The following is a 57,671-nucleotide window of genomic DNA, read 5'->3' as shown; positions in this document are numbered from 1 at the left end:
TCGGCCGCCAGGCGCGCGGCCTGCAGCTTCTGCACTGCTTCCTGCGTGGGAACCAGCACCTTGCCGCCCATGTGCCCGCACTTCTTCACCGCGGCCAGCTGGTCTTCGAAGTGCACGCCCGCAGCACCGGCGACGATCATGTTCTTCATCAGCTCGTAGGCGTTCAGCACGCCACCGAAGCCGGCCTCGCCGTCGGCGACGATCGGCAGGAAGAAATCGATCGCGTCGGCTTCGTTCGCCTTGCCGTCGCAGATGTTCTTCCACTGGATCTCGTCGGCGCGCTGGAACGTGTTGTTGATGCGGCGGACCATCGTCGGCACCGAGTCGTACGCATACAGCGACTGGTCGGGGTACATGGTCTCGGAGGTGTTGCCGTCGGCGGCCACCTGCCAGCCGGACAGGTAGACGGCTTCCAGGCCGGCCTTGGCCTGCTGCATCGCCTGGCCCGCGCTGATCGCGCCGAACGCGTTGACGTAGCCCTTCCTGGCTTCGCCGTTGACGAGCTTCCACAGCCTCTCGGCGCCGCGGCGGGCCAGGGTGTATTCCGGCTGCAGGCTGCCACGCAGGCGGACGACGTCGGCGGCGGCGTAGTCGCGCTTCACGCCGGTCCAGCGCGGATTGCTGTCCCAGTCTTTCTGGATGGCGTCGATCTGCTGTTGCTTGGTGCTCATGGCGGGCTCTCTTTCGTCTTGGGGCGTCGTGGTGGGGGTGGTCGGTCGATGCGTCAGTCGATGCGTCAGTCGATGCGGTCGTACGCGGGCAAGGTCAGGAAATCGGCCAGCTCGTCGGCGCGGCTCAGGTGGTCGAGCAGGGCGATGGCTTCGGAGATGCGCTCGCCACCGGGCAGCCGCGAGTGGTCGCCCAGCTTCGCGGGCAAGGCGGCCAGCGTGCGCTGCAGCAGCGCGTAATCGATCTGGGTGCCGTCGCACAGGTGCACGTCGGCGGTGTGCAGCCACTGCCAGATCTGCGTGCGCGAGATCTCGGCGGTGGCGGCGTCTTCCATCAGCCAATGGATCGGCACGCAGCCGTTGCCATCGAGCCACGCGGCCAGGTAGCGCACGCAGACTTCCACGTTGCCCTCGAAGCCGGCACGCGTGATGGTGCCGGTGGACGGACGGATCAGGTCGTCGCGCGTGACCGCCACGTCCTCGCGCTGCACGCTGCGCTGGTTCGGCTGCGGCATGTGTTCGTCGAAGATCGTCTTCGCGACCGGAATCAGCGCCGGGTGCGCCACCCACGTGCCGTCGTGCCCGGCGGTGACTTCGCGCAGCTTGTCGGCGCGCACGCGGGCCAGCGCCTGTTCGTTCGCGGCCTCGTCGTTGCTGATCGGGATCTGCGCCGCCATGCCCCCCATCGCATGGGCGCCGCGGCGATGGCAGGTCTGGATCAGCAGTTCCGAATACGCCTTCAGGAACGGCTGCGTCATCGTCACCTGGCCGCGCTCGGGCAGCACCTTGTCGGCGTGGCGGCGGAAGGTCTTCAGGTAGGAGAAGATGTAGTCCCAGCGGCCGCAGTTCAGGCCGACGATACGATCGCGCAGCGCGTGCAGGATCTCGTGCATCTCGAACACGGCCGGCAGCGTCTCGATCAGCACCGTGACCTTCATCTGCCCGTGCGGCAGGCCCAGCGCGGCTTCGATGTGCGACAGCGCGGTTTCCCACAGCGCGGCCTCTTCCATGCTCTGCAGCTTGGGCAGGTAGAAGTACGGGCCACGGTCGCGGGCCTGCAGCGCGCGGGCGTTGTGCCAGGCGAACACGGCGATGTCGAACAACCCACCCGCGATCGGCGCGCCATCGATCAGCACGTGCTTTTCGTCCAGATGCCAGCCACGCGGGCGCACCAGCAGCACGGCCTGCTCGTTCTGCGGCTTCAGCGTGTAGTGCTTGCCGGCGTCGGAGGTGAACTCGAGATCGCCCTGCACGGCGCGGACCAGCGCACGCTGGCCGGTCAGCAGGTTCTGCCAGGTCGGCGAGGTGGAATCCTCGAAGTCGGCCATGAACACCTTCGCGCCCGAGTTCAGCGCGTTGATGACCATCTTCGGGTCGACCGGACCGGTGATCTCCACCCGACGGTCCTGCAGCGCGGCCGGGACCGGGGCGACGGCCCAGTCGCCCTCGCGAATGCCGCGGGTGTCCTCGCGGAAATCGGGCAGGCCGCCCGCATCGAAGAAGGCCTGTCGCGACCGGCGGGCCGCCAACCGGGCCTGGCGCTCCGGTTCGATCGCACGGTGCAGCGAGACGAGCAGGGCCAGCGCGCCGGGTGGCAACAGGGCGTCCTGGCCCGCCACATTGGCGGTCAGGGCGATGCCGGGGGTGGGGCGGTCGGCGCGGGTATCGCGCGGCGGCAGGGCGAAAGCGGTGGCGGACATGGGCGTCTCTTGGCGTCTTGCTGGAGACGCACAGTGCTCCCGTGTCGAATTATTTGACAAAACAGTTTTGTCAATGCACTAAATAAGCCTGACTTATAATTGAGTAGAACGTGAGCTCTAAAGAAGCGCCAACCCCCCGATTTCCCTACAAATCCGACCGGTTGAAGCCGCTGCGCGCCTTCTGCCAGACGGTCCGTTTGGGGTCGGTGTCGCGGGCCGCGGAGGCGCTTTTCGTCAGCCAGCCTGCCATCACCCTGCAACTGCAGGCACTGGAACGGGACCTGGGGATCACCCTGTTCGAGCGCAGCGGGCGCCGGCTGACCCCCAGCCGGGAGGGCCAGGTGCTGTACGAACTGGCGCAGCCGCTGGTGGCGGGGCTGGACGGGCTGGACGCGACGTTCCGGGAAAAGGTCAGCGGGCTGGAAGCCGGCGAACTGAACGTGGCGGCCAACAGCTCGACCATCCTCTACCTGCTGCCGAAGATCGTGGAGCACTTCCGCCAGGAACACCCGGACGTGAAGCTGACCCTGCACAACGCCGCCACGGCCGACGGCACCGACCTGCTGCGCTCGGATGCCGTGGACCTGGCGGTGGGCTCCGTGCTCGATGTGCCTGCCGATCTCAGCTACGCGCCGGTCTACCGCTTCGAGCCGATGCTGATCACGCCGCCCGACCATCCGCTGGCGAAGAAGCGCGACCTGCGGCTGGAGGATCTCTCGCCCCATGGCCTGATCCTGCCGCCGAAACGGCTGATCACCTACCGGCTGGTGGACCTGGTGTTCCAGCAGGCACGCGTGCCCTACACCGTCGCGCTGGAGGTGGGCGGCTGGGAAGTGATCAAGCAGTACGTCAGCATGGGCATGGGCATTTCGATCATCGCCTCGATCTGCCTGACCGACGCCGACCGCGACCGGCTGGCTGCGCGCTCGCTGGCGCAATGGTTTCCTTCGCGCAGCTATGGCGTGGTGGTGCGCAAGGGCAAGTTCCTGTCGCCGCAGGCGCGCGCCTTCATCGAACTGATCCAGCCCCACCTGTTCGAGCGCCGCGATTACGATGAGAGCGGCCATTCCGAACGCTGACGCCCTGCCTCCATGAGCGGCCGTTACCGACAACATGACCTTGCCCCCGGCCTGCCCCTGCTCTGCCGCTGGGACTACGTGCAGGGCGCGCACGCCGCGCCCGCGCTGGTCCTGCCCGATGCCTGCGTGGACCTGCTGTGGGATGGCGCGCGCCTGAGCATCGCCGGACCGGATACGCAGGCGCAGTACGCGCATGTCGCGCCGGGTCGACGGTTGCAGGGCCTGCGATTCGCGCCGACCGCCGCCGCACGCTGGATGGGTGTTCCCTTGCATGCCCTCGCCGACCAGCGCGTGGACCTGCGCGACCTCGGCCGTCCGCGCCTGAGCGCACTGGCCGACCGCATGGCGGAGCGCGAGGGCGATGCGATGGCCTGGCTCGCCGAGCGCATCCTGGTCGACACGCCGCCCCGCGACCGCGCGATGCAGGCCGTGCATGCGCGACTCTCGTGCGCGCAGCCCGACTCGGTCGCGCAGCTTGCGCGCGATCTCGGCCTCACCGAACGCACCCTGCTGCGACGGTGCGACGAAGCGTTCGGCTACGGACCGAAGCTGCTGGCGCGCATCCTGCGGCTGCAACGCTTCCTGCAGCACCGGCACCGCCACGCCAACCTGCTGGACGCCGCGCTCGACGCGGGCTACTACGACGCCGCGCAGCTGGCGGGCGATGCGCGCCGGCTCACCGGCCTCACGCCCACCCAGTTGATCGCGCAGGTCGCGGACTGACTGTCCGATTTCGCCAAGACAGGGGGCGCGGACTCGGCCAGACTGATGGCCTTCTCCACGGACACCCGCCATGAGCACCGCCGACCAGCACCACCGCATCGACTACATCGAGTTCAACGTCGCCTCCATCGCCGCCTCGAAGGCGTTCTATGGCGACGCGTTCGGCTGGACGTTCCAGGACTACGGGCCGGACTATTGCGAGTTCCGCGATGGTCGGCTGACCGGTGGATTCACCCACGACACGGCGCAGCCGGGCGGCGCGCTGGTCGTGCTGTATTCGACGGCGCTGGAAGACAGCCTGGCGAAGGTCGAGGCCGCCGGCGGGCGCATCACGAAGCCGATCTTCGCCTTCCCCGGCGGACGGCGCTTCCAGTTCACCGATCCCGACGGCTACGAACTCGCCGTGTGGTCGGCGACCTGAGTCAACGGGTCTCGTAGCGCGCCAGCAGTGCACGGTGGCTGGCCCGCCACTGCGCGAGCTCGACGGGCGAACCCTGGAACGTGCCGTCGATGAAGGCCAGCGACAGCGATTCGGTGGCCCGCTTCACGTCCTCGCTGACCTCGCGCGAATCGAAGTAACGATGATCGGTGAACACGTTGTGGGTGCCATGCCGGTAGACCGCCAGCACCTTGTGCGCGCCGCCGATCGCGTCGAACACCTTGAGCCGGTCGTCCACGCCCGACCCGAAGCCGGGAATGCGGATGATGTCGTCGGCCGTGGTGACGTGCAGCGTGGGGACGGTGATGCCCGACAGGATCGGGCGGAAATCCTGGTCGCCATAGAACGGCGGCGCGGAGATCACGATCGCCGCGCGGATGCGCGGATCGCGCAGCTGGATCGTCTGCCCGTGGCGCACCACCCGCGCGCCGGCGGACATCAGCGTGGTGTTGGCGCCGTACGAATGCCCGGCCGCGACGATGCGCGCGGGATCGATGCTCGCGCCCCATTCGCCCGCGAGCACGCGATCGAGGGCGAAGCGCTGGTCGCGGACGCGATCGATGGCTTCGGCGTCGCCCGCCGCGTGCTGGAAGCGGGATACCAGCGTGAAGGGATTGCCTTCCCACAGCGTGCGATCGCTGCCGACATGCTGCACGTGGAGGCTGGCGATGCCGTGCTTCGCCCAGTAGCGCCCCAGGTAGGTGTAGCCATCGCGCGCGCTGCCGATGCCGTGCGAGAACACCACCAGCGGCACCTTGCCGCGGCCTGCGTTGTCGGGCCAGAACAGCTTCACCGGCACCGCGCGTCCGCGCGCGGGATCCACCCAGTCCAGGTCCTGTACGCGATAGCCCGCGCGTTGCTCAACATGATCGCCCGCCCGCACGGGCGCGTGCGACGAGGCGACGAGCATCGGCGCCAGCAACAGCAGGGACAGCAGTACCGCCAGCCGATGGCGGCGGAACAGGGAGAACACGTTCATCGGCAACACATCCAGTACAGGGACAGCGCACGCGGCGTGCACCCGCATGCGACAGGGACAGAACACCGACCTCGCGGCGCGCTACTTCTTCTTCGGGCGGCCCGCCTTCACCGGCGCCAGCGCGTCCAGGGCCTTCGCCAGCGCCTGCGGCGACAGTGCGGACAGGGCCTGCAGGCCCGCGCGCAGCAACTCGCTCTTCTTCGCCGGCCGCTGCATCTGCAGCGCACGCTGCTTGAGCACGGCCACCAGGGCGAAGTCGTCCGCCGGCATCGTGAAGCTGTCGCGCACCAGCTTGGCCGGCGGCGCCTGCGCCGCCATGCCGGCGTCGCGCGTCTTGCGGGACTTGACCATGGCTCACCCGTAAATCGTATAAACGATTTATACCTTTTTATCCCCGCCCTGCCAAGCCCGGCGTCTGCCGACGAGCGGCAGGCATTCAGGCGGGACGGCACGCAGCGGGGGTGGCATGCGGACCTAGACTGTCGGTATTCCACCGCCACGGCATGCCATGCCTCCTCGAACCGCCTCCCCGCGCACGGGTGAACGCGCCGCCTTGCTGGCGGTCGCGGAGGCTCGCGCCCTTGCCGCCGCGCTGGCCATCGCGCCGGTCTATCCGTCGGGCGTGCACGAAGCGCGCAAGGCCATCCGTCGCCTGCGCTCGTTGCTCGCGCTCGCGCGGCGTGCGCTGGGCAAGGACGCGATCGATCCGATCGATGTCGAACTGCGCGCGCTGGCCAAGGGCCTGTCCGCCCTGCGTGACGCGCAGGTCGTGCAGGACACCGCACGGGCATGCGCGCGCGACGCGGAGGGCAAGGCCGAGGCACACAGCTGGAAGGCACTGTTGCCGCTGCTGGCCGAACGCCAGCAGCACGTCCTTGCCGCGGCACTGCGCGACGATCCCGGTTTCATGCAGCGCCAGGCGCAGGCGCATCGCCACGCCGACCGGCTGCGGGTGTTGCCGTGGCACCAGCTGGGTGCTGCCGACCTGCGCCGTGCCGTGCTTCGCTCGATGCGACGGCAGGCGAACGCGCAGGCGGCGGCGCTGGCATCGGGCAGGCTGGAGCATCTGCATGCCTGGCGGCGACGGTCACGCCGGTTGCGGATGCAGCTGTCGACCCTGCGCAAATTGCGGGTCCACGCGCAGCCGGGGCGAGCCGATGCCGCGACCCTGCGACACGTCGCCCAACTGGTCGACCAGCTGGGCGTGCTGCAGGACCTGGCATTGCTGGAGCAGGCGCTGGACGAACTTGCGCGGAGGCAGGTCCCGACGACGCCGGCCGCGCTGCGGCGTCCGAAACCCTTGCCCATCCATCCCCTCGGCTAAACGCATTTACCCGCTTTCGACGCGCGGATTCACGTCAAGTACGCCCCGGCAGGGCCGATAGTGACCCATACGGTCTCTCCCGACGGCACACGGACCGCCGCGCACCGCCGGAAGGCCAGAAGATCCGGTGTTCCGGCAACGGGACGGTTTGGCACAAAGCCTGCTTCTCCCGGGAACAGGCCGGGACCTACCGCCCTCCCTTCACGCAGGATCAAGGCCCGCTGGTGGATTCCACCCTTGCCCCTCGCGGCGCCGCTCCGGCGACGCCCGCACCGCCCCCCCGCCGAGGCGGCCTGCCGCCGCTGGTGTGGGCGACGGCTGTGCTGTTGCTGGGCATCGCGTGCACGTCGATCGTGGCCCACCGGGAATGGGACGACCTGCAGCAGCGGGCGGAGGACGACCGCCGGGCGCTGGCCGATGCCGGGGTCTCGCAACTGCGCGTACCGCTGGAGCAGGCGGCGTCGATGCTGCGCGCCATGCAGACCGTGTACCTGGCCAACGACCAGATGGACCAGGCACGCTTCAGCCAGTACCACGCCAGCCTGCGCAGCCCGCTCGCACCCAGCGCCTACACCTCGGTGGCGTTCGCACGCCGCTCGCCCGCCGACCAGCCGCTGGCTGACCAGGTCTCGTACCGCTACGAATTCGTTGCTCCGTACCAGCCGAACACGTCGTTGATCGGCTTCGACATGGTCACGCAGAAAGCCAACCTGGCCGCCCTGTTGCGCGCGCGCGACACCGACACGGTAGTGATCTCGGCGCCGTTCCCGCTGCGCCAGACCACGCCGGCGGGCCAGAACCCGCTCGGCGTGACGCTGCGCCTGCCCGTGTACTCCGACGGCCCGACGCCGACCACGCCCAACCAGCGGCGCGCGCGCGAAATCGGGGCGCTGGCCATCGGCATCCGGCTGCAGCCGCTGGTGGAAACCGCGATGGCCGGACCGGTCCTGGACGGCTTCCGCGTGCGCCTCTACGACGCCACCGCGGATGCGCATCCGTTCTACGACTCCGCCACGCCCATCGCCACCGGCCTGCCCGCGCAGGTACGGCGCATGGATTTCGGTGGCCGCCAGTGGCGGCTCGAACTGCAGCCGCGCCCGCAACCCCTCGACGCCGGCCGCCTGCAGGCCATCCTGGCCGGCGGCGGCGTGATCAGCCTGCTGCTGGCGGCGCTGGCGTGGTCGCTGGCCACCACGCGGCGGCGCGCGGTCGCGCTGGGCGAACAGATGAGCCGGCGCTACCGCGAGAGCGAACTGCGCTTCCGCGCGCTCAACGAACTGCTGCCGGCGCTGGTGCTGCTGGCCGACGTGCGCGATGGCCGCATCGTCTACGCCAACCAGGCGGCGCGGATGCGCTTGGGAGATCCCACCGGCCTGCCGCTGTCGGCGCTGTTCTCCGATCCGCAGCTGCAGGCGCGCGCGCGCGATGCCGCGGCCATCGGCAACGACTGGGGCAACCTGGAAGCGGTACTGCTGAGCCCCGGCGGCGGCGCCTTCTGGGCCAGCGCCTCCATCGCGCAGGTCGACATGGACGGCGAGGCGCACCTGCTGATGGTCGCCACCGACATTTCGGAGCAGCGCGAACTGACCGAACGCCTGAGCTACCAGGCTACTCACGATGCGTTGACCGAACTGTGCAACCGCCGCGAGTTCGAGCGCCGCATCGAGGAGGCCCTGAACGAACGCAAGGGTCGCGCGGCGTGCGACCCGTGCGCGCTGCTGTACATCGACCTGGACCAGTTCAAGCTGATCAACGATGTCTCTGGACACATGGCAGGCGACCAGCTGCTCGCGCAGCTCGCGCTGGCGATGCGCCAGCAGCTGCGCGGCGGCGATGTGCTGGCGCGGCTGGGCGGCGACGAATTCGGCCTGATGGCGTTCCACGTGGACGCGGAGGGCGCGCGCGCACTCGCCGAACGCCTGCGCGAATGCATCGAAGCGCTGATGTTCGTCTGGCAGGACCGCACCTACACGGTCAGCGCCAGCATCGGCGTGGTGGCGATCGACCAGCAGGAACCGACCCTGAAGGACCTGCTGGCCTGGGCCGACACGGCGTGCTACCTGGCTAAGGAGAACGGCCGCAACCGCGTGCACCTGTACCGCGAGGACAACGAGACCACGCGCCGCCAGGGCGAAATGGAATGGGCCAACCGCCTGCGCTGGGCGGTGGAACAGGACCGTTTGCTGCTCGACTACCAGGAGATCGTGCCGCTCGACGGCCGCGACACCGCGCCCAGCATCGAACTGCTGCTCAGGCTGCGCGACGAGGACGGCGGCGTGGTGCTGCCCGGCGCGTTCCTTCCCGCCGCCGAACGCTACGGGCTGATGCCGGCCATAGACCGCTGGGTGATCCGCAACGCGCTTGCGCATTTCGGCGAGCTGCACCATTCGGGCATGCGGCTGGGCACGTGCGCGATCAACCTGTCCGGCGCCAGCATCGAGGACGAGGGGCTGGCCGACTTCATCCTGGCGCGCATCACCGAATTCGCGGTGCCTGCGCAGGCCTTGTGCTTCGAGATCACCGAGACGGTCGCCGTGCGCAACCTGCTGAAGGTCGTCGCGGTGATCGAACGCCTGCGCCGCGCCGGCTGCCGCATCGCCCTGGACGACTTCGGCGCCGGCATGTCCTCGTTCGGCTACCTGAAGAACCTGCCCGCCGACCTCATCAAGATCGACGGCAGCTTCATCCGCGATCTCGAAACCGACCCGATGAGCCGCACCATCGTCAGCGCCATCGCGCAGATCGGCCACCAGCGGGGCTTGAAGGTCGTGGCCGAGTGGGTCGCCAGCCCGAAGATCGGCGACGCGCTGCGCTCGCTCGGCGTGGACTACGGCCAGGGCTACGCCCTGCACCGTCCCGAACGCGTGCTGTTCCAGCGCGAAGAGCCGCCGCCGCGGCGCCTGGCCGTGGTGCGCTGACCTACCGCACCGCCTGCTCCGCGGGCGTGTCGATGGCCCGCGGCCGCACGTGCTCCAGCAGGCTCACCAGCGTCTTGCCCGGCTCCTCCCACGGAATCATGTGGGCGGCATGCTCGAACCACACGCCCTGCTTGTAGGGCGCACGCACCTGCGCCAGCCAGGCGGCGGTGGGCGCCGAGGGCGTGGTGTAGTCGTGCCGGCCCATGAACATCACCACCGGGATGGGGAAGTCCACCACGCCGGTGAAGTCGACCTGCAGGAATTCGTCCAGCAACCGGCCCAGCGTGAACACGCTCCCCGCATTGATCGCGCAGCGCGCCGCATCGTCGTAGTCCGGCGACAGGCGCGGGCCCTGGAAGTAATAGGCCGAATCGTCGCGATAGGCGCTCAGGCCGCCGTAGAACTGCGGCCACTTGCGCGCGATCACGATGCGCTCGCGGGTGATCGGCTGGTCGCCGGGATACGGCGCGATCGATTCCATCTCGCGCACCGCGTCAGCATTGCCGCGCTCGCGCGCCATGCGCAGGCCGTAGTCGAAGCTGACCTGCTCGTTGGTCCGAACGTTGATCACCTGGCCGATGCCGACGTAGGCATGGAACAGATCGGGACGCTGCAGCGCCGCGTGCATGGCCACCACCGTTCCCCAGCTGTGCGCCATCAGCACCAGCTTGCGCTTGTGGTAGCGGCCGCGCAGGTGCTCGGCCAGCGCGATCGCGTCGTCCACGTAGCGCTGCACGTGCAGCGTGTCCGCGACGGCGTCCTGGGGATTCAGGGTCAGCGTCCTGCCTGCGCCGCGCTGGTCGTAGTTGACGACCGTGAAGTACTCCTCCAGGGGACGCTGGAACTGCCACAACGTGGGAATGACCGGCGATGCCGGGCCGCCATGCACGAACAGGATCATCGGATTGCCGCGGTCCTGGCCGCGTACGTTCACCCATTGCCGGACGCCGCCGATGTCCACCGCGTAGTCCTCCTGCACGCCGGTGGGAGCGACGATGCGCCCCAGGTCCCCGATGATCTCGCGCGCGGGCGCATAGGCGGACCGGTCGGGGCACGCCGGCTGGGCGGCGGCCGTCGTCGGCGATGCAAGCGTGGCGGCGAACAACAGGGATGCGAACGCGATGGCGCGCATGGGCGTTCCTCTCGGCAGGGCAGTCGGCCGCATTGTCGACGACGTTCCGTCCGCCTGCCCCAGGTCGATGGTCGTGGCGCATGCGTCGTCGGTCACCCTTCCACATCCAGGGCCGATGCTTGCGCGACGCCTCGGTCCAGGCTCGCGGCGGATGCGTGCGGGCCGCGGCTTGGGTTCTAATGCGGCGGGGAGACACGCGAGGGGCAGGATGAAAGCAGCGATCGTGGCGGCCTGCCTTACGGTCGCGAGCCAGGGCGCGTGGGCACAGAGCACGACGCCGGGCGCCGCGCACGACACGTACCACCAGGAACCCCCTGCCGCGCCCTCGCTGGGCAAGGCCGGTCCCGCGCTGCGCGACAAGCGCAAGCAGGGCGTATCGCCGTCTTACGAGCGGCAATGGCGGGACGCTCTGGCGCTTGGCGAGCAGGGCGACGCCGCCGAGGCGGACCGCACACTCGCGCAGGCGATGGCGCACCGCGAGTTCGCGACGCTGCCGCTCGCCGACCAGCGCATGACGTGGTCGCGCGCGGCGTGGATGGCGACACGCCTGGGCGACCATGTGCGTGCACGCCGCTGGGCCACGCGAGCCGTCGAGGCCGGATCCGACGATCCCGACGACATCTACCTGCTCGCGCAGCTGGACGAACGCGAGGGAGCGCATGACGCGGCCGCGCGCCACGTTCGCGATCTGGCGATGCGCTGGCCGCGCATGGTCGACCACCTCGACACTGCGTTCGTGCTGCGCGTGGCCCGGCAGGCGCCGCCCGCATCGGCGACCCGGCTGCAGGTGATGGAGGCCTTGATGCAGGCCGGCTGGGACGGTGCGGGGCTGGGGGTCGGCGACCTGTGGTACCAGCTCGCCCTGCTCTACCAGGCACGCGGCGACCACGCCGGCGTCCGTCGTGCGGTCAGCTTGACCACCTCGCCCGAGGCGCTGGTGAAATTCCGCGTGGACCGGCGCTTCGATGGCATCGTCGACCGCGACAGCGGAGCACTCGACATCGCGGAAGCCGCACGCCGGCGCGTGGCATCCCTGCGCGTGCTGGCCGACAGGCGCCCTCGAAGCCTCGAGACCCGCATGGAACTCGGCTACGCGCTGCTGGCGACGGGCCAGCACGCGGAGGTGGTCACGCTGGCGAACGAGACGCTCGCCGCGCTGTCGGCGGCATCGGCGGATGCGCCGGCGTTCGACGATCCCGAGGTCGCCGCGTGGATCGTCAACCACCGCGCGGTCGCGCAGCGGAGGCTGGGCAAGCTGTACGACGCGCAGGCCGACCTGTTCCGCGGCACGCTGATGGACGAATCGGGCGGCGCCAACGTCAGCCAGGTGCTCAACCTGGGCCAGTTCCTGTGCCAGCGCGGGCGCCCTGAGGAAGCGCTCGCTGCCATCGGCCGGGTCGGCGACATGAGCGGTTACGGCCGCATGGTGCAGGTCTCCATCGAACACTGCGCCGCTGTCCAGCAGCAGGATGCCGCCTCTGCACGGCGCGCGCTCGACTATCTGCGCGACCACCGCGACGATGCCCTGGAGCTCTGGATCTGGGCCCTGGTCGAAGCCGGTCGCATGGACGACGCAGCCGACGCCCTCGTCGCGGCCCTGGCCGATCCGGCGACGCGTGGCGACCTGCTCGCGGCCGTGCAGGAATGGCGGGAGCCGGCCCCGCTGCCTGCCTTCGTGCCCGTGCAGGCGCGATGGCGTGCACTGATGGCGCGCGACGAGGTCCGTCGCGCCGTGTATGCCGTCGGCCGCATCGAACGCCAGCCGATCTTCGCCATCGGCGGCCTCTGACCGGACGCGGTGTCAGGCGTGCGCCATCCACTGGCGCACCAGCGCCTGCAACGCGGTGCGCTGGGCTTCCACGTCGTCCACGCCGGCGAAGGTCCAGGCCGCGCGGTCGGCGCCCAGCCACGCGAGCAGCTGCCGCGGATCGGCGATCGCGCCCGCGGGCATCGCCTGCTTGCCCGCGCCCAGGTGCAGCACCAGCATCATGCGGTCCGGCCGGCGCAGCTGCATCGTCGCGAAATGGCGGCCCTCCACGTGGAAGCTCGGTGCGTTCCACTTGATGCTTTCGCCGATGCGCGGATCCGTCGCCAGGATCGTCGTGCGCAGCAGGCGGATGGCGGCGTCCTGCGCATGCGCGAGGGTGGCCAGGAAGGTCTCGACATCGTCGCGCGCTGCCTGTGTCCCCATGGTGTCGTGCACTCCGCCTGTCGACTGATCGCGAACGGTAGCGCGGGCAGGCGCCGCCGGCCAGCGCACGGAGCGTCCGACCGGCGGTCAAGCCTGCGCGACGCAGGTTGATCGGAATCAACGCGGCCGTCGCACGGGCGGCGTACGTTGGCGACTCCTAACGCCACGCCAGGAGCACGCCATGGACCGCACCATGAAAGCCGCCGTCGTCCGGCAGTTCGGCGCCCCGCTGGTCATCGAGGATGTCCCGGTGCCGCGCCCGGCCGCCGGCGAACTGCTGGTCAAGATCGAGGCCTGCGGCGTCTGCCACACCGACCTGCACGCCGCCGAAGGCGACTGGCCGGTGAAGCCCAGCCCGCCGTTCATTCCCGGGCACGAGGGCGTCGGCCACGTCGTCGCGGTGGGCAATGGCGTGACCCACGTGAAGGAAGGCGACCGCGTCGGCGTTCCGTGGCTGTACTCCGCATGCGGCTACTGCGCGCACTGCCTCGGCGGGTGGGAGACGCTGTGCGAAACCCAGCGGAACACCGGCTATTCGGTCAACGGCGGTTTCGCCGAGTACGCGCTGGCCGACGCGGGCTACGTCGGCCACCTGCCGGCGGGCATCGGTTTCGTCGAGATCGCGCCCATCCTGTGCGCCGGCGTGACCGTCTACAAGGGCCTGAAAGTCACCGATACCCGACCCGGCGACTGGGTGGTGATCTCCGGCATCGGCGGGCTGGGCCACCTGGCCGTGCAGTACGCGAAGGCGATGGGCCTGAACGTGGCGGCCGTCGACGTGGACGACGCCAAGCTGGACCTGGCGCGCCGCCTGGGCGCGACGGTCACCGTCAACGCCGCCACCGACGACCCGGCCGCGTATCTGAAGAAGGAAATCGGTGGCGCGCACGGTGCGCTGGTGACGGCGGTATCGCCCAAGGCCTTCGAGCAGGCGATCGGCATGGTGCGCCGGGGCGGCACGGTGTCGCTCAACGGCCTGCCGCCGGGCCAGTTCCCGCTCGACATCTTCGGCATGGTGCTCAACGGCATCACCGTGCGCGGCTCCATCGTCGGCACCCGACTGGACCTGCAGGAGGCGCTCGATTTCGCCGCGATGGGCAAGGTCGCCGCGACCGTGGCGACCGACCGCCTGGAGAACATCAACGCCGTGTTCGCACGCATGCACGCCGGCACGATCGAGGGGCGCGTGGTGCTGGATTTCTCTGCCTGATCGCGCGACTCAGTCCGCGCTCGCCGCCGGCCGCGCCTCGTCTCCGCCCGCTGCGGCGAGCCGTGACTGCGCACCCCGCGTCGGGAGCGGCATCACCCGCAGTCCCCGCTGGCGACACAGATCGAAGGCCGGATACACCGCGCGGCGTCCATTCGCGAACGCCACCTGCAGGTCGTGCACGCAGTCGTCGCTGCGGATCTGGAGGGTGGCCGCATCGCCGCCACCGGCCAGCCGCCCGCCGACGAGCAGTTCGCGCGGCTGGTCCGCGCCGGCCCGCGCCGCGGAGACCGACACGATGGCATCGTGGGCACGGTTGACGAGGTAGAGGTAATGGGTGCGTTCGCCGGCGTGGGCGGCGGCGAACGGGATGGCGGCGGCGAGCAGCACGACGATGTACAGGCGAGGCATGGCGGAATCTCCGGTGATGAGGGCGCCACCGGCAGCGCGGGTCGCGTGCGGGGCGAGCGCATCTCGCGCCCGTTGCGGGAAGGCGGCAACGGATCCGGGACGAATCGTCGTGCGGCCGGGACGAATCGTCGTGGGCAACGATCGCGGCTTTCCGTCGCCGGCGCGGCCGCCTAGGATGCGTTCGCACAGGAGGCCCCCATGAAGATCCGTCTGGGCAGCACCGAGATCGGCCTGTTCCGCTACCTGGGGCTGTGGACCGCGATCGCACTGCTGTTCACCTTGCAGAACACGCTCAACAACGGCCTGCAGCGCCCCAGCTGGCCGCTTTCGGACCTCATCCGCTGGTCGTTGATCCAGTGGTACAGCTGGGCGGCCCTCGCGCCGCTCGTGTTCCGCCTGGCCGAGCGCTATCCGGTACGCGGCACGTTGCGCTTCCGCGGGTTGGCGCAGCAGCTCGTGGCGAGCCTGTGCACGACGTTCCTCGCGATGGTGCTCGGCGCCCTGGTCTCGACGCTGTTCGAACCCAGCGGCTTCTTCGAGCAGCTCGGCTACTTCCTGGAGCAGCACTTCGCCATCGGCGTGCTGACCTACTGGACGCTGTTCGCCATCCAGCAGGCCATCCAGTTCCACGCCGAGAAGGCGCGACGCGAACTGGAGGCCAGCCGGCTGGCCACCGAACTGGCCCAGTCGCGCCTGCAAGTACTGAAGACCCAGCTGCAGCCGCACTTCCTGTTCAACACGCTGCACGCCATCGTCACCCTGCTCGACGAGGACAAGCTGTCGGCCGAGGACATGCTGCTGCGCCTGAGCGAACTGCTGCGCGCGTTCCTGGAGGACTACGACGGCCAGGAGATCCCGCTGCGCCGCGAACTGGAGCTGCTCGAGCTGTACCTCGGCATCCAGCGGCGGCGCTTCAAGGACCGCCTGACCACGCGCATCCATGTCGCACCCGACGTGATGGATGCCGCGGTGCCGAGCCTGGTGCTGCAGCCGATCGTGGAGAACGCGATCCGCTACGGCATCGGCCAGCACGTGGGCGAGGACTGCGTGGAGATCGACTGCCGCCGCGAGGGCGACATGCTCTGCATCGACGTGCGCAACTACAACAGCACGCTGGACGAGGGCGGCCAGGCGGGAGGCCACGGCATCGGCCTGTCCAACACGCGACTGCGCATGCGCGAGCTGTATGGGGACCACGCGAGCCTGCGGCTGGACCTGATCGTGCCGCGCGGCGTCGCGTGCCGGTTGCGCCTGCCCTACCGCGACCTCGACGAGGACGCCCTGCCGGAGCACGTGCCCGCATGCGCCTGACCGCGCTGGTGGTGGACGACGAACCGATCGCCCGCCACGCCGTGGCGCGCCTGCTGCGCGACGACGCGGACATCGAGGTGGTGGGCGAATGCGGCGACGGCGTGTCGGCGGTGGCGGCCATCCGCGAGCGCTCGCCCGACCTGATGTTCCTCGACATCCAGATGCCGGCCATCACCGGCCTGGACGTGGTGGCCACCCTCGGCCCGGCGCGCATGCCGGCGACCATCTTCGTCACCGCGTACGAACAGTTCGCGGTGCGCGCGTTCGAGGCGAATGCCGTCGATTACCTCGTCAAGCCATTCAGCCGCGAACGCTTCGCCGAAACCCTGCGCCGTGCGAAGCAGCGCCTGGCGATCGGACAGGGCGCCGATGCCGACACCACCGCCCGGATCATGCAGGCGCTGGCAACGCTGCAACAGCGCGATGCCTACCTGGAACGGATCCCGGTGCGCGAGGACGAGCGCGTCGTCCTGGTCGACGTGGACGACATCGTCTGGATAAAGGCCAGTGGCAACACCGTGCGCCTGCACCTGGCCGACCGCGTGCACGAAGTCCGCGAGACCATGGCCGCGCTGGCGGCACGCCTCGACCCGCGCCGCTTCGCCCGCGTGCACCGCTCGGCCATCATCAACATCCGGCGGGTCAGGGACATCCATCCATGGTTCAACGGCTACCACGTGGTCACGATGGATACCGGCCAGCAACTCCGGATGAGCCGCTACCAGCACGATGCCTTCCTGAAGCTGGCGACCCTGCGGCGCGGGGACTGACGCGGCCTGTGCCGCGCCGCCCTCATTCCGAATCCACTCCCGCCAGCGCCAGCACCCAGCCCGGCACCACCGGCTCGCCGGCGTAGAACTCCTTCGGCCTCTTCTCCGCCATCGCCCAGCGGTGCAGCCAGCTGGGGCCGTAGCGGCCGTTGTAGCCGTCCTCGCCGCGCGCGTAGGCAGGGTCGCGCATCGCCTCGTCCAGCGTCACCACGCGGTAGCCGCGTCGCTGCACGCCGGCCACGAGATCCGCGTAGGCGACGGCGTTGAGCTCGTTGGCGTGCAGCAGCCAGACCTGCGGCAGCGCATAGCCGAGCAACGCCTGCGACTGCCGTTCGTAGTAGTCGACCTTGTTGAGCATGTAGGGCACATAGCCGCGCCGCAGCCGCTCCAGCGTCGCCGCGCGCACGGGCGTGTCGGGCTGGCCGTCGAGCACGTTGGCGTAGGCGGACGCCCATACCCATTCGCCGTTGTCGACCGTCACCGGTGCGATGCGGTAACCGTGTCCGACCAGGAACGCGGACAGCGCCGCACGTTCCTCCGGCGTTCGGCCGGCGCGCAGGTACGGGTGGCGGAACCAGCGCGGGGCCTGGCCGCGTTCCGCCAACAGCGGGCGCAGCACGCGTTCGCCGCGCAGGATGTCCTGCTGGAACGCAGGCAGACCGACCGCATGCAGATCGAGATGGCCATGGGTGTGGTTGCCCAGCCCGAAGCCCGCATCCCGCCAGTCGCGCAGCATCGCCACGCGCTCGGGCCGCACCTGGCCATCGACTTCCAGCTTGCCCTCGTTGACGAAGCCGACCACCGGCACGCCGGCCTGCTTCAGTTGCGCCATGAGCTGCGCGTGGCGTCCTGCGAGCGCGTCCGGCGGCGTCTTGTCCATGCGCTGCCACGGCAGGTCATCGATGGTGATGGCGATGCGGCGGTCGGGCTCGGCGGCATGCGCACTCAACGCCCATGCGGACAGCAACAGTACTTGCAGGAGGAAGCGCACGCGCAGTCCGGGGCAGGGGGCGGAGCGGCGAGCTTATCGTCCGGCATGGCCCGGCCGCCAGCCGACTCAGGACGTGCTGTGGGGCGCAGCGCGCAGTCGCGCTTCGATGGCCGCGTGCAGGCCGGGAACGTCCGGTACGCGGATGCCGAATGCCTCCTGCAACACCGTGATCATTGCCTCGGCATTGGGCAGGCTGCGCCGCTCGCTGGCATGACCGGGGCGATGCAGCGCGACGCTGCCGTCGTTGAGCGTCCGGCGCCAGCCCGGCCCGGTGAGGGCGGCGCGCAGCTGGCCCACGAACGGCGAGTCCGGATGCGTGCTGACGTACCAGTTGCCGACGATGTGATCGATGTCGGCCTGCGGCTGCAGGTCGAACACGTACAGCGCCCGCCACTCGCCCGCCACCCTCGAGCGCAGCGTATACACGCCATCGCGCCGGGTGATGCGGTAAGGCTCGTGCGGCGTGGCCTGCACGTCTTCGGTATCCAGTCGCAGTGGTGCGGTGGGCACCATGCCGCCGAAACCGACATCGACGATGTAACGCTGCCCCTCCACGGTGGCCAGTATCAGCAGGTGCGTGCGTGCGGTGGGTTCGTCCTCCGGTCCTCCCATCACCACGCGCGCCGCCAGGCCGCGCGCATCGAAGTGCAGCTGCCGGAGCAGCGCCAGGAAAACGCGATTGAGTTCGTAGCAGTAGCCGCCGCGCCCCGCATGCAGCAGCTTGTGCTGGATGGCTGGCAAATCGATCGGCACGGGCGCGCGCAGCAGGGTGGACAGGGTTTCGAACGGAAACGTGGCGGTATGCCGCAGCTGCAGCGCGCGCAAGGTGTCCAGAGTGGGCGGCGGCGGTCGGTCGTGACCCAGGCGTTGCAGGTACAGCGCGATGTCGGCGAGCGTGTCGGCCACGGAAGACTCCCTGGTTGGGCGGGCCATCACGGTAGGACCTCAAGCGCGATTGAGGTCAAGACGCCTCGCAGGGCGCATGCTCCACCGCCTCCCTCGTCGACCCTTCCCATACCTTCATGCCGCGTGATGATGTCGTGTCCTGCCGATGCGGCATCATGCGTAGGTAGAGATCACCCACCCCCAGGATCATCCGATGCGTGCATGGCTGTTGCTGCCCCTGTTGCTGCTGACCTCCGGTGCCGCGTACGCGGCCGATGCCTGTCCGCAGTTGTCGCAACAGACGCCGACGGATGTCGCCTCCCGCATCGCCGCAGTCGCCTGCCGCGAGCACCTGATGTGGTACCGCCCCTTCATCGACCGCGAGGGCAAGCTGGCGAACGCACCGATGACCGAGGCGGAGTCGTCGCTGTTGTCGCTCGGCGACGACCGCGCCTGGCAGCGCGTCGCGCGCTACTGGCGCGACAGCGGGCTGCTCGCCGCGATCGGTCACCGTCGCGGCGCGACCGAGTGCCTGTACGCCTCGTCGACAGGCCCTCAGGCCGAGGCCTGCCGCGGCTTCGTGGTGGACACGCCATGGTCGGCCGCCTTCATCTCGTGGGTGATGCGTGAGGCCCGGGTGCCCGGCTTCCGCGGTTCCAGCCGCCACTTCACCTATGTGCAGGCGGCGTTCCAGAACCCGTCGACCAACGCCTTCGACGTCATCGACGTGGCGAAGGCCAAGCCGGTGGTCGGCGACCTGATCTGCTACGTGCGCCAGTCCGGCCGCCTGTTCGGCCACGAAGGGCTGGTGCCGTTGCTGCGCAGCGGCAGTTCGCTGGACATGCACTGCGACATCGTGGTGGCGGTGAACCCGAACAACGACAGCACTGCGTACGCCATCGGCGGCAACGTGCAGCAGAGCGTGACGATGCGCATGCTGCCGCTCAACCGCAGCGGTGAATTCTGGGGCGGGCTGCCGCTCCGCATCGGCGACGGCACGCTGTGCGCGCCCGACAACGAAGCGGCCTGCAACATGAACCGTCAGGACTGGGCGGCGATCCTGCGACTGAAGTCACCGGAGCAGCTGGCGAGACTTCCCGGCGCCCTGCCCCCGGTGCAGGACGCGCCAGGCGTCGAAGCGACCGAGAAGGCGGAATGCTGCATTCACTGCGTCGTCGGATCCGGCGTGCCAAGGTGCCCCGCGGACGCCGCCCCGCCCACCACCCCGGATACGCCACGATGATCCCGTCCCGCCTCCCTGCCGTACGCCTGGCGCCCCTCGCCGCCGCCCTGATGCTGGCCGCCTGCGCCACCCCGCCTCCGGCCGCAAGCCCTACGCTGGCCGCGGGCCAGCAGGCCACGGTCGATGGGACCGTCGTCAGCGTCGACACCACGCCCTGGACCTACGATGGCAGCGCCGTGGTGAAGATCGCCGCCCCCAACGGGCAGGTCGACGTGCATCTGCCCGCCCGCTGGAACCTCTGCAAGGCGCCGCCGCCGGAGGACGTACAGGGGCTGAAGGCCGGCGACCGCGTGCGGGCCACCGGCACCGTCACAGACGACGGCGCGCTGGTGGTCTGCGAGCAAGCCGAACACGGCCTGCGCAGGACACCCTGAGCGATCACGCCCAGCCCCCGTGACCGCGGCTGCCGACGCGATCGGCGCACGGCACCGCAAGGGACGTGCGGCAGGTCGGGATGGTGCAGCGCAGCTCGCATGTAACCGTTTTCATGGCTAGTGTCCGGCGCTCGCGGGGTGGCCCGCGTTGCCTGGAACCGCCTGATGATCCCCACGCCGACGCGCCGCCTGCTGTGCGCCACCACCACCGCCTGCGCCCTGGCGATCGGGTTGGGTGTGAGCCCCGCCGCCCGTTCGGCCGACGTCCTGCCCCCGCGCACTGACTGGAAGGCGACGAGTTCGGCCAGCACCACGGTGGAGATGGCCCCGGCCAAGGGCATCGATGGCGACCCGGCGACCAAGTGGGGCGGCGCGTTCTCGCCCGGCCACTGGTACCAGGTGGATTTCGGCAAGCGCGTCTCCGTCGGCGCGGTGGAACTGCATTGGGAATGGGGCGGCGCACGCGCGTACTCGATCCAGGCCTCCGACGACGGCGAACATTGGCGCACCGCGTTCGAGACGCGCGATGGCGTGGGCGGTATCGAGTACGACGTGTTCCCCACGGTGCAGGCGCGCTACCTGCGCCTGACTGCGCCGGACCGCTCGGCGGACTGGGGCGTGTCGGTGTTCGAGTTCCAGCCGTACGCCGGTGGCGAGACACCGCGCATCACTGGCGTGAGCGGCGATGCCGCCGCGCTGTGGTCCGATGCCGGCGAGGCGCATGCGATGACCGCGAAGCCCGCGGCCGACGGCATGCGACAGCTGCAGATCGACCTGCCCAGGCCGCTGTCCGTGGCCGGCCTGGAAGTGGCGTGGAAGGACACGCCGCGCGCGGCGAAGCTGGAAGGCCGCGAGGCAGGGTCGGATCGCTGGATCGTGCTGGCGGAAGATCCCAACGCCTACGGCAGCACCGCATTCCTCGCCGACAGCCAGGCCCGCACGCTGTCCGCGTTGCGCTTGAGCGTGCTCGGCCAGGGCACGCAGGCGCCCACGTTGCAGCGCCTGCGCCTGATCGGGCCGAAGCGGGTGATGACGGCGATGAAGCGCTACGAACTCGCGGCCTCGCGCGAGCACCGTGCGCTGTTCCCGTCGTCGTTGCACCAGCAGCAGGTGTACTGGACGGCGGTCGGCATTCCCGCGGGCCGGCAGAAGTCGGTGCTCGACGAATTCGGCCATGTCGAAGCCTTCAAGGGTGCGCCGCTGGTGCAGCCGGTATGGCGCGACGCCAGCGGTCGTGCGAGCGCAGCGAACGCCGATACATCCATCACCCATGCGTTGCGCGACGGCTGGATGCCGATGCCGACCGTGCAGTGGTCGCCACAGCCGGGCCTGGAACTGACGACGGCGGCGATCGCGCTCGAGCAGCGCGGCGCGCCGGTCACGCTGGTGCGCTATCGCCTGCGCAACACCGGCACCACGCCGGTCGCCGGCAGCTTCAACCTGCTGACGCGGCCGATGCAGGTCAGCCCGCCGTGGCAGAACGGCGGACCCTCGCCGATCCGCGACATCGCCGTCGGCAGCGGCGATGCCGCGCAGGTGGCGGTCAACGGGCGCACGCTGTTCCAGTCGCTGACGCCGGTGGCGCGCGCGTCCGCGTCGGCTTTCGGTGCGCATGGCGAAGGCGAGATCACCGGCCTGCTGATGGCCGACGCGCTGCCCGATGCGCAGCAGGCGCATGACGACACGGGCCTGGCCGCCGGTCAGCTCGGCTACGACGTGGCGCTGGCGCCGGGCGCGACGCAGGACATCGTCATCGCGTTCGCCCTCGGCGATGCGCGCATCGATCCGGCCAAGCCGCTGCCTGCCGCACCGACGCTCGATCTCGCCGGACTGACCGGCGAAGGCGCATTCGATGCGCGTGCCGAGGAGGTGGCCGCACAGTGGCAGAAGCGCCTGGGCCGTATCGGCCTGTCGCTGCCGGACGCGTCCCTCGTCGACATGCTCCGCGCGCAGGCGGCGTACATGCTGATCAACCAGAGCGGCCACGCCATGCAGCCGGGCCCGCGCAACTACAACCGCTCCTTCATCCGCGATGGCGCCGCCACCGCCGCCACGCTGGTGCGCATGGGCATGCCGAAGACGGCGCGCGACTACCTGCAGTGGTACGCGGGACACGCCGTGCACGAGAACGGCCTGGTGTCGCCGATCCTCAACGACGACGGCTCGGTCAACACGGGATTCGGCTCCGACATCGAGTACGACAGCCAAGGGCAGTTCATCTGGCTGGTCGCCGAACTCGCGCGCCTCGATGGCGGCGCGCGCAGCGTGCGCGACTACCAGGACAAAGTGACGCGCGCGATGAAGTTCATGCAGGAGCTGCGCGAACGCACGATGGCGCCCGGCTATCTCGCCGACCAGCCGTCGCCGGAGCGTTTCCACGGCATCCTCGCGCCGTCGATCAGCCACGAAGGCTATCCCGTTCCGACCCACAGTTACTGGGACGACTACTGGGCATTGAAGGGCTGGCACGACGGCGCGTGGCTGGCCGAGCAGTGGGGCGATGCGAAGACTGCCGCATGGGCGCGCGAACAGTATGCGGCGCTGCGCGCATCGATGGCCGCCTCGATTCGCGCGACGATGAAATGGAAGGGCATCGACACCATCCCCGCCGACGCCGACATGGGCGGCAGCGATCCGACCAGCCTGTCGATCGGGCTGGACCCGGCCGGGCAGCAGGACGTGATGCCGGCCGATGCGCTGAAGACCACGTTCGACCGTTATCTGGACGACGTGCGCAAGCGCGACGTGCCCGGCGCGCTGTACGCGTACACGCCGTACGAGATCCGCAACGTGCTGACGTACGTGCACCTCAACCGTCCGCAGGAAGCGCACGAGCTGCTGATGCGCTTCCTCGGCCACCGCCGCCCCGCACCGTGGCAGGTGCTGGCGGAAGTGGTGTATTCGGACGCTCGCCACGCCATCTACCTCGGCGACATGCCGCACACGTGGATCGGCTCGGAGTACGCCCGCGCGATCTTCGGCATGCTGATGCACGAAGGCGACGACGCGCTGTCGCTGCTGCCCGGCACGCCACCGGCATGGGTCGCCGGCGACGGCCTGCGCGTGGACGGCCTGCCGACGGCCTACGGCACGCTGGCCATGACCGCCCGCCAGCAAGGCCAGACCCTGCGCGTGACGCTCGGCCCCGGTCTGCACAAGGACATTGCGCTGAAGGTCAGTTGGCCGAGCCGGACGAAGCCGTCGCGGGTGGTGGTGGATGGCAAGGCGGTGAGCGACTACGACGATCAGGGATTACGGATCGCCCACCCCTTCAGCCGGTTGGAGGCGAGCTGGTAGTCGTCCCGGGCGATATCGTCGGTATCGCATCAGGAATCGTAAACAAAGATCGCGCGATGTCCTTAATAAATGCTTTTATATCAATTCTTTACGGAAACGGATTTCTGATATATCGTTCTTGAATCGTAAAGAATCAAGGCGTCCGGATGCCTCGCGCGCGCACGGCCGATGTACCCGATCTCCTGGCGTTGCTGGCGGGTGGCGATCCCGTGCCGGCGGCGGCGCTGGCGCAGGCGCTCGGCGTGAGCCGCCCCATCCTGGCCCGGCTGGTCGCCGAGGCCGGGCCGGCGGTGCTGCGGATCGGCAAGGCACGCGCCACCGCCTACGCGGCGCGCGCGCGCACTGATGCAGGCGAGGCTTGGCCACTGTGGCGGATGCGGCCGGATGCGACGCTGGAAGAACGGGGCACCCTGCACGCGCTGCGTGGAGACCGCTTCTTCTTCGAGGCTTCCGGTGACAGCCCCCTGCTGACACGCACCGTCGATCGCGTCGCCGGTTTCCATCCCGGGCTGCCCTGGTTCCTCGACGACCTCCGGCCCCAGGGATTCCTGGGACGCACGCTGGCGTACCGGCAGGGACGCGCGCTCGGCGTACCCGACGACCTCAACCGGTGGCAGGTCCGCGACACGTTGTTGGCGATCACGCGGACCGGCGGCACCGGCATCGGCGACTTGATCCTCGGTCAGGAAGCCCTGGCCACGGCGATGGCCGAGCGCGACACGCCGACCGATGCCGTCGCGGCCTCCGACCGCGCGCGGCAATACCCCGCCTGGGCGCAGGCCGCGCTGGCCGGCGAGGAAATCGGCTCCTCGCCCGGCGGCGAGCAACCGAAGTTCACCGCGACCGTCCAGCAAGAGGACGGCGGACGATACGCCGCGCTGGTGAAGTTCGCCGTTCCGGACGAAGGCCAGGCCGTTCGCCGCTGGGCCGACCTGCTGGTGTGCGAGCACCTGGCGGCTACGACCCTGCATGAGGCGGGGCTGCCTGCATCGACATCGCAGTGCCTGCATGCCGACGGCTACACCTTCCTGGAAGTCCGTCGCTTCGATCGCGTTGCCGACACGCTGGGCCGTCGCGGTTTAGTCTCCCTGCAGGCGCTGGACGCCGCGTTCTACGGCCACGGCGCGCGCGACTGGGGGCGGTTCGGCGAACGGCTGGCGGCCGACGGCTGGATCACCACGCAGGACGCGACGCAGATGGCGCGCCTGCATTGGTTCGGGCGCTTCATCGACAACAGCGACATGCATGCGGGCAATCTCGGGTTCCATCTCGGGGATGATCGGCCGCTTGCGCTGGCGCCGGCCTACGACATGCTGCCGATGGCGCTGGCGCCCTCGCGCACCGGCGCCGTGCGCACTCTGGAGCCCGTGCGACCGACCGCACCGGATCGCACCGGACAGGTCGGTCATATCCGCTGGGCGGCGGACGCGGCCATCGTCTTCTGGCAGCGCGTGGCAGACAGCGAGTTGATCGGATCGGACGACATGCGCGCGCTTGCGCGCGCCAACATCAATGCGGTCGGGAATTTCTCGCGCCAGTTCGCCTAGCCCGCCGCGAATGCGGACCACGCAGCGGTTCAAGCGCCGGGAGGCGACCTGGTAGCGACGGGCGGGCCGGATCGCTGCAAGACAGGAGGGAATTTACCTGTGCGACCCAGCGCTCGCATCCGATCCTCCACGTAGCGCTTCGCACTGCCGCTCCGCCTTGTAAATGGCATTCCGGTTGAGTCGTTCCTCCATGTCCGCGCCGCCCAGTCGCCCATACGTAAACGACTGCGGCGGCAGCAACGCCTGCAGCGATGCGCTCAAGGGCAGCGACCAGTTCTGGTCCGCTTCCTGCGGCGAGTCCACCGGCATGCCTGGATGCCAAGGCAGCATGCGGGCCTTCTGGGAGTTGGACCAGATCATGAAGGTGGGGCGTCCTCGCCAGCGCATCTGTATCAACGCATGCGGATAGTCGTCCGTCCAGCTGATCCCATGCCCGTAATGTTCGTCGACAAGTGCCAGCAGCCCGGTACGACCGAAGTGCCGCCTCGCCAGATGTTGCAACTCCTCGTCGCTGCACGGCGCGGGGGGAACACGTATGACGGCATCGAATTTGCGCCAAGCGCGCTGGTCGACGCCCTGCGCCAACACCTGCACCCCGCGCTGTCGCGTCCAGCCGGGCGATGATGCCTCACGCACGAAGTCCGCAACTTTGTTGGAAGCGAGCGGCATCTCCACATCGACCCCGCTCCCCTGGCGTGTCTCATAGCGGCCGCGCAACACAAAGATGCCGCCAGCGGTTGGCGTGATCGTGAAGTGCTCCTCAACGGAGCCCCACCCAGTGCGCTCGAAATCGATGCGGATCTCTTCCAGCCCGGACAGATCGACCGCAGGCAGGGTCTCCTCCCCGGAATGGCAGGCTGATAGCACGGCAACCAACGCCAGTGCATACATCCATGCGTGCTTCATCGCTGTTTCCCCCTTGCCGCCTGCGCGCGCGGCATCAACCCGCAATCACCCACCGCCCATTGTCCTGCAGCACCACTTCGAAACGCGCCCACTGACGGAACTCGTCGGCGCTGGTCGTCCCCGTGCTGCCCGTCTGCTCGCCGGCAACGACGCGGTACTGCAACCCCGCGCCTTCGCCTTCCAGCACGTGGCGCACGCTCCACAGGCGGCCGAGTTTGCCGTTGCTGTAGAAGCGGCCGCGCAGGATCGCGTCGGGGTGGGTGATGTTGCGTTCGGCGTGCTGCTTGGCGAGTTCCAGCAGTTCGGTGAGGTTCTCGGTGGTGATGTCGACGTAGGAGTTGAGTTGCTCCATCGCGGCGGAGAAATCTTCCTGGGTGAGTTCGAACTGGCGTTGCGCGGGCTGGGTGATGCGCGAGGCCTGGCGGCGGCGGTGCAGGTGGGCCGGGTAGCGGCGCCACGGGAACAGCGCATTGAAGGCGATGGCCATGGCCAGGATGGCCACGACGTTGATGAGTATTGGCATCAGCAGGTAGCCGTAGCCCAGGGCATGCACGTCGTGACCACCGATCACCGCGGCGAGGGCGGTGGCGCCGCCGGGCGGATGGATGCAGCGCAGGTAGTACATGCCCAGCACCGCGAGGCCAACGGCGAGGGCGGCGGTCCAGGCGTGGCCGGGAAACAGTTTCTGGCAGCTCACGCCGATGAAGGCGGACAGCAGGTGCCCGCCCACCACGGCCCACGGCTGCGACAACGCGCCCTGCGGCACGGCGAACAGCAGCACGGCGGACGCACCCATCGAGGTGACCATCAGCGCGCCGCCGACGGCGGACGCAGCATCGGTCGGGAAGGTCCAGCGAGTCAGCCCGTACACCGCCAGGATGCCCAGCAACGCGCCGATGCCCGATATCCACTTCTCGCCATGGCGGGTGGTGTTGCGCTCGATGCCCAGCAACAGGCGCAACTCGGTCAGGCGGGAGTGAGGGCTCATAAGCGGCAGCGAGAGGGCTGGCGCAGCAGTCTATGCGAAGGACGCGCCGCACGTAGGGCGGGCCCCGGCCCGCCATGCCCACACGTCAGCCGCGCGGACCCAGCAAGCCGATCCGCCGGAACCACATCTCCAGCGGCACGGTCACCAGCGGCGGCACCGCGGCGATCAACGCCAGCAACGCCGCCCACCACGGCCAGCGCAGCCGCAACGCGGACAGCGCGGTAACCACGACATAGAACAGGAACGCACCGCCATGCAGCGGCCCGAAGATCTTCACGCCCAGGTCGTTGCCGATGGCGCTGTACTTGAATGCCATGCCGATCAGCAGACCGGCCCAGGTGAAGCCTTCAAGAAAGGCAGCGACAGCAAACAGGCGCCCGGCGGGCGCGAGGGGGTTGGGCATGCAGGAACTCCGTAGGACGCTCTGGATATTGGGAATGTATTCGGCAACACTTCCGCTCACGGGAAGTCAGTTGTCGCGTAAGCTGTAGGCGGCGGATGCCGCCGCAAAGGCTCTCCCAGCGATGCTAGGCGAACCCTGCGGATCAATGAGAGCACAACGGCAATGCCATCACTTTCTAGCAAGCCTTTGACCTTTATTGACGCCTTCGCTGGGTGCGGCGGCCTTTCCCTTGGCCTCATGCAAGCAGGCCTTAAAGGGCGATTCGCTATTGAACGTGATGAATACGCCTTTGCAACACTTAAGGCGAACCTACTTACCGCTGGCTCAACGTACAAATACTCCTGGCCACGCTGGCTTCCGAAGAAGCCAATCGGCATCATGGAAATTATAGACACTTATCGCACGGAGCTAGAGAACTGCTCTGGTTCAGTCGATCTGCTTGTGGGAGGTCCGCCCTGTCAAGGATTCTCTAGTGCCGGCAGGAGAAAGCATGACGACCCGAGAAATCAGCTGTTTGCCGCTTATTTGAACCTTGTCGAGATCATCAAACCGAAGGCCGTCCTTATCGAGAATGTTCGCGGCTTTACTCTAGATTTCAGCTCAGGAGAACAGGTAAAAAATTTCTCTCAGGCGCTTAAGTGCCGCCTGTCTGATAGCTACACCGTTTTTGAGCAGCTCCTAGACCTCACGATGTTTGGCGTACCCCAGGCGCGGACACGCTACTTTGTCCTCGCTTTCCGCTCCGACCTAAACATACCGGACCCCTTCAAATATCTTCACAAGAATCTGCCCTCATTCTTACGCTCATTGCGCCTGACGACACCGACCTCCTCGAGCTCCGCAATCTCCGATCTGGAGGTGAGGAGAAACGGCACAAGGCCATCCACCGAGAGCAACGGATTCAGCGAGACTGTTTATTCGGGGCCACTCACTCATTATCAAAAACTAATGAATGAAGGTAATGCGAGTGTCACAGACTTGCGGCTAGCGCGCCATGCCGATGACATCGTCACCCGATTCAGAGAAATTATCGAACGAAGCCATGCCGAGGGGCGCCTAAACACGAGCATCGGAGCGGACATGCGCGCACGCTTTGGTCTCAAGAAGCAAGCATTGCGCGTACTCGACCCAGATAGGCCGTCGCCTACAATTACAAGCATGCCTGACGACCTACTGCACTATTCGGAGCCGCGAACTCTGACGGTACGCGAAAATGCACGGCTTCAGTCATTTCCAGACTGGTACGCTTTTCAGGGGAAATATACGACAGGAGGACATTTGAGACGGCAAGAAGTGCCTCGCTTTACGCAAGTTGCGAATGCCGTTCCACCTCTGGCTGCTCGTGCAATCGGCGAGACCCTCATGGGCTTACTAAATCCCCGTCGAGGCAACGGGCCAGGCTGAATTCACGCCCTCAATGTATCCAATAGAGTCCGGAATTCGGTACGCAACGCCAAGATAAGCTTGCGTAGCTCGCGCATCTCAGCGATGCCGACAACTACCCCTACGTCGTCCATCACGCTATCCGGCTTTCCTTCAGGCACCAGGATCACATGTCCTAGCTTGTTGCGACTGCGCACCACTCCGTCTCGGTAAGACTGGACCGTCTGCGCGCCTGTCGCATAGGCAGCAAACTCGGCAGTCCCCAGAATACTTGCCAGAAATCGTAGACGGTGATCGGACGTAAAAAGCATGTGCGCCTTGAAAAGTGCCTCCACGCTGGGATCACCTTTGAGCTTTGCACCTTGCCGCGTCACGTTATCGACTTGTTCGTCTACTCTCCTAATTGCATCCGCAATGAACTTCGCCTTGCCCGCATCGTCCAGCTTGCTATGAGCCAACTCCAGGCATGCGTTGACCATATGGTCAATATCGCTTGTGGCGCCCATCACGATTCCTCGGGTGTGATCGAGATCGAGCACCTTCTTAATAAGCGAATCAAATACACCTAAAACTTCGTCAACCAAATCCTCTCTACTTGCGCAGTAAATTCCTTCCAACTTCTTCTCGTACGCTTTCTCTCTCAACTCGGCAACTGTCAGCTGCCCAGAATAGAAGACAACGTCTTTGTACTGAACTACCGAGCGAATTCTCTCAATAGCATCCTCACCGTGATCGCCATTTCCCAGATCCCAATCTACTAGGATCAGATCCACTTCATCCGTAAATACATTCTCAAGAATCGTGTCTTCAACCTGATCGATTGAAATGCATTGCTTCGCCCTGAAGTCAAATCCTTCAGCAGACATCTTAGCTTTGATGCCTATGATCTGATTTGCGACTCTTGCGGGCTGGTCGTCAACCCACAAAACATTGAAATCAAGCCTCATGCTCCCCTCCTCGTAATCGCAATCGTAATTACGAATCCGAGGCCTGACTGCACCTCATCATCAAGCTCGATACTTCCGCCCATTTCCCCAAGTGCTTGCCGGACATGGTAAAGCCCAAGACCGGAGCCTTGTGTAGTCGTATATCCCATTTCAAAGATGCGCGAGCGACTTGTTCCCTCACTCAGCCCTCGCCCGTTGTCGCTCACATGAATTGTGAGGCTAGCTTTGTCTTTTTGAGTAATAACGAACTTAATTCGTGATGATCTCGACCTTCTGGCGTTGCTAATCAGATTGTCGACCACAATAGCTGCATCAATAGGATTGAACCGCACCTTCAGTCCTGGATGACTATTCTCCGCAATTATTTGCAGGCGGGCACTACTGGTAGTGCGAGCGATCTGCTCAATGTAGTCATATATAAAAGCGGCGAGATCAGTTTCAATTTTCTCGGAATCGAGTTTGAAATTTGCCCTGGTGGCGAATCTCGTAATCGACATGATTTTCTTATTGAGGAAAGCCATCTGCTCCAGGGTTCTTAGAACATCCTCTCGCGGAATTGATGTCTTCTCAGACGTCTGACTAAGAAAGTTCTCAATTTGTTGAGCGATATCTACGGCATAGATAGTAACTTGATGGTGCAAATTCAGAATAGTCGCTGTATCCGCACCTACAAATGACTCAAGAAAGTGGCCGCGCCGCCGCTCAGTCTCCACCTCGACTTCAGCCGCGTCGGCGCGACGAGTCGCTGCTTCAGCTACTGCCATCGCTCTGTCGGCAACTCGCCGAGCATCGGCCTCCGATTTTTTGAGATCATCGAACCGATGTTCGGCAGCCTCAATCCTAGCAAGCATTCCCTGGTCACCCATCTTTTCTGCGATTGATCGCAAGCCAACCAGCGACGTTTCAAATTCTCCTGAACGCTCGTTAATAAGATCCACTAGGCGAGTGCTGTACTCCAGCAAGCGGACCGTCTCGTTGTCGACGAGACTCGCTACGGCCGCGGTTACACGGGCTCGTCCTGGATCCGTCATCAGTCTCGATAGATCCTCTGCGGTGGCGTCCCCCTTGTCGATCCAAGAGACCGGCACCACGTACTTCTCTAGACGCTTTAAACAGTGATCCATAACCGCTTTGCGCAACTGCTCTACAGCCGGCGTCTCTATTAGTCCTTGATTTCGACTCGACGCTTCTTGGAAGTCTTTATCCGAACCGGACACGTCAACGCGGCCAATAATCTCGCGCGTTCCGAGAAATCTTGCGTAACCCTGCTGTTTTCTCCGATCAAACCCAAACCAATCATTTCCGTCCTCGCCAACCGGATAAACCCTAAAGTTGTTCCTGAAAAGGAACACGGATCCAAACTGCAGAGAAGGCAGGCCGACTCTTCGTGCAAAAGTAAGTTTCGCAGATTGATTCAGATAGTAGATATCGCACCTGAATTCTGCGAGCTCCAGGAGCTCGTAAGTGTTCGGCTCCGCAATCCGATAGATCAGTTCGCCGCGATCCGTAAGCGTAGTGCGCAGCTCCCCCTCTTCGATCGATACGCTAATAAAGGTGGTCTTTTCCCGAAGGGTCGAGAATATGAAATTGCCGATTCGGCCGTTAACCAAGTCTTTCGACAAAGGCTCCTCATCCTTCTTTGCGGAGGAGCTGATCAGTCTTTCGTCATGGGCAACCTCATTAGGCGCAAGAATGTCGATCCCAAATCCATCCACCCCCTCTCCAAAAGGATTGATCAACTTCGCTAGCGATGCTTTTAGCTCCAAGATCCTCTGCCGAGTCCAAGGGCGCCTCAGCCTGCGAATCGTCACGACCGTTCCGTGCTCAGTCGCGCCATCAAAGCCGCGCAGCTCTGTAGGCACATCAAAAGATTGCTTACTGACATAGGCAACCGGGACCTTATCGAAATGCTCTTTAGAGTCCTTCTCGAATAATTCCCAATCTACGGTCAACTGATGGACGGTTTCGCCCGCCCCGTGTGTACGACTCTGAATGACGACTTCCTCTCCCAAGCGATCGGAAGAGAATCTTCCTATGCCTTTGCTGCCAGCATAGTGCCGACGGTCCGCTGCGAGATTCCGAAAGTCATCCGCCCGCTCGTCTGAGCGCTTCGATGAGTAGGCCACGAACAACCACTTGCTTGTCAGGTCCTCGTAGGACATTCCGACGCCATTGTCGGCAACACAAATTACTTCATCTCCAAAGTAGAGCTGGACACTGCTCGCGCTTGCATCAAATGAGTTTTTTACGAGCTCGAAGATTGCGACTTCGTCATCTGTAATTAGCTCGCGGCCGAGCACCCGCTTCAAGCCGGTGCTGACATCAAAATGTAGTCCATCATTCTTTGACAAGCTCGCCACCTTTACCTAGGAATACATCAAGCATCTCGCAAACTCTAAGTCCCCTCACGGCGCGTGTCTGCTCGACTCAGCTCCAAGCGAGCGACGTGTTCGCGAAAGTAAGAGGGCGCACTCAAACACTGATTTTTAACAACTTAGCTTAGCTATAACACGTCGATCTTCGCCAATACTAAGCGTGTTTTTCATTCAAGCAGACCCAGGAACGCCCGAATACGCTCCAATTCCCCATCAAGCCCACCCCGAAACGCCCTATCCAGCGGCGCCTTCCCGTCCACATACCCAAACGTCGACCGCAGCCCCCCATCGATTACGCTGAGATTCGCCCACCCGATCACCCGGTCGCCCCACAGCACTGGTAGCGCGTAATACCCCAACTTCCGCTTCGGTGCCGGCGTGTACGCCTCGAAGCGATACGTCCAGCCCCAGAACATCTCGAAGCGGCGCCGGTCCCACACCACCGGATCGAACGGCGTCAGCAGGCGCATCTGGTCATCCGGCTTCCAGCGCCGTGAGCGCGGATCTTCGTCTGCCGGCCAGTACCAGTCCACCCCGTCGACCCGTGCCGTGCCCAAGCGCTGGCGCGCACGCTTCAGCGCCGCCGCACGCAGGCCCGCCCACTGCGGCACGCCGCTGCGCAGATAGCCCAGCAACTGGCCCAGACTGGCCGCCGGCAACGGCGCGTACTTGTTGACGATGATGTCGAGCAACGCGTCCAGCCGCGCCTCCGCGTCGGACATTGCAACCGGCGTCGCTTCGCCGATGCGCGGCGCATAGACCCGCGTACCGCCCTCGCGACGCGCGACCCGCAACAGCCCGCGGTAGTGCATGCCGTCCAGCAACTGCGTGCTCGCGTTCGACGAACCACCGAACCAGTTGGTCGTCTTGCCATGCCCGAAGTGCGCATCCACGTCGCGTGGATGCGACGTGCCGCGCTCACTGACGAAATCCAGTACCGCACGCGCCTGCTTCCAGCGCGCGGGCTTCCATGCTTCGCGGGCCGTGCGCGGATGCATCAGCTGGTGATGTGCGCGCGGCAGGAAACCGTAGTTAACGAAGAAGTCTTCTTCCAGCGGCAGCCGCGGATACCGCCTTTCCAGATCACCGGCGCGGTAACCGGCGACACGGTGGCGCAGGGTGAGGTCCTGCGCGCGTGCCGGCGCCCGGATCGGGTCCGCCTGCACGAAACCCAGCCGCTGGATCGCCCGCGGCAGGGTGGTCGGTTTGAACAGGCTGCGCGCGATGGCATAGCGGCGCAGGTGGTCGAGGGTGAGCGTCATGCCGAAGCTGCACGCTGCCTGACAGTGGTGTTCCTCATCCCTGCCTGGCCTGCGCGACACGCCGCTTGCCTGCGCCGGTCGGTGCATCCGGCACCAAGGCCCGCTTGCCCGCCCTGCGACTTGGTTTGGCCCGCTTGCTGACCAGCGCGAACCGATAGCCCATCGCATCGGCCACTTTCAGCACCGTGCCGAAGCTCGGATTTCCGCTGCTGGACAACGCCTTGTACAGGCCCTCGCGCGTCAATCCGGTGTCGCGCGCCAATTGGCTCATGTTGCGCGCACGCGCCGCCACACCCAGCGCATGCACCAGGAACGCGGGATCATCGCCAGCCTCCTCGAAGCACGCATCCAGATAGGCGGTGATGTCCGCCTCCGTCTTCAGGTATTCCGCCGAATCCCACGGCGTGGTCTTCAGTGCCATGTCAGTTCTCCAACGCGCTCGCCAGCGCCAACGCCATCTTGATGTCCGCTCGCTGCGATGCCTTGTCGCCTCCGCACAGCAGCACGACCCATGCGTCACCGTGGCGGGTGAAATAAACGCGGTAACCCTGGCCGCAATCGATCTTCATCTCGCACACTCCGCCGGTCAGCACGCGATGCTGTCCCGGGTTGCCGAAGGCGAGCCGATCGATCCGCGCCTGGATACGCATCCTCGCCTGCCGGTCGCGCAGCGAAACAAGCCAGTCCTCGAATATCCGTGTCTTCCTGACCTCCATCATGCAGCGTCATCCTTGACGTCGATGCGGCCTGAACTGTGAACCTTGGTTCACGGACTGTCAATCGCTCGGGCAACAAAAAAGCGGCCATGGGCCGCTTCTTCGTCCGGTCATCCTCGCCGCGTACGGGGAGGAACGGCGTGCATCACACCGTCACCGGGTTCGCTTTCTCCACATCGATCTTGTACTGCTTGATCGCGCGGGCGACGTCCTTGGCGGTCATCTTGCCTTCCTTCGCCAGGGCGGCGATGGCGGCGTGGGCGATGTAGTAGCGGTCCACTTCGAAGTGGCGGCGCAGGTTGGCGCGGGTGTCGCTGCGGCCGAAGCCATCCGTGCCCAGGGCCGTGTACGCCATCGGCACGAACGCGCGGATCTGGTCGCTGTAGGCGCGCACGTAGTCGGTGGCAGCGATGGCAGGACCCTGGCGGCCTTCCAGCAGTTCCGTCACGTACGCCTTGCGCGGCGTCTTCGCTTCCGGGTTCAGGCGGTTCCAGCGCTCGGCGTCGAAACCATCGCGACGCAGCTCGTTGAAGCTCGGGCACGACCAGATGTCGGCGGTGACGCCGAAATCCTTGTCCAGCAGCTCGGCCGCCGCGATCGCCTCGCGCAGGATGGTGCCGCTGCCCATCAGCTGCACGCGCAGCTCGCCCTTCTTCGGCTTGCCGGCATCGGTGAGCAGGTACATGCCCTTGATGATGCCGTCGGCCGCGCCTGCAGGCATTTCCGGATGGCTGTAGTTCTCGTTCATCAGGGTGACGTAGTAGTACTCGTCCACCTGCTCCTGCAGCATCTTCTGCATGCCGTGCTGCAGGACCACCGCGACTTCGAAACCGAAGGTCGGGTCGTAGCTGCGCACGTTCGGGATGCTGCCGGCGATGACGTGGCTGAAACCGTCTTCGTGCTGCAGGCCTTCACCGTTGAGCGTCGTGCGGCCCGCGGTGCCGCCCAGCAGGAAGCCGCGCGTACGCATGTCCGCCGCCTGCCACGCGATGTCGCCGATGCGCTGGAAGCCGAACATCGAGTAGTAGATGTAGAACGGCAGCATCGGCACGTTGCTGACCGAATAGCTGGTGCCCGCCGCCATCCACGACGACATCGCGCCCGGCTCGCTGATGCCCTGCTGCAGCACCTGGCCGGACTGGTCCTCGCGGTAGTACATCAGCTGGTCGGCATCGACCGGCTTGTACTTCTGGCCGAACGGCGCGTAGATGCCGATCTGGCGGAACATGCCTTCCATGCCGAACGTGCGCGCCTCGTCGGCGACGATCGGCACCAGGCGCGGGCCGACCTGCTTGTCGCGCAGCGCGATGTTCAGGCCCTGCACGAACGCCATCGTGGTGGAAATCTCGCGGTCGCCGGTGCTCTTCAGCAGGCGATCGAAGGCTTCCAGCTTCGGCGTCTCGAACGACTCGCTGGCCTTGCGACGACGCTGCGGCAGGTAACCGCCGAGCGCGGCGCGGCGCGACTTCAGGTACTGGATTTCCGGCGAGTCCTCGCCCGGGTGGTAGAACGGCACCTGCGCCGATTCTTCCAGCTGCTTGTCGCTGACCGGGATGTTGAAGCGGTCGCGGAACGTGCGGATGGCTTCGTCGTCCAGCTTCTTGGTCTGGTGGGTCGGGTTGAGCGATTCGCCCGCCGAGCCCATGCCGTAGCCCTTCACCGTCTTGGCCAGGATCACCGTGGGCATGCCCTTGGTGTTCACCGCCTCGTGGTAGGCCGCGTAGACCTTGTGCGGATCGTGGCCGCCGCGGTTGAGGCGCCAGATGTCGTCGTCGGACAGGTTGGCGACCATGGCCGCCGTCTCCGGGTACTTGCCGAAGAAGTTGTCGCGCGTGTACTTGCCGCCGAACGCCTTGCAGTTCTGGTATTCGCCGTCGACGGTTTCCATCATCAGCTTCTTCAGCACGCCGTCGGTGTCGCGCGCGAGGAGCGGATCCCAGTAGCTGCCCCACAGCAGCTTGATGACGTTCCAGCCGCCGCCGCGGAACACGCCTTCCAGTTCCTGGATGATCTTGCCGTTGCCGCGCACCGGGCCATCGAGGCGCTGCAGGTTGCAGTTGACGACGAAGATCAGGTTGTCGAGGCCTTCGCGGCCAGCCAGCGCGATCGCGCCGAGGGTTTCCGGCTCGTCGCTCTCGCCGTCGCCGATGAAGCACCACACCTTGCGGTCGGACTTCTCGATCAGGCCGCGGTGCTCCAGGTACTTCATGAACTGCGCCTGGTAGATCGCCGCCAGCGGGCCCAGGCCCATCGAGACGGTCGGGGTCTGCCAGTAATCCGGCATCAGCCACGGATGCGGATAGGACGAGATGCCCTGGCCGTCGACTTCCATGCGGAAGTTGTCGAGCTGCTGCTCGCTGATGCGGCCTTCCAGGAACGAACGCGCGTAGATGCCCGGCGCGCTGTGGCCCTGGATGAACAGCAGGTCGCCCGGATGGCTGTCGCTGGGCGCGCGCCAGAAGTGGTTGAAGCCGACGTCGTACAGCGTGGCGCCGGAGGCGAAACTGGCGATGTGGCCGCCGAGGTCGCCGGGCTTGCGGTTGGCGCGCACGACGGTGGCCATCGCGTTCCAGCGGATGATCGAACGGATGCGCCATTCCAGCGCGGCGTCACCGGGGCTCTTGGCCTCGTTCTGCGGCGCGATGGTGTTGACGTATTCGGTGGTCGGCGAGAACGGCAGGTAGGCACCGGCGCGGCGGGTGACTTCGACCATGCCTTCGAGCAACTGGTGAGCACGCAGGGCGCCGTTCTTCTCGATCACCGCCTGCATGGAATCGATCCATTCGCGGGATTCCTGCGGGTCCGGATCGCTCTGCAACATCTCGTTCAACCAGTTCATTCCCACTCCTGTTGCGCCGCGCGTGGGGCGTGGCGTCGCCGTTACTTGTAGAGCCTTGAAGTGTAACGCACGCACCCCGCGCCGAGCCTGGCTACGCAGGCGTATGGAGAGGACATTGCGTGCCTGTCCCGGGACAACCACCACACCAAAATCAGACCTTTGGGTTATTGCGATGCAGCACGCGGTGCGGGCGTATGATCGGCGTCCGGGGGGAACGCGACGAACAGGGTCGGCATGCGCAACGCAGTGCCCAGCAGTGTCGTGCCAGAACGCGATGTCGCCGGTGCCGCGCACTGGCGCAGCAGCCTGCGCACGCGCATCGCCCTGTGGGCCGGCCTGGTCAACGTGGTGCTGCTGGTGCTGCTGGTGGTGGCGACCGCGTGGTACGCGCGCCGCATGATCCTGGACGACGCGCGCCGCGACACGCAGGCGACGGCGCAGGAAGCCGCGCAGCGGATCGACGGCGCATTGCACGTGGTGACCATCACCACGCAGGGCATGTCGGAACTGGTGGGCAACGCGCAGCTGTCGCCCGACGAATTGACCACCACCCTGCGCGCGATGGTGAAGGCCACGCCCGGTTGCGTGGGCGGCCTGCTGATCCTGGAGGCGCGCGCGAAGGAGGACGCGCCGTTCGCGCGCTACGTGGCCGCGAACGGCAGCGACCGCGATTTCATCGCCGACGGATATGCCTTCCGCGAACAGGGCTGGTACCAGCGCACCGTGGCCGCACCCGCGGGCTGGTGGTCGGAGCCGTACCTCAACCAGACCGCCGGCGACGTGTGGATGGTCACCTACAACATGCCACTGCGCGAACCCGGGCGCGGCGCCCGCACACGCGGCATGGTCAGCCTGGACCTGCCGCTGACCAGCCTGACCGACATGGTCGATGCGCTGGCCCACCTGCCGGGCTGGCGCGTCTCGCTGGTGGCACCGGCCGGCACGCTGGCGCTGAATCCCGAGGTCGGCGTCGAACGCGAGGAAACGCTGGAGGACTACATCGCGCGCAGCGGGCGCGTGGATCTCGGCGAGATCGCCCAGGCCGTCCGTGTACGGCGCCCGCTGCAGCACCTCCACGTGGATGCGGTAAGCGGCGAGCGGCGCTACACCGTGGCGGAGCCGGTGGGCGACAGCGGCTGGACCCTGCTGGTGGCGCAGTCCTACGACCTGGTCACTGCCCGCCTGACGCAGGCGTTGTGGCTGCTGGTCGCCATCGGCACCCTGCTGGCGCTGGTGTGCATGCTGGTGGTGAGCAAGCTGGCGCGCCACGTCAGCCAGCCCGTCGAAGACCTCTCCTCCTCCGCGGCACGCCTGGCCCAGGGCGACTACGACATGCCGGTGCCGTTCGTGCAGCGTCGCGACGAAGTCGGCCAGATGGCGCGCACGCTGGAACACGCGCGCGTTTCCATCCGCCAGCAGCTGCACGAGATCGAGGACATGACCGCCGCGCGGCAGAAGCTGGAGAGCGAGCTGTCGATCGCACGCGAGATCCAGCAGGCGATGCTGCCGCCAGGGCGCGTCATCGATCGCGAGGACGCGCATCTGGAAGCGTATGCACGGCTGGAACCGGCCAAGGCCGTGGGCGGCGACTTCTACTGCTTCATCCAGACCGATCCCGACGGCCTGTGGTTCGCCATCGGCGACGTGTCGGACAAGGGCGTGCCCGCCGCGCTCTTCATGGCGCGCACCGTCACCGTGCTGGAGGTGGCCGCCAGTACCCATCCGTCGCCGGAGCGCGTACTGGCGGAAGCGTCGCGGCGACTGGTGCAGGGCAACGATGCGTGCATGTTCGCCACGGTGCTGTGCGGGCGCGTGGACGTGCGCAGCGGCGCCTGCGTGCTGGCCAGTGCCGGCCACGATGCGCCGTTGCTGCTGCATGCCGATGGCCGCCACGAGGCCTTGCCGGTGCAGCCGGGGCCGCCACTGGGTTTCGAGGTGGGCGATGCGTTCCCGCTGTGGTCCGGGCAATTGCCGGCCGGAGCCACGCTGCTGGCCTGGACCGACGGCATCACCGAAGCGTTCGACAGCCGCGACGTCGCCTTCGGCCCCGAACGCATCCCGGATGCGCTGCGGTCCGGCGCGACCGCGCGCGAGCAGTGCGAGGCGCTGATCGCGCGGGTTCACGCATTTACCGATCCCGCACCGCAATCCGACGACATCACCGTGCTCGCGATCCGGCGCCGGCTGGACAGGGCCGCCGCTTCCCCCGAAGCTCCGCCAACCCAGGAGAACGCACATGCAGATGCGACTGTTCATCCCGCGTGAGCACGCCCGCGTGGACGACCTCAACGCCTCGCTGGAAGCCGTATTGGCCAACAATGGCGTCAGCCGTGCCATCCAGGGCGACGTCAGGCTGATCGTCGAGGAACTGGCCAGCAACGCCATCGAGCACGGCGACCTGGCGCGGGTGGACGCCGAAGAACACGAACTGTGCGTGGACATCGCGATCCGCGACCATGTGCTGACCCTGGAATTCCGCGAGAGCGGCGCGCCGTTCAATCCGCTGGAGCAACCTGCCCCCGACCTGGATGCGGACATCCTCGACCGGCCCACCGGCGGGCTGGGCCTGCACCTGGTCCGGCAGGTGGCCGAAATGGCCACCTATCAGCGAATGGGTAACTACAACGTGCTGCGCCTGGCGCTGCGCATTCCCACCGAGGAGACGTCCGCATGAGCCTGGAAATCGAGTTCCATCCCCCGGGCAAGGGCAGCCAGCGCGCGCTGCTGCGTGGCCGGCTCGACACCCACACGTACGAAGACCTCGACGAAGCGCTGGCGCCGTTGCTGACCCGCCAGCTGCACTCGCTGGTGCTGGACCTGTCCGGGCTGGAGTACATCAGCAGCGCCGGCATCCGTTCCATCTTCAAGGCGCGCAAGACGCTGGCACCGCACGGCGGCAAGGTGTTGCTGGTCAATCCGCAGCCGCAGATCCAGAAAGTGCTGGACATGGTCAAGGCCGTGCCGTTGAACGAGATCTTCTCGTCCACGGCGGAGGCCGATGCCTATCTCGACGTGATGCAGCGCAAGGTGCTGGACGCCGCCGAGGACGACGACTGAGCCGCCGCACCCTCGGCCCGCATTTGTTTTACGATCCAGCGCTGCCTCCCTGCCTCCCCGGGCTTCCCCCACCCGGCAGATCCGCTTCACCGAGATGCCCGATGACTTTGGAGATTGAGGTCTACCCGCCCGTCAACGGCAACCAGTACGTGGTGCTGGGCGGCCGGCTGGACACCGCCAGCCACGGCCAGCTCGACGACGCACTGGCGCCGATGCTGGCGGCGCGCCCGCAGGCACTGGTACTGGACTTGGCGCACCTGGACTACATCAGCAGCGCCGGCGTGCGCAGCATCCTGAAGGCGCGCAAGGCGCTCGCCCCGCACGAAGGCCGCCTGCTGGTGGTGCATCCGCAGGAACAGATCCGCAAGGTCATCGAGATCGTGCAGGCGGTGCCGATGGACGAGATCTTCGAATCCAGCGCCGATGCCGATGCCTACCTGGATGCGTTGCAGCGGCGGATCCTGGATGGGGAGGAAGAGGACTAGCCGCAAAGCAAGGTTGTGGGAGCGACGTAAGTCGCGATGAGGCTTTACCGGTAGCCCATCGCGACTCACGTCGCTCCCACACCTGAAGTCCTGGACACCGACCAAGAAAAAGCCCCGCATGCGGGGCTTTTTCTCTCCAGGGCTCGGACCCATCAACCCGGTCCGTTGCGCTCGGCCTCACGTTGCAGGCGGATCTGCGCATCGACCGCGGCGATGGCGGTCATGTTGATGACGCGGCGCGGGGTGGCGCTGGTGGTCAGGATGTGGACCGGCCTGGAGATGCCCATCAGGATCGGGCCGATCGCCACGCCGTCGGTGACCACGCGCACCATGTTGTAGGCGATGTTCGCCGCGTCCAGGTTGGGCATGACGAACAGGTTCGCGCGGCCCGAGAGCGTGCTGCCTGGCATCATGCGGCTGCGCAGCACCTCGTCCCATGCGGTGTCGCCCTGCATCTCGCCATCGACGTTGAGGTCGGGTTTGCGCTTCAACAACAGCTCGCGCACGCGGCGCATCTTGATCGAACCCGGCGTCTCGTGGCTGCCGAAGTTGGAGTGCGACAGCAGCGCGATGCGCGGCTCGATGCCGAACAGCTTCAGGCGGTACGCCGCCTGCAGCGTGGCCTCGGCGATCTGCTCGGCGGTCGGGTCGTCCTGCACGTGCGTGTCCAGGAAGAAGTACGCGCCCTGGTTGTTGATCACGCCGGTCATCGCCGAGGTCGACTGCACACCCGGGTCCAGCGGGATCACGCTGCGCACGTAGCCGAGCTTCTTGTGGAAGCGGCCGACCAGGCCGGTGATCATCGCGTCGGCTTCGCCACGCGCCACCATCACGGCGGCGATCAGCGTGGGCCGCGAACGCATCAGGTTCTTCGCCGCCGCCGGCGTCACGCCGCGGCGCGAGGTCAGCGCATGGTAGTGCTGCCAGTAGTCGTTGAAGCGCGGATCGTCGTCCTGGTTGGTGATCTCGAAGTCGACGCCGGCGCGCATGCGCAGGCTGAGGCGCTGGATGCGCGCATCGATCACGTCCGGGCGGCCGATCAGGATCGGGAACGCCAGGCCTTCGTCGATCACCGTCTGCACGGCGCGCAGCACGGTCTCTTCCTCGCCTTCGGCATACACCACGCGCTTCTTGTCGGCGCGCGCGCGGTCGTACACCGGCTTCATCATCAGGCTGGTGCGGTAGACGAACTGGCCCAGCTTCTCGCGGTAGGCCCACATGTCGGTGATCGGACGCAGCGCGACCCCGCTGTCCATCGCCGCCTGCGCGACCGCCGCGGCCACTTCCACCAGCAGGCGCGGATCGAACGGGCGCGGAATCAGGTATTCGGGGCCGAAGCACGGCACGTCGTCGCCGTAGGCGCTGCCCAGGTCGGAGGCCTCGCGCCGCGCCAGCTTGGCGATGGCGTGCACGCAGGCCACCTTCATGTCCTCGTTGATGACGGTGGCGCCGACATCGAGCGCGCCGCGGAAGATGTACGGGAAGCAGAGCGCGTTGTTGACCTGGTTCGGATAGTCGCTGCGGCCGGTGCCGATGATGACGTCCGGGCGCACGGCCTTGGCGTCGGCCGGCGAGATTTCCGGGTTCGGGTTGGCCAGCGCCAGGATGACGGGCCTGTCCGCCATCGTCGCGACCATCTCCGGCTTCAGGATGCCGCCGGCCGACAGGCCGAGGAAGATGTCCGCGCCGTCGACGATCTCCGCCAGCGAACGCTTGTCGGTATCGCGGGCATACCGTGCCTTGTCCGGGTCCAGGTGCGGGCGGCCCGTGTAGATGACGCCGTCGCGGTCGAAGGCCAGGATGTTCTCCGGCTTCAGGCCCAGCGCGACCAGCATGTCCAGGCAGGCGATGCCGGCCGCGCCGGCGCCGCTGGTGGCCAGCTTCACGTCCTCGATCTTCTTGCCGATCACTTCCAGCGCATTGACCACCGCGGCGCCCACGATGATCGCGGTGCCGTGCTGGTCGTCGTGGAAGACCGGGATCTTCATGCGCTCGCGCAGCTTGCGCTCGACGATGAAGCACTCCGGCGCCTTGATGTCTTCCAGGTTGATGCCGCCGAAGGTCGGCTCCAGCGAAGCGATGATGTCGACCAGCTTGTCGGGGTCGTGCTCGTTGATCTCGATGTCGAACACGTCGATGCCGGCGAATTTCTGGAACAGCACGCCCTTGCCTTCCATCACCGGCTTGCCGGCCAGCGCGCCGATGTTGCCCAGGCCGAGCACCGCGGTGCCGTTGGTGACCACCGCCACCAGGTTGCCGCGCGCGGTGAGCTCGCTGGCCGCGTTCGGGTCTTCGACGATCGCCTCGCAGGCAAACGCGACGCCCGGCGAGTAGGCCAGCGCCAGGTCGCGCTGGGTGAGCATCGGCTTGGTCGGTGCCACCTTGATCTTGCCGGGCGGCGACAGGCGGTGGTATTCCAGCGCGGCCTGCTTGAAATCGTCGTTCGTCATTGCGGAAACGGTGCCTGTGGTGAAGGCGGGGGAGCGGCAATTCTACCCCTTCCCCGCCGGGCCCGGACTTGGGCCGTTGCGGCGCTGCGTCACGCCGTGGTCATGCAGGACGCACTCAGGGCGCGATGAAACGGCACGCTGCGCGTGTCCGCGATGCGCGCGCGCAGGTCTCGGCGAAGGTCGTGGCCGGCGGTCGCGTGCCGGTGTCGAGCCAGCGCTCGAGCACCTGCAGTGCGGTCGCGTACGTCGCGTCCTGCAGGCGGCTGTGGTCGCGCTCATCGGTCAGCGCCTGCAACAGCAGGTGGCCACGGCCGGCCGCGGCGACGATCGCCCTGTAGGCCGCGTCCGCGTCGTACGACACGGTCGGATCGTGGCGCGCATGCACGGTGACGGTGGGCAGCACGATCAGGCCGGACAGGTCGGCGTCGTAGGCCAACCGGGCGACGGCGGCGGGATCGGCGGCGAAGCGCTCGACGCCGGCGTTGAGTCCGGTGTCATCGCGCGAACCACGATAGACGGTGGTGCGATTGTCGAAGGGGTTCCGGCCACCCAGCCGCTTCTGCACCATGTCCTGGAAGTGGAACGTCCCCCACGCCAAGTGCGCGACCAGCTGCTGCTCGGCCACGCCGGTGACGGCGAGGATGTCGCGCAGGTTCGCCGCCTGCGCGGGCGTGCGCTTCGACGCCGGCTGGTCGACACCGGTGCAGGCGTCCACGCGCTTGCGCAGGTCGTCGCGGGTCATCCTTGCGCCGGCGGGCAGCCCTTGCCACACCGGATACTGCGCTTCCCCGACGGCGGGATGGTTGCGGCAGTAGTACTGGTAGACCGCACGCAGGTCGGCGCGGAAGCCGTATGCCCGCGTGCCCCCGAACAACAGGCCGTTGGTGGTCAGTACCCCATCGAAGTTCGGCCGGCCATCGATGTCGAGCGCATACAGCTCCGCCGCCTTAGCCGCGACGTTGCCGCCCCACGACTGCCCGTGCAACAGCGTGCGTTCCGGACGGCCCCAGCGCGACCAGAACACGCGCCGGCTGTGCTCCACGTCGGCCGCCGCCATCCGCACGCCGTAACCGCCGCGGCGATACGTGGTGCCGATCCAGGCATGGCCTTCCCGCACCATGACGGCGAAACGGTCGAGGTCCTCCGCCGAATCCCCGGCCTTGGGCTCGCCGAGCCGCGGCCCGCCGTGCGCATGCACGATGAGCGTGCGGTTCCAGCGGCGCGGCATGGCGACCAGCAGCCAGGCCCCATGCACGTCCTGCCCTTCGAGACAGTCGACCTGCGCGCCGACCGACGCCGGACACGCCACGGGGGCGAATGCGACGTCGGTGTCGGCGGCCGCCGCGCCGAGAGGCGGCACGAAGGCGGCCAACGCGGCGAGCGTGGCGGCGATCCAGCGGCGGCTCGTGCTTCGCATCGCGTCTGCAGGCTCCTCAGAACGAACGGCTGATGTTGACGTACCAGTAGCGACCCCACGGATTGTGCAGCGACCCGCGATAACCGCCATCGGCCAGCGACGGGCCCTCGTCGGTCAGGTCGCGCACGCCCAGGCGCACGGCGGTGCCATCGGCGAAGCGGTACTGGCCATACAGGTTGTGCGTCAGGCGCTGGTCGACCACCCACGGATCGCCCGAGAGGCCCAGCAGCTGCGGCTGCTCGAACGAGCTCATGTACTGCGCCGAATAGCCCACGCGCCACGCCGCCTTGTTCCATGTCAGCGAACCGCTGGCGCGCCATTCCGGACGGCCGTTCTGGCCGATCAGCTGGGTGGAGTCCGGCAACGGTGTCAGCGGATCGATGGTGCCGGCCGCACGCGCGGCGTACAGCGCATTGACGATGTCGCCCGGATCACGCGTGAATTCCAGCAGGCGGGTGGCGTTGAGGTTGACCGAGAACGAACCGAGGCGCGTGCGCCGCAGCGACCAGTCCACGCCGAAGTCCAGGCCGCCCGCGGTCTGCGGCTGCAGGTTGATGAAGCGGTCGTTGATGGCGATGACGCGGCCCACGGGATCGATCCCGGTACCGGCGAACGCGTCGACGTCTTCCTGCGTCGGCGCTTCGCGCACGACGAGCGGGTTGCTGCCACCACCCACGCGCGCCAGGTAGTCCACCGTCAGCGCGGTCTGCGCGCCGAGCAGGCCGACGATCTGCTCCTGCTTGATCTTCCAGCGGTCGACGGTGAAGGTGAAGCTGCCGAAGCGCTCCGGGATGAAGGTCGGCTGGAACACCACGCCGAACGAGGTGTTGGTGCTCTCTTCCGGCTCCAGGTCCGGATTGCCGGCGACCAGCAGCGACGCACCGGCGGTGTTCTGACCGCAGGCACTGAAGGAGGCGATGCGGCCGGCGCGCAGGTCGGCTTCGCAGCGGATGTGGTCCACGCCGCTGGCCAGGCGCGCGTACTGGGTGGCGTTCGTCTGCTCCAGGTTCGGCGCGCGGAAGCCTTCCGAGTAAGAACCGCGCAGGCGCACGCCCTCCACCAGGTCCCACGCCAGCGCCACCTTGGGCTTGGCGACGGAGCCGAAGTCGGAGTAGTGCTCGTAACGGCCGGCCAGCTGCATGTCCAGGCGATGCACCAGCGGGATGCCCATGTCCTCGGACACCAGCGGGACCGCGAACTCGACGTAGGCCGAGCCGACGTTGCGCGAGCCGCGCGTATCCGGATTCGGACTGACCGCCGCCACGTTGCTCAGGTTGGTCTCGCCGGTGACCATGTCGGTGAACGTGTAGGTGCCATCGAGATTCGCATCGCGATCGTCGCGCTGCGTCTCGCGGCGTGCTTCCGCACCGAAGGCGATGCCGACATCGCCGGCCGGCAGCGAGAACAGGTCGCCACGGCTCATCTTGAAGTCGGCCATCGTCAGCGTGGTGCGCGACTCGCGCACCAGGTCGAACACGATGCCGTCGATCGCCGCCTGCGAACTCGGCGAACAGTCGCCGTAGGTCGGCGTGGACACGCAGCCGCCACTGAACGGGTTGTAGGCATCCGGCGTGGCCAGTGCCAGCTGCTGCTGCAGCAGGGTCATGTTGATGTTGGGCGAACGATCCTCGGCCTCGGCTTCGGAGTACAGCAGCGCGGTCTCCCAGTTCCAGCCGTTCCACTCGCCACGCAGGCCGGCGAGGAAACGCGCCTGGTAGTTCTCCACGCGCACGCGCTGGAAGCCGGCGTCGACATAGCGGTAGTTGCTCATCTGCACCGGCAGGCCGGTGGCGGGCACGTTGGTCAGCCCCGGCAGGCGGTTCGGATTCGGCGAGCCATCGGGCAGTGTGGCCGCGCCGAACGGATTCCAGTAGTTGGTCGCCGGGATCCACAGGCTGTTGAGGTTCACCACCGGTGGCTGCGTGGCTTCGCTGACCGCGTGGTAGAAGCCGACCTCGCCGAACGCCTCGACGGTGTCGGTGACGTCGTAATGGCCGGTCAGGAACACGTTGATGCGCTCCACCGACGGCCGCACGCTGGTGCCGTAACGCGTGTCGTAGCGCATTTCGCGGTTGGTGGTGTTGAAATTGTGGTTGCCGCTGGCCAGGCAGAGATCATTGCCGAGGCTGACGCCGCAGCCGAAGCTGGAGGGCTGGATGCGGAACGCGCCCGCGGTGTTCGTCACCGCCGTGCCGTTGGACCGGATCACCGCGCGCGGGCCCACCGTGAGGCGCGCCCACGGCGTGTGCGACGACCGGCCATCGAGCGCGGACAGGCCGGCGAAATCCGGATAGTCCGCGAACAGCGCACGCAGGTCGTCGGTCGCGGTGAAGTCCTGGTCGTCCGCCATCAGTTCGGAGCGGTCGACGTAGTTGAGGAACAGCGAGACATTGCCGCGATCGTAATTGCGGCCAGCGAACAGGTTCACTTCGAACTCGTTCATGCCGGTGCCCTCGGCGCCGCCATAGCGCGTGCTCGCGCTGACGCCATCGAAGTCGGTCTGCAGCACGGTGTTGACCACGCCTGCTACCGCGTCGGCGCCGTAGATGGCCGCCGCACCATCCAGCAGGATCTCCATGCGGTCCAGGCCGGAGACGGGGATCGCGTTCGAATTGAAGCTCTGCACCGGCACCGTACCGGTATCGGACGTGCCCTGGCTGGTCGGGTGCTGCACCAGGCGGCGCCCGTTGAGCAGCACCAGCGTGTTGCCGACGCCGAGCGAACGCAGGTTCACCGAATTGACGTCACCGCGCGCCGCGTTGCTGGTCTGCGGGTTGTTCGAGGCGTCGAACAGCACGTCGCCCATCTGCGGGATGGTGCGCATCAGCTCGTCGCCGGAGATCGCACCGGCAGCATCGATCTGCTCCGCGCCGACCACCAGCACCGGCAGCGCATCGGTGGTGGCCGCGCCCTGGATGTGCGAACCGACCACCACGACCTTGTCGAGCGTGGTCGCGTCGTCGGCGGGCGCGGACTGCGCCGCCGGTTCGGCGGGCGGGGTGGCGTCCTGCGCGGCCGCGGCATGGATCACCGCCAGCAAGGCCAGCGTCAGGCTGCTGCGCAGCGGAGCGCGGCGTGGGTTCAAGGCATGCATCGTTCAGTCCCTCCTCTGAAGACGTGGTGTGGCCGGCGTCAGTCGGCCGTGAGTCGTGTCGGATCGCCCGGGCCTGCGGCCGGATCGGGCGCGGCGGCGATCGGTGCGGACGGCCCGCCCAGCGCGCGCGCCAGCGCATCGCGGTCGAGCGCGTTTTCCCAGCGCGCGACCACCAGCGTGGCCACCGCGTTGCCGGTGAAGTTGGTCAGCGAGCGGCACTCGCTCATGAAGCGGTCGATGCCCAGGATCAGCGCCATGCCGGCGACCGGCACTTCGGGCACCACCGCCAGCGTGGCGGCCAGCGTGATGAAGCCGGCACCGGTGACGCCCGCGGCGCCCTTCGAACTCAGCATCGCGACCAGCAGCAGCATGATCTGGTGGCCGAGGCTCAGCTCGGTGTTGGTGGCCTGCGCGATGAACAGCGCGGCCAGCGTCATGTAGATATTGGTGCCGTCCAGGTTGAACGAGTATCCGGTGGGCACGACCAGGCCGACGACGGACTTCGACGCACCGGCGCGCTCCATCTTCTCCATCAGCGACGGCAGTGCGGACTCGGACGACGAAGTGCCGAGCACCAGCAGCAGTTCGGCCTTGAGGTAGCGGATCAGGCGGAAGATCGAGAAGCCGCACCACCATGACACCAGCCCGAGGATCACGATCACGAACAGCAGCGAGGTGAGATAGAACGACCCGACCAGCCACGCGAGGTTGACCAGCATGCCGACGCCGTACTTGCCGATGGTGAAGGCGATGGCGCCGAACGCACCGATCGGCGCGGCGCGCATCAGGATGTGCACCAGGCGGAATACCGGGGCGGTCAGCGCCTCCAGCAGGTTCAGTACCGGGCGGCCCTTCTCGCCGACCAGCGCCAGCGACAGGCCGAACAGCACCGCCACGAACAGCACCTGCAGGATGTTGTCGCCCACCAGCGGGCTGACCAGCGTCTTCGGGATGATGTCCATCAGGAAGCCGACCAGCGAAAGCTCGTGCGATTTCTGCACGTAGTCGTTGACCGCCGACTGGTCCAGGTCGGCCGGGTTGATGTTCATGCCGGCGCCCGGCTGCACCACGTGCGCGACGATCATGCCGATCACCAGCGCCAGCGTGGAGAAGAACAGGAAGTACGCCATCGCCTTGGCGAACACCCGGCCCACCGTGCGCAGGTGGGTCATGCCGGCGATGCCGGTGACGATGGTCAGGAAGATCACCGGCGCGATGATCATCTTCACCAGCTTGATGAAGGCATCGCCCAGCGGTTTCATCGATTCGGCCAGCGCGGGCTCGAAGTGGCCCAGCGTCGCGCCCAGCACGATGGCCACGATCACCTGGAAGTACAGCTGCTTGTACAGCGGCTGCTTCGGCGGCGTTGCGAACGGGGTATCGGCCAGATGCATGGGAGGACTCCGGGACGGATGGCGTCGCCCACGGAACCGGGGCCGGCATGTTGTACCCCTGCCCCGCCGCCGCACCGATAACCTATTGGTACTAGCCCGCTCCCGCGCCTGTCCGCAGCCGGCGCCACGCCCGTAGACTGCGGCCATGCTGCGCACCCGCCGCCTCCACCGGATCCTGCTCGTCGTGCTGGCGATCCTGGGCGGTGCCGCCCTGGTCATGGCGCTGGCTTACCACGGGGCCGGCGCGCGCGCGCAGCGGGCCGAGACGGCGCAGCTGGAACGCCAGCTCGACCTGCACGCGCAAGCGTTGCAGCAACGCATCGACCGCTATCGCACGCTGCCGCAGATGCTGGCCCAGGACCCCGACCTGCGCGACGCGCTGGTGTCGCCGGTGGACGACGCGCGCCGCAATGCGCTCAACCAGCGCCTGGAAGACGCCAACAGTGTCACCCGCTCATCGACGCTCACGCTGATCGACCGCCGCGGCATCGCGCTGGCGGCGAGCAACTGGCGCGAACCGACCAGCAATGTCGGCGAGGACTACAGCTTCCGTCCCTACGTGAAGCAGGCGCTGCGCGACGGCCAGGGCCAGTTCTACGGCATCGGCCTGACCACGGGCGAGCCCGGCTATTTCCTGTCGCAGGCCATCGTGGACGGCGACGGCGGAACCATCGGCCTGGTCGTCATCAAGATCGACCTGGATGCGCTGGAACAGGAGTGGCTGCAGACACCCGACGTGGTGCTCGTCAGCGACGCGCACGGCGTGGTCTTCCTCGCCAGTCAGGACGACTGGCGCTACCGCACGCTTCGCCCCCTGAGCGAGGCCGACCGGCGCGAGCTGGCCGCGACGCGGCAATACGCGCGGCAGAGGCTCACGCCGCTTCGCTGGCAGGACCTGTCGGCGGCCGGGGACGGCGCGCGGCGCGTGCAGATGCGCGACCCGCCATGGACGGGCGCCGTGCTGTGGCAATCGAAGGCCCTGCCCGAGGAAGGCTGGCAGCTGCACCTGCTGCACGACGCCTCGGCCATCGCTGCGGCAGGACGCGCCGCCGCCGTTGCCGCCGGTGGCGGCTGGCTGGCGCTGGCGTTCCTGGCCCTGTTCGTGCAGCAGCGCCGCCGCACCGCGCTGCTGCAGCGCCGCAGCCGGCAGGAACTGGAGGTCGTGCTGCAGCAGCACGCGCAGGAACTGCGCACCGCGCAGGATGGCATCGTCGAGGCGGCACGTTCCGCCGATGCCGGCCTGAGCCGCAGCCTCGAGCACCTGCCGCAGGGCGTGGTCATCATCGACGCCGACCTGCGGCTGGTGGCCTGGAACTCGCGCTACATGGACCTGTTCCGCTTCCCGCCGGACCTGATCCACGTCGGCCGCCCGATCGAGGACGTGTTCCGCCACAACGCCCGCCGCGGCCTGTTGGGACCGGGGCCCATCGAAGAGGCGATCCAGCGTCGCCTGGACCACCTGCGCAGCGGCAAGCCGCACATGCGCGAGAGCGAGAAGGACGATGGCGTGGTGCTGGAGATCCGCGGCAATCCGTTGCCCGACGGCGGCTTCGTCACCAGCTACGCCGACATCACCAGCTACAAGAACGCCGCGCGTGAGTTGCGCTCGCTGGCGGATGCGCTGGAGCACCGCGTCGAAGAACGCACGCGCGCCCTCGCCGACGCCACCCGCGCCGCCGAGAACGCCAACCGCTACAAGACGCGCTTCGTCGCCTCGGCGGTGCACGACCTGCTGCAGCCGTTGAACGCCGCGCGCATGTTCGTCTCCGCCCTGCGCGGGCGCCTGCACGACGACGAGGCGCGGCGCATCGCCGACCATGTCGACAATGCGCTTGCCGCGCAGGACGCGATCCTCAACAGCCTGCTCGACATCGCCCGCCTGGAATCCGGTGCGCTGCCTACCCGCGTCCGCGACTTCGCGCTGGCACCCCTGCTGGAGACGCTGCTGCGGGAATTCGGCATGGTCGCCGAAGGCCGCGGGCTGGCGCTGGACGGCGTCGCCACGCGCGCCGTCGTCCGCAGCGACGAAGCCCTGCTGCGCCGCATCCTGCAGAACTTCCTGTCGAACGCGATCCGCTACACGCCACGCGGCCGCGTGCTGCTTGGCGTGCGCCGCGCCGGCGAGCTGGTGCGCATCGAGGTGCACGACCAGGGCCCGGGCATTCCCGAGAGTCTCCAGGCCGAGATCTTCGAAGAGTTCCGCCGGCTCAACGACGGCGTCGCCAACGACCGTGGCGCCGGGCTCGGCCTGGCCATCGTCGAACGCATCGGCCGCCTGCTGGGGCACCGCATCGGCCTGCGCTCGCAGTTGGGTCGCGGCAGCGTGTTCTGGGTGGCGCTGCCACGCGGCGTCGACGATGCCGTGACCGTCGACCCACCCCCGGTCGCGGCCGACAGCGACGATGCCTCGCCCCTGCGCGGCCGCCTGGTCTGGTGCATCGACGACGATCCCCGCGTCTGCGAAGCCACGCGCGCGCTGCTGGATCGCTGGGAATGCGACGTCGGCCTGGCGGCAGGGCCCGACGACGCGCTGGCCGCCGCGGCACCGCATGCCGTACCGGACCTGCTGCTGCTCGACGTGCGACTGGGCGACACGGACGGGCCGACGGTGTACGCGCGCCTGTGCGAACGCTGGCGCGCCGCGCCGCCGGTGATCCTGGTCACCGCCGAGCACGACGACGCCTGGCGCTCGCTGGCGCTGCAACGTGGCTGGGGCTTCCTCGCCAAGCCCGTGAAGCCGGCGGCGCTGCGCGCACTGATGACCCAGTTGCACGTGCGCCGCGCGCGCTGAACTCAGGCGATCGGCGGACCCTCCGGCTCCAGCGACTTCACCAGCACCGCCGCCTGTGTGCGGCTGTGGCATTCCAGCTTCTTCAGGATCGCGGTGACGTGCACTTTCACGGTGTTCTCGGCCAGGCCGAGTTCGTGCGCGATCTGCTTGTTGAGCAGACCGTCCGCTAGGCACAGCAGCACGCGGAACTGCTGCGGCGTCAGCTGCGCCAGGCGGGCCGCGAGTGCGGCGTCCTGCTCGGACCGCTCGACGGTGAGCGGCGGGAACCACGCCCCGCCATCGAGCACCGCCGCGACTGCGGCGCCGATGGTGTCGGCCGGCGACGACTTGGGAATGAAACCGGCCGCACCGAACTGCTGCGCACGACGGATCACCCGCGGGTGTTCGTTCGACGAGATGACGACCACCGGCACCTCCGGATGTTCGCCACGGACATGCAACAGGGCGGAGAACCCGTGCGCGCCGGGCATCGTCAGGTCCAGCAGCACCAGGTCCGCCTCGGGGTGCGCGTCCAGCGCCTGTCCCAGGCCCGTGGCACTCGCGGCTTCGACCACGGTGGCGCCGGGCAGCGCCTCGCGCAGTGCGTGGATCACCGCCGCGCGGAACAGCGGATGGTCGTCGGCGACCAGGATCGTCGTGCTCATGCCGCCAGTGTGCCACCGGCATCGCGGGCCGCGCGTACCACTTTCCGGCTAGGCGTCCGTCGACAGCTTGTCCAGGCGGATCCGGTTGGCGAACAGCGAGAACGCCAGCATGCCCGCCAGGCCGTTGGCACGGCTGACCCAGCTCGGCAGCCAGCGCGGCGGCGCCAGCACGCCGTCATCGAACATCGGCTCGAACAGCGTCACGTCCTCCAGCGTCATCTTGCCGGCGAACAGGCGGCGGCAGACCCGCAGCCGGTCCTGCTGCAGCGAGCGGCGGAAGAACGTGTGCACGCCGATCAGGCCACGCAGGTAGACGGTGTCCTTGGTGAAGGCCGCGCCGCCGGAGGTCGGCACGCCCCGGAACACGCGCTGTGCGGACGAAAAGCTTTCCGCCGGGTTCTGCCCCGCATCGGTGAAGTAGCGGAACACCTCGACGAAGTCCGCGCCCGCCAGTGCCATCGCGACCGCCTCGATGCGCAGGCTGATCCGCTTCATGCGTTCGATGTCGATGCTGCCGGTGATCTGCTCGGCGAAGGTCGCCAGTCCTTCCTGCGTGGCGGTGACGCGCGGAGATGCCAGCGCCAGGCTGGGCAACACGGCCTGCTCGCGGCCGTTCAGGGCGGTGAGCGAATGCACCAGCGCTTCGTGCTGCAGCAGCTGGCGGCGGTCGTAGTCGCTGAAGGCGGCCCCGTGGCGCAGGCGGATGCGGGTGGCGCCCGCGGCAGCCTTCGCGATCAGGTTGCGGTCCAGCTCCACGGTGATGACGCGGCCGTCGAAGAAATCGTCCAGGTCGGCCTGCAGCTGCAACTGCAGGGCCGTGGCCGAGACCGGGATCTGCTCCTCCGGCGACAGCAGCTCGTGGTCGAGCTCGTTGGCGATGGCGATGAAATGGCCCGCCGCATCGCGCGTGGTCGGTCCGTCGCCGGGCAGGCAGGCTTCCGGCGTGCCGAACAGTGCGATCGAGTGCGTGGTCACCGCCGGCGTGCCCAAGGCTTCCAGCAACTGCGCGGCGATGTCCCAGCTGTGCACGGAATCGCGCAGGTAGCGACCGAGCGGATGCGCTGCGTCGGCGGCCACCGCGATCGCGGCCAGTTCGCGGCGCGCATCGCCGAAGTCGAGACGGGGATAGTCGATCACCGGCCGCCGTGGCTGCCCACGCGCGACGCTGTCGAGGAACGGCGCCTGCACGTCCGCGGGCCAGCTGGCCAGGCTGAGCAGCTTGATGCCCCGCACGGCCCTGACCAGGCGTGCGTCCAGCGCGGCGTGATGGGCGATATCGGCGTGCATGCATCCCTCCCTGGCTCACACTTTAGCCCAGCGCACACCGCGGCCGGCACAAGCGCCCGTGGCTGGACTATGCTCGACCTTCTTCCATCGGTTGCGGGGGCAGCATGCTGGAACTCGATGCAGTACAGACGCTGGCCTTCGCTGGCCTGGCGCTCTTCCTCGGCTACGCACTCTGCCGCGTCGTCCCGCTGTTCTCGAAGTACAACCTGCCTGCGCCGGTGATCGGTGGCCTGGCGGTGGCGCTGGTGGTATTGGCCGCCCGCAGCCGCGAGGTCACCCTGTTCACGCTGGACACCAGCCTGCAGGCGCCGCTGATGATCGCCTTCTTCACCACCATCGGCGTCAATGCCAGCGTGGCGCTGCTGAAACTCAGCGGCCGCCAGGTGGTGATCTTCCTGCTTCTGGCCAGTGGCTTCGCCATCGTGCAGAACCTGCTGGGCATGGCGGTGGCGATGGGCTTCGGCCTGCATCCTCTGTTCGGCGTGCTGGCGGGTTCCACCACGTTGACCGGCGGACCGGCGACCGGTCTGGCGTTCGCCCCGCTGTTCGAACAGGCCGGTGTCACCGGCGCCGAATCGATCGCGGTCGCCTCGGCGATGGCGGGCATCGTCTGCGGAGGCTTGCTGGGCGGACCGGTGGCCACGGTACTGATCCGGCGCCACAAACTCTACGGCGGCGTGCGCCTGGGCAAACCCGACGAATCCGCGGCCGAACCCACCGGTGCGCGCGATACGCCGGACTTCGCCACGCGCGAATCCGCGGCGCTGAAGAGCATCGTGGTGATCCTGGTCGCCATGTGGGCCGGTGCCGGCGTCAGCGCCGCCCTGTCCGCCGCCGGGCTCACGCTGCCCGCCTACGTCGGCGCGATGATGGTCGGTGCGTTGATCCGCTACATCGACGATCGAACCGGCTGGATCGGATTGCCGGTGGCGACGACCGACCTGATCGGCAACGTCTGCCTGGCGCTGTTCCTTGCGGTGGCGTTGATGAACCTCAAGCTGTGGGAGCTGGCCGGCCTGGCGGCGCCGCTGCTGGTGAACCTCGGACTGCAGGTGGCACTGGTCGCGCTGTTCTGCGGCGTGGTGTTCCGGGTGATGGGCCGCGACTACGACGCGGCCGTGATGGGCGGCGGCTTCATCGGTTTCATGCTCGGCACCACGGCCAATGCGATGGCGGTGATGCGCACGCTGGTCGAACGCTACGGCATGGCGCCGCGCGCGTTCCTGGTGGCGCCGCTGGTGGGCGCGTTCTTCATCGACTTCACCAATGCGCTGATCATCACCGGGTTCATAAACCTCTGGAGTTGATCGATTCCTGAAGCTGATCGATCTAAAGGTGATCGACCGTCGAGATCTATCCGCCGTCATCCCGGCGCAGGCCGGGACCCAGTGACTCGGGTGTTTGGATGACGGTAGATTCGCAGCGAGACGCTGGGTCCCGGCTTGACCAGCCATTCGGCTGTTGAACGCCGCCGGGATGACGACAAGGGCGCGTCACCACATCGAACGTTCCGCTCGCGTCACGCGAAAACCTAACGCTTGCCGTACTTGTCGCTGAGCCGCTTGTTCAGCGCCTTGTTCTGCACCTTGGCGTTGGCCTTGTCGGCCAGCCGCGAAGCGAGCTTGTCGGCAGCGGCGGCGACTTCGTCGCGCAGCTTGAGGTAGTTGAGGAAGCGGCCCTCGTCCAGCTCTTCGCGCTCAATGGCCGCGCGCACCGCGCAGCCCGGCTCGCGGTCGTGCGAACAGTCGCGGAACCTGCACTGCTCGGCCAGCGCCTCGATGTCGGCGAAACCGCCGTCGGCCAGGTCTTCTTCGCCGGTGGGCTTGAGCTCGCGCATGCCGGGCGTGTCGATCAGGCAGGCGCCTGCCGGCAGGGGAATCAGCGCGCGGTAAGTGGTGGTGTGGCGGCCGCGCGAATCGCTTTCGCGCACTTCGCCGGTCTTCATGCGCTCGTCGCCGATCAGGGTATTGGTGATCGTGGACTTGCCCGCGCCGGACGAGCCGACCAGCACCACCGTGTGGCCCGGCGCCAGCCACGGCGCCAGCTGCCCCACGCTGTCCGGATGCTTGGCGTTGACGGTGAACACCGGCACGCCCTGCGCCGTCAGATCCGCCAGCACCTCGACCGCATCGTCGGCGTACTCGGTGCGGTCGGCCTTGGTCAGTACGACGACCGGCTGCGCACCGCCGCCGCCGACCAGCAGCAGGTAGCGCTCGATGCGGCGTGGATTGAAGTCGGCATCCAGGCCGCAGACGATGAACACCGTATCGATGTTCGCCGCGATCACCTGCTGGTGGTAGTGCTCGCCGGCCGCGCCGCGCTTGATGCCGGTATGCCGCGGCAGCAGCGCGACGATGCGCGGCCGCTTCGACGTGGCGTCTTCCAGCAACACCCAGTCGCCAACAGCGGGGCGCTCGTGGGCGGGAAACCGCGGGCGCTGCCACTCCGGAAGCGATTCCGCCTTGACTCCCATGCCCGGCGCGTCGGCGACCACATAGCCGGAGCGGTGCTGCTCGATGACCCGCGCCGGGGTGGCCTGCGGATGCGCCTGCATCGCCTCGCGCCATGCGGCGTCCTCCGGTTCCCCTGCATATGGCCAGCCAATGGACCGCAGAAGGGTGACGTCGGACACAGGCGGGACGGGGGTTTCGGGCATGGCGCGCATTCTAGACGCGGGGTGGCGCCTGCGGGGTCCGTCGGGCTAAATATCCGTTAAGCTGGCTCTCCTTCCACGTCCAGCCCCGCTGCGGTCGCCGCCATGTCCACCCCGCCCGTCAAACCGCTCGCCACGCGCGAACGCCTGTCCGAAGTCCGCTACGAAATCCGGGGCGAACTGGCACGGCGAGCCCGCGAGCTCGAGGCCCAGGGGCAGAAGCTGATCAAGCTCAACATCGGCAACCCGGGCGCCTTCGGTTTTCGTGCGCCGGAGCACCTGCAGCGCGCGATCGCCGACGACATGGGTCGCACCGACCCCTACACGCACCAGCAGGGCCTGCCCTCGGCGCGCGAGGCGATCGCCGCGGCCTACGCCAAGCGCGGCACGCCGGACGCGCACGCGGACCGCGTGTTCGTCGGCAACGGCGTGTCGGAACTGATCGACCTGTCGCTGCGCGCGCTGCTGAATCCCGGCGACGAAGTGCTGGTGCCTTCGCCCGACTATCCGCTGTGGTCGGCCGCGACCATCCTCAACGACGGACGCCCGGTGTATTACCGCTGCGATCCGGAGAACGACTTCCAGCCCGATCCGAACGAGATCGAACAACTGATCAGCTCGCGCACCCGCGCCATCGTGCTGATCAATCCGAACAATCCCACCGGCGCCACCTACTCGCGCGAACTGCTGGAGCGCATCGTGGCGATCGCCGCGAAGCACCGCCTGCTGCTGATGGTCGACGAGATCTACGACCAGGTGCTGTACGACGGTGCGAGCTTCGTGCCGGTCGCACCGATGGCCGGCGACGTGCCGTGCATCACTTTCAGTGGCCTGAGCAAGGTGCATCGCGCCTGCGGCTGGCGCGTGGGCTGGGGCGTGGTTTCCGGCCACGGCGACGTGGTGCGCGACTTCCTGCATGCGATGGACCTGCTCAGCGCGCTGCGCCTCTGCGCGAACGTGCCCGGCCAGTACGCCATCGACGCCGCGGTCAACGGCCCCGACACCATCAGCGCACTGTGCGCACCCGGCGGCCGCCTGTACGAAACCCGTCGCGCGGTGATCGACGCCTGCGACGCCAGCCCACACCTGGAGCTGGTCAACCCGGCCGGTGCGCTGTACGCGTTCCCGGCGGTGGTCGGCGATGCCGCCAAGGGTTTCGACGACCATGCGTTCGCGCTGGAACTGATGGAAACCGAAGGCGTGCTGGTCGTGCCGGGCTCCAGCTTCAACGTGCCCTACCGCCACCACTTCCGCGTCACCCTGCTGCCGGAAGCGGCCACGATGCGCGAAGTCTTCGCCCGCATCGACCGCGCCCTGTCGCGCCGCGCCGAGGCCGCCACCAAGGTGGTGCCGATCAAGGGCAAGTCGCGGCCGGCGGCGGCGTAAGCCCC

At 67.5% G+C, this 57,671-nt stretch carries 45 protein-coding genes and 1 pseudogene (1 of these 46 running past the window's edge); 21 read left to right on the top strand and 25 right to left on the bottom strand.

The window, feature by feature from the left end:
* On the bottom strand, positions 1 to 671 hold the 5' portion of the coding sequence (gene aceA, locus CYU89_RS11195; protein ID WP_296281044.1) for an isocitrate lyase. 664 nt of this gene lie to the left of the window's left edge; only the first 671 of its 1,335 coding nucleotides appear in the window; its start codon is at positions 669 to 671; its stop codon lies beyond the left edge, outside the window.
* Between the two features lie 65 nt (positions 672 to 736).
* A complete protein-coding gene (aceB, locus tag CYU89_RS11190; protein ID WP_296281042.1) occupies positions 737 to 2,368 on the bottom strand; it encodes a malate synthase A in 1,632 nt (543 codons plus the stop codon).
* Between the two features lie 110 nt (positions 2,369 to 2,478).
* Between aceB and CYU89_RS11185 the strand changes: the two genes are divergently transcribed.
* From CYU89_RS11185 to CYU89_RS11175, 3 genes are all read left to right on the top strand, one after another.
* Positions 2,479 to 3,447, top strand: coding sequence for a LysR family transcriptional regulator (locus CYU89_RS11185; RefSeq protein ID WP_296281039.1), 969 nt, complete (start codon positions 2,479 to 2,481; stop codon positions 3,445 to 3,447).
* Between the two features lie 12 nt (positions 3,448 to 3,459).
* Positions 3,460 to 4,170 (top strand): helix-turn-helix domain-containing protein, encoded by a 711-nt coding sequence (locus CYU89_RS11180; RefSeq protein ID WP_296281037.1) that lies wholly within the window; start codon positions 3,460 to 3,462, stop codon positions 4,168 to 4,170.
* Positions 4,171 to 4,240: 70 nt separating this feature from the next.
* Positions 4,241 to 4,591: a VOC family protein gene (locus CYU89_RS11175; protein WP_296281035.1), complete on the top strand. Its 351-nt coding sequence runs from the start codon at positions 4,241 to 4,243 to the stop codon at positions 4,589 to 4,591.
* 1 nt (position 4,592) lies between these two features.
* Here CYU89_RS11175 and CYU89_RS11170 read toward each other — a convergent pair whose 3' ends face one another.
* Both CYU89_RS11170 and CYU89_RS11165 read right to left on the bottom strand, forming a co-directional pair.
* Complete coding sequence (locus CYU89_RS11170) at positions 4,593 to 5,588, bottom strand: hypothetical protein (RefSeq protein ID WP_296281034.1); 996 nt, start codon at positions 5,586 to 5,588, stop codon at positions 4,593 to 4,595.
* A gap of 81 nt (positions 5,589 to 5,669) precedes the next feature.
* Entirely contained in the window at positions 5,670 to 5,939 is a 270-nt protein-coding gene (locus tag CYU89_RS11165; RefSeq protein WP_296281031.1) for a hypothetical protein, read from the bottom strand.
* Between the two features lie 157 nt (positions 5,940 to 6,096).
* On the opposite strand from CYU89_RS11165, the gene CYU89_RS11160 reads away from it, so the two are divergent.
* Together CYU89_RS11160 and CYU89_RS11155 are read left to right on the top strand one after the other, a co-directional pair.
* Entirely contained in the window at positions 6,097 to 6,912 is an 816-nt protein-coding gene (locus tag CYU89_RS11160; RefSeq protein ID WP_296281030.1) for a CHAD domain-containing protein, read from the top strand.
* A 224-nt stretch (positions 6,913 to 7,136) separates the two neighbouring features.
* Positions 7,137 to 9,830, top strand: coding sequence for an EAL domain-containing protein (locus CYU89_RS11155; protein ID WP_296281029.1), 2,694 nt, complete (start codon positions 7,137 to 7,139; stop codon positions 9,828 to 9,830).
* Between the two features lies 1 nt (position 9,831).
* Here CYU89_RS11155 and CYU89_RS11150 read toward each other — a convergent pair whose 3' ends face one another.
* Positions 9,832 to 10,962, bottom strand: a complete 1,131-nt coding sequence (locus tag CYU89_RS11150) for an alpha/beta hydrolase (RefSeq protein ID WP_296281027.1) — start codon at positions 10,960 to 10,962, stop codon at positions 9,832 to 9,834.
* 208 nt (positions 10,963 to 11,170) lie between these two features.
* Here CYU89_RS11150 and CYU89_RS11145 point away from each other — a divergent pair, with 208 nt between their 5' ends.
* A complete protein-coding gene (locus CYU89_RS11145; RefSeq protein WP_296281025.1) occupies positions 11,171 to 12,751 on the top strand; it encodes a hypothetical protein in 1,581 nt (526 codons plus the stop codon).
* A gap of 12 nt (positions 12,752 to 12,763) precedes the next feature.
* On the opposite strand, the gene CYU89_RS11140 is transcribed toward CYU89_RS11145, so the two are convergent.
* A complete protein-coding gene (locus CYU89_RS11140) occupies positions 12,764 to 13,153 on the bottom strand; it encodes a DUF1801 domain-containing protein (protein WP_296281023.1) in 390 nt (129 codons plus the stop codon).
* A gap of 181 nt (positions 13,154 to 13,334) precedes the next feature.
* Between CYU89_RS11140 and adhP the strand changes: the two genes are divergently transcribed.
* Positions 13,335 to 14,363: an alcohol dehydrogenase AdhP gene (gene adhP / locus CYU89_RS11135; RefSeq protein ID WP_296281020.1), complete on the top strand. Its 1,029-nt coding sequence runs from the start codon at positions 13,335 to 13,337 to the stop codon at positions 14,361 to 14,363.
* Between the two features lie 9 nt (positions 14,364 to 14,372).
* On the opposite strand, the gene CYU89_RS11130 is transcribed toward adhP, so the two are convergent.
* Complete coding sequence (locus CYU89_RS11130; protein ID WP_296281018.1) at positions 14,373 to 14,771, bottom strand: hypothetical protein; 399 nt, start codon at positions 14,769 to 14,771, stop codon at positions 14,373 to 14,375.
* Positions 14,772 to 14,969: 198 nt separating this feature from the next.
* Between CYU89_RS11130 and CYU89_RS11125 the strand changes: the two genes are divergently transcribed.
* Positions 14,970 to 16,082, top strand: coding sequence for a histidine kinase (locus tag CYU89_RS11125; RefSeq protein WP_296281016.1), 1,113 nt, complete (start codon positions 14,970 to 14,972; stop codon positions 16,080 to 16,082).
* A complete protein-coding gene (locus CYU89_RS11120) occupies positions 16,073 to 16,852 on the top strand; it encodes a response regulator transcription factor (RefSeq protein WP_296281014.1) in 780 nt (259 codons plus the stop codon). The genes CYU89_RS11125 and CYU89_RS11120 overlap by 10 nt, the downstream gene beginning before the upstream one ends.
* A 22-nt stretch (positions 16,853 to 16,874) precedes the next feature.
* Here CYU89_RS11120 and CYU89_RS11115 read toward each other — a convergent pair whose 3' ends face one another.
* Both CYU89_RS11115 and CYU89_RS11110 read right to left on the bottom strand, forming a co-directional pair.
* Positions 16,875 to 17,843: a polysaccharide deacetylase family protein gene (locus tag CYU89_RS11115; RefSeq protein WP_296281012.1), complete on the bottom strand. Its 969-nt coding sequence runs from the start codon at positions 17,841 to 17,843 to the stop codon at positions 16,875 to 16,877.
* A gap of 66 nt (positions 17,844 to 17,909) precedes the next feature.
* Positions 17,910 to 18,749, bottom strand: coding sequence for an arylamine N-acetyltransferase (locus tag CYU89_RS11110; protein WP_296281010.1), 840 nt, complete (start codon positions 18,747 to 18,749; stop codon positions 17,910 to 17,912).
* Between the two features lie 193 nt (positions 18,750 to 18,942).
* Between CYU89_RS11110 and CYU89_RS11105 the strand changes: the two genes are divergently transcribed.
* The 4 genes from CYU89_RS11105 to yjjJ all read left to right on the top strand — a co-directional run bounded on the left by CYU89_RS11105 (position 18,943) and on the right by yjjJ (position 25,189).
* A complete protein-coding gene (locus CYU89_RS11105; RefSeq protein ID WP_296281008.1) occupies positions 18,943 to 19,971 on the top strand; it encodes a DUF2272 domain-containing protein in 1,029 nt (342 codons plus the stop codon).
* On the top strand, positions 19,968 to 20,345 hold the full coding sequence (locus CYU89_RS11100; protein WP_296281007.1) for a hypothetical protein: 378 nt from the start codon (positions 19,968 to 19,970) through the stop codon (positions 20,343 to 20,345). Before CYU89_RS11105 ends, CYU89_RS11100 begins: the two co-directional genes overlap by 4 nt.
* A 165-nt stretch (positions 20,346 to 20,510) precedes the next feature.
* A complete protein-coding gene (locus CYU89_RS11095; RefSeq protein WP_296281005.1) occupies positions 20,511 to 23,642 on the top strand; it encodes a discoidin domain-containing protein in 3,132 nt (1,043 codons plus the stop codon).
* Positions 23,643 to 23,788: 146 nt separating this feature from the next.
* A complete protein-coding gene (yjjJ, locus tag CYU89_RS11090) occupies positions 23,789 to 25,189 on the top strand; it encodes a type II toxin-antitoxin system HipA family toxin YjjJ (protein WP_296281003.1) in 1,401 nt (466 codons plus the stop codon).
* Positions 25,190 to 25,282: 93 nt separating this feature from the next.
* On the opposite strand, the gene CYU89_RS11085 is transcribed toward yjjJ, so the two are convergent.
* From CYU89_RS11085 to CYU89_RS11075, 3 genes are all read right to left on the bottom strand, one after another.
* Positions 25,283 to 26,095 (bottom strand): hypothetical protein, encoded by an 813-nt coding sequence (locus CYU89_RS11085; RefSeq protein ID WP_296281000.1) that lies wholly within the window; start codon positions 26,093 to 26,095, stop codon positions 25,283 to 25,285.
* A gap of 34 nt (positions 26,096 to 26,129) precedes the next feature.
* Positions 26,130 to 27,083, bottom strand: coding sequence for an HPP family protein (locus tag CYU89_RS11080; RefSeq protein ID WP_296280997.1), 954 nt, complete (start codon positions 27,081 to 27,083; stop codon positions 26,130 to 26,132).
* Between the two features lie 85 nt (positions 27,084 to 27,168).
* Positions 27,169 to 27,486: a DUF3817 domain-containing protein gene (locus CYU89_RS11075; protein ID WP_296280996.1), complete on the bottom strand. Its 318-nt coding sequence runs from the start codon at positions 27,484 to 27,486 to the stop codon at positions 27,169 to 27,171.
* Between the two features lie 162 nt (positions 27,487 to 27,648).
* On the opposite strand from CYU89_RS11075, the gene CYU89_RS11070 reads away from it, so the two are divergent.
* Positions 27,649 to 28,890 carry a DNA cytosine methyltransferase gene (locus CYU89_RS11070; protein WP_296280994.1) on the top strand — a complete coding sequence of 414 codons (1,242 nt, stop codon included), beginning with the start codon at positions 27,649 to 27,651 and terminating at the stop codon, positions 28,888 to 28,890.
* Between the two features lie 2 nt (positions 28,891 to 28,892).
* Here the strand turns inward: CYU89_RS11070 and CYU89_RS11065 are convergent, their stop codons facing one another.
* The 6 genes and pseudogenes from CYU89_RS11065 to aceE all read right to left on the bottom strand — a co-directional run bounded on the left by CYU89_RS11065 (position 28,893) and on the right by aceE (position 37,008).
* Positions 28,893 to 29,816 carry a hypothetical protein gene (locus tag CYU89_RS11065; protein ID WP_296280992.1) on the bottom strand — a complete coding sequence of 308 codons (924 nt, stop codon included), beginning with the start codon at positions 29,814 to 29,816 and terminating at the stop codon, positions 28,893 to 28,895.
* Entirely contained in the window at positions 29,813 to 32,167 is a 2,355-nt protein-coding gene (locus CYU89_RS11060) for an ATP-binding protein (RefSeq protein ID WP_296280991.1), read from the bottom strand. Before CYU89_RS11060 ends, CYU89_RS11065 begins: the two co-directional genes overlap by 4 nt.
* Positions 32,168 to 32,358: 191 nt before the next feature.
* Complete coding sequence (locus CYU89_RS11055; protein WP_296280989.1) at positions 32,359 to 33,453, bottom strand: crosslink repair DNA glycosylase YcaQ family protein; 1,095 nt, start codon at positions 33,451 to 33,453, stop codon at positions 32,359 to 32,361.
* Between the two features lie 142 nt (positions 33,454 to 33,595).
* Positions 33,596 to 33,874: pseudogene (locus tag CYU89_RS11050) on the bottom strand (addiction module antidote protein); the annotation flags it as partial.
* Between the two features lies 1 nt (position 33,875).
* On the bottom strand, positions 33,876 to 34,172 hold the full coding sequence (locus CYU89_RS11045) for a type II toxin-antitoxin system RelE/ParE family toxin (RefSeq protein ID WP_343125252.1): 297 nt from the start codon (positions 34,170 to 34,172) through the stop codon (positions 33,876 to 33,878).
* A gap of 142 nt (positions 34,173 to 34,314) precedes the next feature.
* Positions 34,315 to 37,008: a pyruvate dehydrogenase (acetyl-transferring), homodimeric type gene (aceE, locus tag CYU89_RS11040; protein ID WP_296280987.1), complete on the bottom strand. Its 2,694-nt coding sequence runs from the start codon at positions 37,006 to 37,008 to the stop codon at positions 34,315 to 34,317.
* 234 nt (positions 37,009 to 37,242) lie between these two features.
* On the opposite strand from aceE, the gene CYU89_RS11035 reads away from it, so the two are divergent.
* The 4 genes from CYU89_RS11035 to CYU89_RS11020 all read left to right on the top strand — a co-directional run bounded on the left by CYU89_RS11035 (position 37,243) and on the right by CYU89_RS11020 (position 40,550).
* Entirely contained in the window at positions 37,243 to 39,273 is a 2,031-nt protein-coding gene (locus CYU89_RS11035; RefSeq protein ID WP_296280985.1) for a SpoIIE family protein phosphatase, read from the top strand.
* Complete coding sequence (locus tag CYU89_RS11030; RefSeq protein WP_296280983.1) at positions 39,245 to 39,682, top strand: ATP-binding protein; 438 nt, start codon at positions 39,245 to 39,247, stop codon at positions 39,680 to 39,682. Before CYU89_RS11035 ends, CYU89_RS11030 begins: the two co-directional genes overlap by 29 nt.
* A complete protein-coding gene (locus CYU89_RS11025) occupies positions 39,679 to 40,065 on the top strand; it encodes an STAS domain-containing protein (protein WP_296280981.1) in 387 nt (128 codons plus the stop codon). Before CYU89_RS11030 ends, CYU89_RS11025 begins: the two co-directional genes overlap by 4 nt.
* A gap of 101 nt (positions 40,066 to 40,166) precedes the next feature.
* Positions 40,167 to 40,550: an STAS domain-containing protein gene (locus CYU89_RS11020; protein WP_296280979.1), complete on the top strand. Its 384-nt coding sequence runs from the start codon at positions 40,167 to 40,169 to the stop codon at positions 40,548 to 40,550.
* 152 nt (positions 40,551 to 40,702) lie between these two features.
* On the opposite strand, the gene CYU89_RS11015 is transcribed toward CYU89_RS11020, so the two are convergent.
* From CYU89_RS11015 to CYU89_RS11000, 4 genes are all read right to left on the bottom strand, one after another.
* A complete protein-coding gene (locus CYU89_RS11015; RefSeq protein ID WP_296280977.1) occupies positions 40,703 to 43,000 on the bottom strand; it encodes an NADP-dependent malic enzyme in 2,298 nt (765 codons plus the stop codon).
* 115 nt (positions 43,001 to 43,115) lie between these two features.
* Complete coding sequence (locus tag CYU89_RS11010) at positions 43,116 to 44,417, bottom strand: hypothetical protein (protein ID WP_296280975.1); 1,302 nt, start codon at positions 44,415 to 44,417, stop codon at positions 43,116 to 43,118.
* Between the two features lie 16 nt (positions 44,418 to 44,433).
* A complete protein-coding gene (locus CYU89_RS11005) occupies positions 44,434 to 47,502 on the bottom strand; it encodes a TonB-dependent receptor (RefSeq protein ID WP_296280974.1) in 3,069 nt (1,022 codons plus the stop codon).
* A 47-nt stretch (positions 47,503 to 47,549) separates the two neighbouring features.
* On the bottom strand, positions 47,550 to 48,905 hold the full coding sequence (locus CYU89_RS11000; RefSeq protein ID WP_296280973.1) for a dicarboxylate/amino acid:cation symporter: 1,356 nt from the start codon (positions 48,903 to 48,905) through the stop codon (positions 47,550 to 47,552).
* A gap of 145 nt (positions 48,906 to 49,050) precedes the next feature.
* Here CYU89_RS11000 and CYU89_RS10995 point away from each other — a divergent pair, with 145 nt between their 5' ends.
* On the top strand, positions 49,051 to 51,696 hold the full coding sequence (locus CYU89_RS10995) for a PAS-domain containing protein (protein ID WP_296280972.1): 2,646 nt from the start codon (positions 49,051 to 49,053) through the stop codon (positions 51,694 to 51,696).
* Between the two features lie 2 nt (positions 51,697 to 51,698).
* Here the strand turns inward: CYU89_RS10995 and CYU89_RS10990 are convergent, their stop codons facing one another.
* Both CYU89_RS10990 and CYU89_RS10985 read right to left on the bottom strand, forming a co-directional pair.
* Positions 51,699 to 52,340, bottom strand: a complete 642-nt coding sequence (locus CYU89_RS10990; protein ID WP_296280971.1) for a response regulator transcription factor — start codon at positions 52,338 to 52,340, stop codon at positions 51,699 to 51,701.
* 48 nt (positions 52,341 to 52,388) lie between these two features.
* Positions 52,389 to 53,627, bottom strand: coding sequence for a flavohemoglobin expression-modulating QEGLA motif protein (locus tag CYU89_RS10985; RefSeq protein ID WP_296280968.1), 1,239 nt, complete (start codon positions 53,625 to 53,627; stop codon positions 52,389 to 52,391).
* Positions 53,628 to 53,731: 104 nt separating this feature from the next.
* On the opposite strand from CYU89_RS10985, the gene gltS reads away from it, so the two are divergent.
* Positions 53,732 to 54,934 carry a sodium/glutamate symporter gene (gltS, locus tag CYU89_RS10980; protein ID WP_296280966.1) on the top strand — a complete coding sequence of 401 codons (1,203 nt, stop codon included), beginning with the start codon at positions 53,732 to 53,734 and terminating at the stop codon, positions 54,932 to 54,934.
* A gap of 224 nt (positions 54,935 to 55,158) precedes the next feature.
* Here gltS and rsgA read toward each other — a convergent pair whose 3' ends face one another.
* Positions 55,159 to 56,283 carry a ribosome small subunit-dependent GTPase A gene (gene rsgA / locus CYU89_RS10975; protein ID WP_296280965.1) on the bottom strand — a complete coding sequence of 375 codons (1,125 nt, stop codon included), beginning with the start codon at positions 56,281 to 56,283 and terminating at the stop codon, positions 55,159 to 55,161.
* Positions 56,284 to 56,385: 102 nt separating this feature from the next.
* Between rsgA and CYU89_RS10970 the strand changes: the two genes are divergently transcribed.
* Positions 56,386 to 57,666 (top strand): pyridoxal phosphate-dependent aminotransferase, encoded by a 1,281-nt coding sequence (locus CYU89_RS10970; protein ID WP_296280963.1) that lies wholly within the window; start codon positions 56,386 to 56,388, stop codon positions 57,664 to 57,666.
* Positions 57,667 to 57,671 lie beyond the last annotated feature (5 nt).

The organism is Pseudoxanthomonas sp. (genome assembly GCF_002863005.1).
GTDB lineage: Bacteria > Pseudomonadota > Gammaproteobacteria > Xanthomonadales > Xanthomonadaceae > Pseudoxanthomonas_A.
The sequence above is the reverse complement of the archived record's forward strand: the minus strand, read 5'-3'. Positions and strand labels throughout refer to the sequence as shown.

What these genes read in the sequence shown, in the direction of transcription:
- CYU89_RS11075 (WP_296280996.1), bottom strand. Translation starts at nt 27,486, where the DNA reads ATGCCCAACCCCCTCGCGCCCGCCGGGCGCCTGTTTGCTGTCGCTGCC.
- CYU89_RS11150 (WP_296281027.1), bottom strand. Translation starts at nt 10,962, where the DNA reads ATGCGCGCCATCGCGTTCGCATCCCTGTTGTTCGCCGCCACGCTTGCA.
- CYU89_RS11140 (WP_296281023.1), bottom strand. Translation starts at nt 13,153, where the DNA reads ATGGGGACACAGGCAGCGCGCGACGATGTCGAGACCTTCCTGGCCACC.
- CYU89_RS11165 (WP_296281031.1), bottom strand. Translation starts at nt 5,939, where the DNA reads ATGGTCAAGTCCCGCAAGACGCGCGACGCCGGCATGGCGGCGCAGGCG.
- CYU89_RS11015 (WP_296280977.1), bottom strand. Translation starts at nt 43,000, where the DNA reads ATGACGAACGACGATTTCAAGCAGGCCGCGCTGGAATACCACCGCCTG.
- CYU89_RS11145 (WP_296281025.1), top strand. Translation starts at nt 11,171, where the DNA reads ATGAAAGCAGCGATCGTGGCGGCCTGCCTTACGGTCGCGAGCCAGGGC.
- CYU89_RS11025 (WP_296280981.1), top strand. Translation starts at nt 39,679, where the DNA reads ATGAGCCTGGAAATCGAGTTCCATCCCCCGGGCAAGGGCAGCCAGCGC.
- CYU89_RS11170 (WP_296281034.1), bottom strand. Translation starts at nt 5,588, where the DNA reads ATGAACGTGTTCTCCCTGTTCCGCCGCCATCGGCTGGCGGTACTGCTG.
- CYU89_RS11160 (WP_296281030.1), top strand. Translation starts at nt 6,097, where the DNA reads ATGCCTCCTCGAACCGCCTCCCCGCGCACGGGTGAACGCGCCGCCTTG.
- CYU89_RS11100 (WP_296281007.1), top strand. Translation starts at nt 19,968, where the DNA reads ATGATCCCGTCCCGCCTCCCTGCCGTACGCCTGGCGCCCCTCGCCGCC.
- CYU89_RS11070 (WP_296280994.1), top strand. Translation starts at nt 27,649, where the DNA reads ATGCCATCACTTTCTAGCAAGCCTTTGACCTTTATTGACGCCTTCGCT.
- gltS (WP_296280966.1), top strand. Translation starts at nt 53,732, where the DNA reads ATGCTGGAACTCGATGCAGTACAGACGCTGGCCTTCGCTGGCCTGGCG.
- adhP (WP_296281020.1), top strand. Translation starts at nt 13,335, where the DNA reads ATGGACCGCACCATGAAAGCCGCCGTCGTCCGGCAGTTCGGCGCCCCG.
- CYU89_RS11130 (WP_296281018.1), bottom strand. Translation starts at nt 14,771, where the DNA reads ATGCCTCGCCTGTACATCGTCGTGCTGCTCGCCGCCGCCATCCCGTTC.
- CYU89_RS11125 (WP_296281016.1), top strand. Translation starts at nt 14,970, where the DNA reads ATGAAGATCCGTCTGGGCAGCACCGAGATCGGCCTGTTCCGCTACCTG.
- CYU89_RS11045 (WP_343125252.1), bottom strand. Translation starts at nt 34,172, where the DNA reads ATGATGGAGGTCAGGAAGACACGGATATTCGAGGACTGGCTTGTTTCG.
- CYU89_RS11095 (WP_296281005.1), top strand. Translation starts at nt 20,511, where the DNA reads ATGATCCCCACGCCGACGCGCCGCCTGCTGTGCGCCACCACCACCGCC.
- rsgA (WP_296280965.1), bottom strand. Translation starts at nt 56,283, where the DNA reads ATGCCCGAAACCCCCGTCCCGCCTGTGTCCGACGTCACCCTTCTGCGG.
- CYU89_RS11065 (WP_296280992.1), bottom strand. Translation starts at nt 29,816, where the DNA reads ATGAGGCTTGATTTCAATGTTTTGTGGGTTGACGACCAGCCCGCAAGA.
- CYU89_RS11180 (WP_296281037.1), top strand. Translation starts at nt 3,460, where the DNA reads ATGAGCGGCCGTTACCGACAACATGACCTTGCCCCCGGCCTGCCCCTG.
- CYU89_RS11085 (WP_296281000.1), bottom strand. Translation starts at nt 26,095, where the DNA reads ATGAAGCACGCATGGATGTATGCACTGGCGTTGGTTGCCGTGCTATCA.
- CYU89_RS11030 (WP_296280983.1), top strand. Translation starts at nt 39,245, where the DNA reads ATGCAGATGCGACTGTTCATCCCGCGTGAGCACGCCCGCGTGGACGAC.
- yjjJ (WP_296281003.1), top strand. Translation starts at nt 23,789, where the DNA reads ATGCCTCGCGCGCGCACGGCCGATGTACCCGATCTCCTGGCGTTGCTG.
- CYU89_RS11175 (WP_296281035.1), top strand. Translation starts at nt 4,241, where the DNA reads ATGAGCACCGCCGACCAGCACCACCGCATCGACTACATCGAGTTCAAC.
- CYU89_RS11035 (WP_296280985.1), top strand. Translation starts at nt 37,243, where the DNA reads ATGCGCAACGCAGTGCCCAGCAGTGTCGTGCCAGAACGCGATGTCGCC.
- CYU89_RS10970 (WP_296280963.1), top strand. Translation starts at nt 56,386, where the DNA reads ATGTCCACCCCGCCCGTCAAACCGCTCGCCACGCGCGAACGCCTGTCC.
- CYU89_RS11055 (WP_296280989.1), bottom strand. Translation starts at nt 33,453, where the DNA reads ATGACGCTCACCCTCGACCACCTGCGCCGCTATGCCATCGCGCGCAGC.
- CYU89_RS11120 (WP_296281014.1), top strand. Translation starts at nt 16,073, where the DNA reads ATGCGCCTGACCGCGCTGGTGGTGGACGACGAACCGATCGCCCGCCAC.
- CYU89_RS10985 (WP_296280968.1), bottom strand. Translation starts at nt 53,627, where the DNA reads ATGCACGCCGATATCGCCCATCACGCCGCGCTGGACGCACGCCTGGTC.
- aceB (WP_296281042.1), bottom strand. Translation starts at nt 2,368, where the DNA reads ATGTCCGCCACCGCTTTCGCCCTGCCGCCGCGCGATACCCGCGCCGAC.
- CYU89_RS11105 (WP_296281008.1), top strand. Translation starts at nt 18,943, where the DNA reads ATGCGTGCATGGCTGTTGCTGCCCCTGTTGCTGCTGACCTCCGGTGCC.
- CYU89_RS10990 (WP_296280971.1), bottom strand. Translation starts at nt 52,340, where the DNA reads ATGAGCACGACGATCCTGGTCGCCGACGACCATCCGCTGTTCCGCGCG.
- CYU89_RS11010 (WP_296280975.1), bottom strand. Translation starts at nt 44,417, where the DNA reads ATGCGAAGCACGAGCCGCCGCTGGATCGCCGCCACGCTCGCCGCGTTG.
- CYU89_RS11020 (WP_296280979.1), top strand. Translation starts at nt 40,167, where the DNA reads ATGACTTTGGAGATTGAGGTCTACCCGCCCGTCAACGGCAACCAGTAC.
- CYU89_RS11000 (WP_296280973.1), bottom strand. Translation starts at nt 48,905, where the DNA reads ATGCATCTGGCCGATACCCCGTTCGCAACGCCGCCGAAGCAGCCGCTG.
- CYU89_RS11080 (WP_296280997.1), bottom strand. Translation starts at nt 27,083, where the DNA reads ATGAGCCCTCACTCCCGCCTGACCGAGTTGCGCCTGTTGCTGGGCATC.
- aceE (WP_296280987.1), bottom strand. Translation starts at nt 37,008, where the DNA reads ATGAACTGGTTGAACGAGATGTTGCAGAGCGATCCGGACCCGCAGGAA.
- CYU89_RS10995 (WP_296280972.1), top strand. Translation starts at nt 49,051, where the DNA reads ATGCTGCGCACCCGCCGCCTCCACCGGATCCTGCTCGTCGTGCTGGCG.